The sequence below is a fragment of the Anabaena sp. 54 genome, from assembly GCF_017355725.1.
Taxonomy (GTDB): domain Bacteria; phylum Cyanobacteriota; class Cyanobacteriia; order Cyanobacteriales; family Nostocaceae; genus Dolichospermum; species Dolichospermum heterosporum.
In genome coordinates, this window is record NZ_JAAVWA010000029.1 from 1 (window position 1) to 57,671 (window position 57,671).

Here is a 57,671-nt window from a genome sequence, read left to right on the forward strand (position 1 = left end):
TAGGGGGAGTAGGGGGAGTAGGGGGAGTAGGGGGAGTAGGGGAGTAGGGGGAGTAGGGGGAGTAGGGGGAGTAGGGGGAGTAGGGGGAGTAGGGAAGTAGGGGAGAAATTTCTTTCTTCCTCGTGAACTCGTGAACTCGTGAACTCGTGAACTCCTGAACTTCTGAACTTCTGAACTTCTGAACTTCTGAACTCGTGAACTCGTGAACTCCTGAACTTCTGAACTCCTGAACTCGTGAACTCCTGATAGCGCAGCGTGGCGTTAGCCATACTCCTGAACTCGTGAACTCCTGATAGCGCAGCGTGGGGTTAGCCATACTCCTGAATGGGCGCAGGCCCTGCGCCCCTACCTGCTGAACTCCTCGATTTAAAATCTAAAATCAAAAATTATGATTACAGATCAAGCAATTCGTGAACAAGGCTATGCCTATTTTTTGGGCGAAGCACCGGAATTATTGCAAACTATTGAACAGGATTTATATACTTTAGTTGAAAATTCTAGCACAGCTAAAATACATAATCTAATGCGGGCAACCCATACAATTAAGGGTGGGGCAGCAAATGTTGGACTCGATACCATCATGACAATTGCCCATTCTTTAGAAGATATATTTAAGGCTTTATATAATCCTAATGTTGTTATTGATAGTGAATTACAAACTTTACTTGTTGAAGGTTATGAATGTCTACAATTAGCAGTGACGGCAGAAGTTACTAGCAGTAACATCAATGCTGATGAACTTTTGAACCGAGCTACTACAGTATTTATTCAAATCCAAGAAAAGTTAGGTGATGCTTTCGGAGCAGAAACTCATGTGCCGACATCGGAAGAGTTAGGATTTGATATTGTTAAATCTATTTTTGAAGTAGGAGTAAAACAACGTCTAGATATTCTGAATCAGGCTCTTACTAATCCACCAGATAATACTGAATTTTGTGAATTACTCCACTCTCAAAGTGAAGTATTTATTGGCTTGGCAGAATCTTTGAATCTACCAGGATTGGAAAAATTGGCACGCACAATTATGGCGGTTTTAGATGCAAATCCCCAAAAGGTGCGAGAAATTGCTAAAATCGCTTTCACTGATTTAAAAGCAGCACAAATAGCTGTTTTAGGGGGCGATCGCACTTCTGGAGGTTCAGCATCTTTAGAATTGCAAGCGCTGGTAAATACGACAAATGATGATTTATTTCCTGTAATCACAACCAGTTCTTTGGCAACAATCCCAAAATCTGAGTCATATCTGGGATCTATTCACCAATCTTTTGCTGATACATTTTTTAATAATACAACAGAATTTTATCACTTTTTAACTACTCTTAGCAATGGGAATAATCAACCTTTAAAACCAGTTCACGCCAAGGTTTATTTAAAAACTATTCGCTATATTTTTGGCTGGTTTAATCAGTACAGAGAAATACCAGAATCAGAGTTAAATCTATCTTTATTAATTCCTTCATCTAGTCAGAAATATCCCGTCAATTATTTAGAACATTGGCTAGAACAATTTCTTTACTTTATAGAAAAAGTAGGGGATAGCAAATCTTTATGTCTCCATCGTCGTGGTGTAATTTTAATTATTATTTTAGCCATTGCTAAATTCCAATATACTGTTGAGCAAAATAATAGTGCCATTCCCATTATCAAAAAATTAAGGCAGCAAATTCGTGAATTAGGCAAAGAATATAAAAATTATCCACCAGTCACAGAAGCCGAAAAAAACTGGCTAGATCATCCTAAATTACAAGATTTGCTAGTAATCAAAGAAATAGTTCCTTCTTCATTACTCGAAGAAAATAATAGCCTTCTGGAATCAATATGGGGAGGAGAATCTATTTTAGAGCCAGATAATATACTCGCAATGCCAATCATAGAAACAACAGAAGGCGTTCAAGATGATATTTATTTAGAAAGTGTGACATCATCAGCAGTTAGTGAAGAGGTAGTCACAAACTATGATACAAAAATTAATCAGCAATTAGAAGAAAAAACTACTGATGCAGTTACTAGAAACTCTCGACAATCTTCCTTTGTCCGTGTTGATGTGGAAGGACTACAACGCCTGAATTACATAACAGGTGAATTACTAATTTCTCAAAAAAGACGGACTTTATATGATGACCAAGTTATAGAATTAATTGATAGATTAAGTCAGCAACTTCACCAACACCAATTAACTTTATATCAATTACGAGATTTGCCATTACAAGGAAATAATGTCTCATCTCATCATACCCAGTCCCTGAGTTCAGTAAATTTTGATTCCTTAGAAATGGATGTATATTCAGAGTTTCAGTTAACACTGCATTCAGCAATGGAAGAAACCTTGCAAATACAAGAAACTTCCGAATCCCTAGAATTACTGATGAAACAAGCTGCTCAAATTGGGGAGAAACAACAAACCTTAACCTTAAATATTATAGATAACTTGGTAGAAGCGAGAATGTTACCTTTAGGAACTATCCTCAGTCGCTTTCCGCAAATGGTGCAGAATCTAGCCAATGTTTATGGAAAACAGGTAGAATTAAAACTAACTGGTACAGATGTTCTAGTTGATAAAGCGATCGCCGAAAAACTCTATGATCCCCTTTTGCAACTGGCACGCAACTCTTTTGATCATGGGATTGAATCTCCAGAAATTCGCCGAGAAAGAGGCAAATCAGCACAGGGTATCATTGAGATTTTTGCCTATAATCAAGGTAGTCAAACTGTTATTGAAATCCATGATGATGGACAAGGATTAAACTTAGAAAAAGTTCGTAGCAGAGCCATAGAACTTAATCTAATTCCCCATGATAATAGTGGAGATTATGTTCATCGCCTCACCGAATCTGAATTAATAGAGATGATGTTTGCTCCGGGATTTTCTACAGCCGGGAAAGTTAGTGAAATCTCTGGACGCGGGATGGGTTTAGATATTGTTCGTACCCAAATACAATTACTTAACGGCTCAATTTCTGTGCAATCATCACCTCAGCAGGGAACAACATTTATTCTTAAAATTCCTTTCTCTATGACTACAGATAAACTCATGTTAGTTCAAGCAGGTGGTGTTATTTACGCTTTACTACAAGATAGTATTGAAAAAATAGTTATTCCCTCTGCTCAACAAATCAAAGAATTTGAAGGCAAACAGTTTTTACATTGGCGGACAGATGAAGATGAATTGATGGTCAATATCCAAAAACTGGCGGGGTTAATGTACTATAATGGCGCAGTTTTGAGTACAAATAATCTGCAAAATTTCCCAGATAATTCAGAAGCAGGAATGGTGAAAAATCCCATCATTTTATTGCGTCGCCATCATGGTATGGTAGGCATAGAAGTTGATCAAATTATTGGAGAACAAGAATTAGTAATTAGGCCGTTAGGAAGTTCCATTACCCCACCAAAATATGTTTATGGTTGCAGTAGTTTGGCTAATGGTAACTTGATCTTAATTATTGATGGGACGCTGCTTATTGATACTAAAGAAATGCAAGCTACATTGGATGTCATGTCGCTCCCGATGGCACCCGCAGCAAATCAACAAGCTTTACCAGAGACAGTTGCCACTCACACCCACAAACAGTTAACCGCTAATGTGTCAGGAAATAGCCAATCACCAAAAGTAATTTTAGTGGTAGATGATGCTATTAGTCTGCGGCAAACTCTCTGTCTCACTTTACAAAAATCAGGATATCAAGTATTACAAGCTCAAAATGGTATGGAGGCTTTAGAACAACTACATCTACATCCAGAAATTGAAGTAATTATCTCTGATTTAGAAATGCCAAGAATGAACGGATTTGAATTGTTAAGCCATATCCGTCAAAACCCAGATTTTGCTAAAAAACCAGTTATTGTTCTCACCTCTCGTAGCGCAGATAAACATCGTCAGTTAGCTTATGAATTGGGGGCAAATTCTTATTTAACTAAGCCTTACTTGGAGCATGAATTTCTCGCTACCGTTGAGATTTTAGCTAATGGGAATAACGAGGATTCAAGCCAGGGATTAATAGCAGCAGGTAAATAAGTAATGGGACAGAATTAATTACACAATTGATTTTTCTGTTCCCTGTTCCCTGCGATGCACTGAGCTTGTCGAAGTGTTCCCTGTTCCCTCTCTCAACGAGTGAATTTAATTTTGTCCGACTACTTATGGAGAATTTTCTGCAATTTTGTATTTTGAATAAGGATAACAGCTAGTGAAGCTATGGTATATTTAGGGGTGGTGCAGCCCTGAATATGGCTAAAATTAGGTCTACTACTATAAAATCTGATAGGGTATGGCATAAGCCGGAGAATTTGTTTAGACACACTCACTAACTCGATGACAGGCAAAAACGCAAGACAGAATGCATTTCTGCGGTTGGTGTCCAGTAAGGTCGAAGTTTCCGAGTCAGCATCTCGCTACTTGTTGCTTCCTGGTAAAGAAATGGTAATTGGACGTGACCCCATCTGCCAAATTGTCTTGGATGCCGTAATATACCGAATGGTATCTCGTCGTCATGCGGTAGTTCGTCCCGTTTCTTTAACGACCTATAGCGGCTATAGCTGGGTAATTTGTGATTTAAATAGTGCCAATGGCACTTTTTTAAATGGAGAACCCTTGAAAGGATGTCAAGAATTACATTTGGGCGATCGCATTTCCCTGGGTGCTGATGGACCACAATTTATTTTTGAGTACGAAGTTGTTGCTCAAAAAACAATGATCAATGTCAGTAAAGCGACAGTATTATCATCTGTTAATTATCAACATCTGTCATCAAAGCAAGATTCTGTAAGCTTCACACAATTATTTCCTATTATCTCTACTGGTAAGGATCTCACTCGCAAAGCCTACCTGATTCCAGGAATCTTAACAGTAGTTTTCGTGGTATTAATGTTTGCTACGGTAGGTCATCCCCAAGCCAATCAAGTAATTGTGGGGTCTTACATCGCTTTTGCTGCTTACTATTTTGTTTATCAATTGTGTGGTAAATCTAAGCCTTGGTGGGTACTCATGGCTACGGCACTGAGTACAATCTTAATTTTATTGAGTCCTCTCTTAGATTTATTTATCAAAGTCTTCCGAAATATCTTACCTGGGACGTTGGATGCGACATCTCCAGATGGGATTACCTTCACCGAATTATTAGTACGGATGTTTTTTGGTGCAGGGTTAATGGAGGAACTCCTGAAAATACTACCAGTATTAGGAGCATATTGGATTGGCAAGTCCCTCCGATCGCCCTGGCGAGAACGGATTGGGGTTTGGGAACCGCTGGATGGTATTCTCTTGGGTACAGCTTCCGCTGTGGGGTTTACTTTACTAGAAACTCTTGGTCAATATGTACCCTTAATTTCCCAAAATTCTGGTCAATCAGTCGGTTTACAGCTACTTATTCCCCGCATTTTAGGTTCTGTGGCCGGACACATGGCTTACAGTGGCTATTTAGGCTATTTTGTGGGTTTAGCGGTGTTAAAACCCCTCAAAGGCAAGCAAATTCTCACGGTGGGTTATTTGAGCGCTTCTGCACTCCACGCTTTATGGAATGCGACGGGTTCTATTAATGCTTTGTTTTTGGTAGTAGTTGGCGTTTTATCTTATGCCTTTCTGATGGCGGCAATTCTGAAAGCACGGGTATTGTCACCTACAAGATCAGAGAACTTTGCTACTCGGTTTCTTGATCCAAAGTAAGTAAGAGGCAGGGAGTAGGGGAGTAGGGGAGTAGGGGAGTAGGGGGAGTAGGGGGAGTGGGGGAGTAGGGGGAGTGGGGGAGTGGGGGAGTAGGGGAGTAGGGGGCGAGAGGTGATAAATTAGCTAATCTCTGGACTTGAGGCAGAGTAAAAATTAGGGTTGAGAATCGGGTTTTGAGCGATGTTGGAGGGCATAATCAGCGATCGCTAAGGTAATTTTTGCTTGTTCTATTTCTGATAAATTTGCCCAATCCCGCTCTTCAAAATCTCTAATTAGTGATGTCAATGTATGTGGTTCACTACTTCGCATTGCGTAAGCAAAAGGACGAGCTAAAACCAGCAGATCATCTACTTCCCAACTAGGTAGTAAAGCTTGGACACATTCCACTAATTTCTCACTAGCTGATTGTTCAAGAATAGAAACTTCAGTAGCTTTTTGAGCGATTGCAGTGAGTAAACCTCTAGGAATAACTGAAAAAGCGTTCTGCAAAACTTCCTGAAGATAATTAACGGTATTTTTGCTACTGTTATTTTCAAGAACAGCAACTTGATCCCAAATTGTATCTAGATTTTGATAAAAATTATCGGTACTTGTACTCAGTTCTAAATCTGAAAAATCTTGCAACCCAAACTGTAGTTCTAGGTTATGAAAATAAGCTTCTGAAGATTCATCAGCTAAATTCCAGGGATAAGCAGCATCTTCAGTTTCTAACAGTGCTTCTATAAATTCTAAATCTACATTTGATGGGGCAATATTTAAGATATTTAAATCATTAATGTGGTTTTTCATTTTCTTCTCACTATTAATTTATAGGTTCTATTGACAGCTACAATCTCAAAAATTGAATTTCCGCAAAATACAGCAGTCATGATCAACTGGTTTTTACTCCTGACTTTTGGGCGCAGGCCCTGCGCCCCTACTGATGGAATCCTCCCGAATAAATTCCCAAATTTCACCTTTAGAACTCCCAAACATTAACTGCATTCCTGATGTTAAAGGTACTTCTTCCCGGAGGATTTGTTGCCAACCATTAGGGCTTAAATACCAGGTTGTCCCATAGGTAGACAAATCCTGTAGGTAATAAGTGGTCATGGATGTATTTTCTTTGAGAGTCTTCCGACATAAAATTTCTGCGTGGTGTCTGGAAATATAAATTTCGGGGATGATAATATCATTCTCTTTTGTGCGACCGATGCGGGTAACTCCAGAACGTAATAACCAAATTTTGCCTCCTGGTGTGAGCGATCGCAAATAAGCTGTATTAATGGGGGTAACTAGGTCAGAAATCGCCGTATTGGGTAGTTCTGTGACTCCTTCGTCTACATTTTTAATCAGTTCTCCATCAAAATCAGGATGGAGGTAGAGAACTGGTAATGTCCAAGCTGGTTGATTAAATTTATACAGTGTCAATAGTTCTTGTCTAGCAGTTGCCACTGCTTCATCAATTAATTTACGCGATCGCAAACTGGAAGCAAAAGTTTGAATAAAACTATGACTTTCTACATCAGCAATTTCATCACGCATCCCCAATACTGCTGGCACACCATGACGAATCAACACCTCAGCCAAACTACTAGCCGGAATAGCCTGGTGATTAACTGCTGCTGGTTGCGCTCCCCAACAGGCGTTAAAAACTGCCAACTTTATGCCTGTTCGCGTTAAAATCTGAGCTAATTCTATGCCATTAATTTTGAGTTCATTTCCTAAAAATAATGAGCCTCCATCTGGATCTGGTAATCCGTGACCAGCATAAAAAAACACATTATGAACTTTAGTTTCTAACTCCTGAATTAATTCTGCCTTTGTCGGTTGAATCAGGGTTTTTACTGTACAAGGTGCGTATCCAGCGGCAGTTTTGCCCCCAGGATGACCTTCTAACAATGTCTTTTTTAGTAAAGACGCTTCCTGATCTAGTTGTAATTTATGATTATGTCCTAACACCAGCAGAATATTTACCGCCCGGTCAGTCCGCAATTCTGGTAATGGTTCAACTGCGCTGATGGTACGACTAAATAAAACATCTTGGGAAAGAGATATGGCGGATTGTCCAACTTCCCGCTGCATAATTTCCCAGGGGAGGGCAATTAGATCAGGATCACGAATTTCTAACCGAAAGCGTAATTGAGTCTTTTGACCCATAGCCATACCCCGACTCCGTTCCCAACTATTCAGAATCGCCCCATCAAATATCCATCCCCAGAGATTGATACCCAAGGATTGCATCAGACGACTACTATAGGGACTTGTCCTTTGACCTTCAGCGGGTGAAATTACAGTTAATGGCAAGGTATTAACTGATGAAGAAATTGAATAGGAAGGAATATCTAGGGGACTATGACTAGCAAACATTTGTTGCCATTCTTGCCAAACTTGATTAAGTTCAGGGGAGAAAACACAATCACGGAGAACATAGCCACTGGGATATGGTGCTTTGACTACCCAAATAGCGAAGTGATCTGTGCTAGTATTTACTAGGCGGGCGATCGCTATACTCGCCGAAAGCATTGCCAAATTCGGGCTGGACATGGATTGGTAGAAACTAAACGTTCAAAACACAGATACAGATATTTTAGGCAGAAGTAGCGAATTTAGTCAGTTGTCAGTTGTTATTTTTCCCCCGACTCCCTCCACTCCCTCCACTCCCTCCACTCCCCCCACTCCCTCCACTCCCCCCACTCCCCCCACTCCCCCCACTCCCCCTACTCCCCCTACTTCCCGCTCCCTGTTCCCTATTCACAAATACTAGATTGATCTGATTGTAAAATAGAGATGTCTTTAGCTAAAGCTTGCAGTTCGGAAAAGTTAAGTTGGACTCTTTTAAGCGTTTCTGGTGCAGGATTAGATTTTTGACAAACACGCAAACTTACATCTGGATTATTTCCATCATTAGGATTAGGTTTTTTATCTATAACTTGGAAAAAACTTTTAGCAGGGAAAGTTTGCTTATTTAAGGTTATGGGACTATTAGCTTGAATCACCCAATTAGGAGAGAGATTTTGTAAAGTTCTTTGTGCCGTCAAAGTTGGTTGTTGACTAGAAAATGGAGACGGAGAAGAAATTATTATTGTTGGTGACTTAATTTGGAGTTTAAACCAATATCCCAGCAAACCAGATGATAACGTTAACCCTAAGAGAATAAACAACTGTAATGGTAATTGGGAAAGTTTAGCAGTCTTGCGTTCAGAAATAACTTGAGTTTTTGGATTATTAATAAAACTCTGCCCATTGGCTGTATCATCACCGGCTGAGTATAATTCTGTGTCAGGTAAAAGATGAGAAATATCCGCTGTAATTATCGTCTCTGGTTCAGAGTATTCAACATGATAATGTACTAAGGCAATAGTGGCATTATCATGTCCATTTTTAGTATTAGCAATTTCTATTAATCTTTGGGCAACATCTTCTATACTTGTTTTTCCAGAGAGAAGAGGTAATATTTCAGTTTCCCAAGATTCTTCCACTCTATCAAAATCACTCAGACCATCGGAAGTGAGTAAGAAAACAGCATCTTCATCAACAATAAAGCGTTGAGATGTGGGGTGTAGCGAGGTACTTTTACTCATTCCCAATGCCTGAACCAATGAACCAGAACCCCTGTGTTCTAAAGCTTCCCTGTAAAGAGCATAGCCTAAACGGACCTCGCGGGACGCGACATCATCATCTAAGGTAACTTGATGACAACCATGATGAGTAATCCAATAGGCACGACTATCACCGACATGGGCAATATATATTTCATGGGCAATAGGTAAAGCCATGACAATAGTTGTTCCCATGCGTTGTCGCCCTTGACGATGTTCGTTATCGTTACGCTGGCTGATTTTGTCATTAGCTTTGGCTACTGTCCGTTCTAGGTCCAAAAGTAGTAAGGATGGATCTATGTTGTCGGTGGGAACTGAAGTCAGTTCTTTGACTTGTTTATAAATAGTTTCAATTGCGAGGTTGGAAGCCACGTTACCGCCTTCATGTCCACCAATACCATCACAAACAATAGCTAGGGTGTTCTCCTGCGGTGATTTAGTGATTAAAGTGTCCCCAGCGGGGTAACAAGCATCTTCGTTACGGGGGCGGCTCGGTCCTGGGTCTGTTTTAGTGTAGATTTTAATTGTAGCTGTTTGAGATTTTGCTAATTGGCTCAATCCCTGATCTAAAATTTTAATTAATTGACTCGATGAGTTAATTTCTCCTTTAATTAACCAATCACATACTTGCTGCACAAATGGAGCAATATTTGGTTTAGTAGTTGGGATCAGTTGCTGCCAAAATTCTCCTAATTGGCATAATGTCGGCGAGTTTTTGTCATCGAACCGTAATTCTAATAAGCGAATTAGTACCCCTTCTACTCTTAATACAGAATTATCTAAGAGGCTAGATGCTACGCCTTCAATGACTAGGGGCTGCCACAGATTAGCTAATTGCCACAGCCAATGAATTTGACGCATTGATGAGGCTTGACTCCAAGAATCGTCTAAGCTTTGACATAGACTGACTTGAGTAATGCTTGCATTAACTATTAATGGTGGTTTTTCTAATAGTAGTATTTCTGTTTTGGTCTGCCCATTACTTAAATTGAGGACTCCATAAACTTGTGGGATGTGGAGACGATGGGTAATTAGTTTGAGGTAGGGTCTAATTTTTTCTAAATTATCTAATTCAGGTATTTCGGGCAATAAACCAGGTTTGATATCTAAAAGTATGGATTTATTAATGACTAAATAGCGAGCGCCCGCATCGCTTAAAATAGAGCCAGGATGACAGTGGCTAAAATCACTGCCCACAGCCCAGAGATAACGCTTCGGCAAGGGAGTGGAACACTGCTGGCAAAATTTGTGGGTGAGGGGATTAGCCGATTGACAATATTCATTTGGGCAGCAGAGCGTTACCGCATCATTTTCCATAGTTTTCCCACCGATTCTGCAATTAGCATTTTCTTCAACAGTATTTGGTAGCTATAGTTACTACCGCGCATATTTTTAGCAACCCACAGATTCATCATAACTTTTATTGTTATGAGAATATGTAGCGATAGCAGAACTAATTCTCAATCTGTCACTGAAACTTGACATAGCCGGCGAATTATCTTCGCCAGGACTAAGTAAGTATGTACTATATTTATTGATTGCTACTGGTTACTACTTGGGGTAGTCCCATACTGTAGTTAGTAACCCGACTGGAGAGATTATAGCTAATTTCACCTTTTTGGAGGAGCGATCGCAGATAATGCTCCAAATCTGAACCAATCCGGCGTAAGTTATAATCTGTCAGATCCTCGCCACTAGATGCTTCTACCAGTTGATCAAACTGGCGATAAACTTTTTGCAAAGCATCTTCGTTCCAGTTGAACTCGTTGTCTGGATCAATATCTAGTGTCAACACTTGATTACTCGGAATCAGTTCATCTTTGTCCATTTCTGCCGCAAAAATGCGAACATGACGGGTTGTGGACTTGAGCAGTATCAGGTTATCCATAAATTTGGGTGTAAGAATTTAGCTAAATTACACTGCAATTATTTTAACTGCTATGTTCGAGCTTACAGCAGAAATGAATGAGAAATTGACATACTCACCGACCTGAAGGTGCGGTGATTCTTGACGCTTCACTGACTGACGCTAACCGTTGCTAGTCTTACTCTGTCTCTGCGCCCGTTTAGAGTCGTGGCAATGCCCTATCCCGACACTTCGGCTTGGCTCAGTGCAAGCTTTATTTATATTTTTTGCGGCGTTCTCGTCTCGGTCGTGTTCAGTCCCACAATTCAGGCACTTAACCGACCGAATTTTTAGATCAAGTTTCCCCCATTTGTAGCCACATTCAGAGCAAATTTGGCTGGTCGGTTCCCATCTATTAATGACGTGAAATGTCCTGCCAAACTTCTGTGATTTAGCTTCACATAACGTCCGAAACTCTCTCCATCCCTGAAGACTAATCGCCCTAGCAAGTTTGCGATTTTTAACCATGCCCGATACATTCAAATCTTCTAAAACGATAACTTCATTTTCGCCAACTATTTTGGAGGATAATTTGTGCAAAAAGTCTTTTCTGGTATCAGCTATTTCGTTATGTAGTTTTGCAATTTGAATTCGGGTCTTATTTCTTCGTTGTGAGTCTTTTGGTTGCCGTGCTAATTTCTTCTGAAGTTTGCGAATCTTCCTGTCTAATTTTGAGTAATCGGGGCTTTGGGCTTTTTCTCCATTGCTCATGACAGCAAAAGTTTTTATCCCCAAATCAATACCGATACTTTGGTTTTTAGCATCAATATTAACGGGTTCAACTTCTACTACAAAACTGAGAAAATAACGGTTAGCACAATCCTTTATTACTGTTACAGAGCTAGGAGCGGAGGGTAAATCTCTTGACCAAATCGGGCTAACGTTACCAATTTTGGCTAGATAAACCTCATCCCCTTTGATTGAAAACCCACCGATTCTAAATCGTGCTGACTGCTGATTAGTCTTCTTTTTGAACTTAGGACGACCTAATTTTTTACCTTTGCGTTTCCCTTTTAGCGAATCAAAAAAGTTTTTATAGGCAACTCCCAAATCTGCAACCGATTGTTGCAAAGGAATATTAGAAACATCAGACAACCATTGCCGCTCAATAGTTTTTTTTGCTTGAGTAATAACCAACTTTTGCAAGTCGTTGTTACTTGGTAGTTTTTCTGCTTGTTTACAAATAGCCAGTGCATCATTCCAAACCACGCGAACACAACCAAACAATTGAGCTAAAAGCTTTTGCTGTTGGTCTGTAGGGTAGAAACGGAATTGATATCTGGCTTTCATGGTTAATGCTATCATTGGGCTGTAAATTAATTATATATTGGTCTGCACTGGACAAGCCGGATATAAAAAACCCCACAAAGAATCTCTATGGAGTCCCAGCTATTTTGCCACTTCAGTCGGTGGTGCGCCACTAGAAATATTAAAAGAGTATATTAAGAATCAAGAAAAGCCGTCCTAGAAGGACGGGGCTTGTGTCCCGTCATTTCGGTCACTCTCATCAGGATGTAGGGGCGCAGGGACTGCGGGACTGCGCCCAGGAGTCACTGAGTCAGGAAAAAAGGAATGGAAGGAGAAAGAGGCAAGAGGCAAGAGGCAAGAGTAAAGAGGTTTTCAGCGATTTTACGTTTCTTTACACAGTTTGGTTTTATTGTGTTCACCTAGTAGTTCGTCAAATTTATTTTGACGGGTAATGATCGGAAAAAACTTCTGTTCTTCCCTCCCCTACCCCCCCTACCTCCCCTACCCCCCCTACCTCCCCCACCTCCCCTACCTCCCCCACCTCCCCTACCTCCCCTACCCCCCTACCCCTCTTCTCCCCCTACCTCCCCTGCTTGCCTTCACCCGCCATTTTCGGGTTGAAAACCAGTTACTTGCCCTCTGTTGCAATTGAGAAGTTAACTTGGCCTCATGGATGTGATTATTCACAAAAAATTTTCTAATTTTTTTACTGATTCTGGTTTTTTCTCATGTAAATATACTCAACTTCTAGCGACTTTAGTGAATTTTCCTACAATTATGAATTGCATTTATCAAAGGAGTATCTTCAGTAAAAATGCTTAAGTATTATCAGGTAATAAAAGTAAAAAAAATAATATTTCTTGACGTTTTTAACAAGTTGATGTAAAAACCTTTATCAAGGGCTAATCAACTATTTACAAAAACTTCATGGTATGACATCTTGAAAATCGAATAATAGTTTATGGCTAAGATATGCCATAACTAGTAAAGAAACATCGAAAAATAGTAAAATCTAACTGAAAAAAGACAGGGGGAGTAAAATAGAATGCCAGTTTTGGAGATTTCAGAGTTTAAAGCCTCTCCACAAATGCGCCGTCAACTGATGCGGTTACGCAATTTCGCTGATACCGTACAATAGTATTCAGCTTAGTTATTTGTGATAGCCTGTCTAATTTAGGGGTTTCAGGATTAAGTGTTAAAAGTCTGCCTCTACCTATTTTCCCAAATAGTAAGCTTGCTTGTAAACGTAAAAATACGTCTACAATATTTGTGTCTTCGTACTAGCAAGCTATGAAAATTAGTAGTAAAATATGCAACATTATGTTACTATTTCGGCAGCAAATTTATCTAGGTGCATTTTACCATTTTCTTACCAAGTAACTCTCATCACTAAAGGATTAGTTCACTTAGCTAGACCATGTTCTAGCGCAAAACGAACTAACTCCGTGCGGCTATTAGTACCAGTTTTACTAAATAAACGGCTGACATATTTTTCGACATTGCGGACGCTTGTTTCTAGGCGACGGGCAATTTCTTTATTCATTAATCCTTCCGCTACCAAATTTAAAACACTTTGCTCTCTAGGAGTCAAATCTATTTTAAACGGGGCTGGCGTTTGGGATATGGCACTCCGATGAGTTAATAGTATTCTAATTTGAGCGATTTGATTAGCCAAATCGGCAAGATTTGGGGTGTCGCCGTCTTCTCCGGTAGTGGGAGATTGGGCGCTGCGACGCGCTAGTAAGTTTTCAACTATGGCAACTAATTCATCAGGATCGAATGGTTTAGGTAAATACGCATCAACACCTGCATGATAGCCTTGAATGCGATCGCCTGTCATCCCCTTAGCCGTTAAAAATACCACTGGTAAGGCTTGGAAACGGGGGTCATCTCGCATTTGCTTGAGGAACTGATAGCCATCCACCTGGGGCATCATAATATCAGAAATGACCAAATCAGCGGTGTTCTCTTGCATCCAGTTCCAACCTTCACAGGCATTACTGGCAGTTTGAACCCTAAAACCGCTTTCTTGTAAATATTCTTTGACGGCTTCCCGTAATCCCGGTTCGTCATCTACCAGTAACAATTGTGCTGACATTGAAAATTCCTATAAGTGTACCTGGATCTAATCTAGCGAAATTTGGTGAGTCTTGACTACTAGGGCAGAGGAAATCCATTAATTCATCCGTCTTTATCTGCGTTTATCTGCGTTTATCTGCGGTCAATAATTCTTAAAATCTGATTCTATTCTCATCCTAAATTGGTATTATATATCGCATCAAAACCCAATGGTAAATTATTAAAAGTCAACAATAAATATGATTAAAGAAATAGGTAAAGTTTACCTTGTTGGTGCAGGTCCTGGAGATGTAGAATACTTAACCGTTAAAGCCTATCGGCTGTTAGCATCTGCTCAGGTGTTGGTGTACGATGCTTTAGTTGATAGTCAATTATTAGATTGTGTCCCTGTTGATTGCTTAAAAATAGATGTTGGTAAACGTGGAGGTAAACCCAGCACTTCCCAAAATGAAATCAACGATTTATTAGTAAAACATTGTTTAGAAAAGAAACAAGTTATTAGACTAAAATCGGGAGATCCTTTGATATTTGGACGCTGTATTTTAGAAATTGCAGCTTTAAAAAATGCAGGTTGTGAATTTGAAATCATTCCGGGAATTTCTTCCGCATTAGCAGCACCATTATTAGCCGGAATTCCGCTTACAGATAACGTTCTTAGTCGTTGTTTTGCAGTTTGTACAGCCCATGAACCAGAAACTTTAAACTGGGAAGTATTAGCAAGCTTAGAAACCTTAGTAATTTTGATGGGGGGAAAAAATTTACCAGAAATAATCCATCAACTGATAAAATATAGAAAATCTCATTCTACACCGATTGCTATTATCCGTTGGGCTGGAACACCTCGTCAAGAAGTATGGACAGGAGAACTGGGAAATATCCTCGAACAAACCGCCGACTTATCTCTCTCTCCCGCAGTTATAGTTATTGGTGAAGTTGTCCGATTACGCGATTACCTGTAAGGGATTTCCATTTGTAAAATTATAGGTTGGATAGAACAAAGTGAACCCCAACTGAGTCTAGGAAATGTTGGGTTTCATTCTTCAACCCAACCTACAGATACTTCTTGACGCGAAACCTAAAATTATTACTGCAACAAATTGAATGTCAACCGTGAATTACAATCTTTCTCCCCTTGCTGGGAAAACCATTTTAGTTACCCGTTCTGTGGGACAATCGCATCAATTTAGCGATCGCTTAACCTCCGCAGGTGCTAATGTGATAGAAATGCCAGCTTTAGAAATTGGACCCCCTAGCAGTTGGTCAGCTTTAGATCAGGCAATTTTGCATTTATCAACTTTTAATTGGCTAATTCTCACTTCTAGTAATGGTGTAGAATACTTTTTTGAGCGATTAGAAAAATCCGGTCAAGATAAAAATGCTTTATCAGGTGTGAAAATTGCCGTTGTTGGGGAAAAAACCGCCCAAAGTTTACAAAAACAAAATATCCAAGCTGACTTTATTCCTCCTAACTTTGTGGCTGATTCCTTAGTGGAAAACTTTCCCGAATCACTAATAGGTAAAAAGATATTATTTCCCAGAGTTGAAAGTGGTGGAAGAGAAGTATTAGTGAAAGAATTAACAGCCAAAGGTGCAGAAGTAATTGAAGTTCCCGCTTATGAATCTTGCTGTCCTCAAAGTATCCCTCCTGCGGCTGAATATGCCTTAGTTAATAATACTGTAGATATTATTACCTTTGCCAGTTCTAAAACAGTCCTATTTTTCTCGCAATTAACAGCGCATATATTTACCTACAATCCCGAAAATTTAGCCAGAGTTTGCATAGCTTCCATTGGTCCCCAAACTTCAAAAACCTGTCAAACTGTATTTGGGAGAGTAGATATTGAAGCAGAAGAATATACCTTAGAAGGTTTAACAAATGCCATAATTAAATGGACAAATCATAGCTGAATTTTCTAATGACTAATACCAACCTTATGTGAGGTGGCACAGAATCATGAAATCCATTAATTCATCCCTCTTTGTCTGCGTTTATTTGCGTTTATCTGCGTTCAATAAATCTTAAAATCTGATTCTATGAAGATTCATCTTAATTTAGTATTATAACCAATGACTAAAAACTTAATTGGTTTAACTGGTGGAATTGCGACAGGTAAAAGTACAGTTGCTAATTACTTAGCTAAAACTTACAATTTACCGATTTTAGATGCAGATATTTATGCGAGAGATGCAGTATCTGTCGGTTCTCCTATTTTGTCACAAATTGCTGAAAAATATGGTAGAGAAATCATATTAAGTGATGGTAATTTAAATAGAGCCAAATTAGGAGAAATTATTTTTCATCAACCGGAAGAACGTTATTGGGTAGAAAGGGTAATTCATCCTTATGTGAGAAATTGTTTTGATAAAGCTATTAATGAATCATCTGCAAATACTTTAATTTTAGTGATTCCCCTATTATTTGAAGCTAATTTAGAAAATCTAGTTAATCAAATTTGGGTGGTATCTTGTTCTCCACAACAGCAACAACAGCGGTTAATAGAACGGAATAATTTAACAGCGGAACAAGCAGCAGCGAGAATTAATAGTCAATTACCTATTGCGGAAAAAATCGCTCGTGCTGATGTGGTTTTAGATAATTCTGGTAATTTAGAATCACTTTTAAAACAAATAGATAAAGTTTTGTTGCAAAATTCAACATTTTTATAAATAAAATAATTGATATATTCTTGCTTATTGATTGATATTCCATCAATCTCTTTTTTCGCTTGTGTGATATCATTGCACTATTCAATTGTCCTTCAAAATCACCTCTATATTTTCACTGATTATCTTCTCTATAGATACAAAGTCATTTTTAATAAAATCCTCCCAAAAATCCTGAATTTTTTTGAATATATTTTCAATATCACCATCCTCATAATCAATCTTATTTAAAATTTGTCTATTATAAATAGTCATATACTTTCGATTTAGTTTTGTTTTTTTTAAAATTTTTGAATGGTCTTGCTCTTGTAATAAATCAAATATTTTCTGACGAATTTCTTTATCTTCAATGGATCTAAGTTGCACTATCATTATAAGAGAACCAGGAAGATTTTCAATTACAAAACAAATCATTTCTCGACTTCCTGATTTATTTTCCCAGTCTTTAGCTCCAAAACTTATCCATCCCTTGTTCCAAAAATCTGCAAATATTTCGTTAGATTCAATAAGTGGATTTAGTAGTTTCTTAATTTCCACAGCTATTTCTGATTGTAAGTCGGGACGATGCTCAATAATTAAATCAAGAGCTTGTCTATGTTTAAAATAAATTTTGCGGCAAAGTTCTGCAATTTCTGAATCACTCACAATATGTCTCCTAATTAATGTAGAATAATGTGTCATTAATGTGTAAATATCTGCACCAATAGTAGATTTATAACTTTTACAAATACTATCAATTATTTCTACTACTTGAGAATAGCTGTATATTCTCCAATTATTTTCAGATGATAAACTTCCTTCTGGGGTTAAATAAATTAAAATCTTTCTATAATTTTTGTATTCAATATCAATAATGTTCTGATATCTTTCTAACTGGTTTGAATGTTCTCCCGAATCAATTTTATTTTCTATAGCACATATTAATTTATTACGCGGTGAACGGATAAGAATATCAATATTTTGCCACTCACGTCTAATCTCTGAGTCTGTTAAATCAGCTATATCTATATCAACAGGACTAATTTTTGCATTATTTGTATCTGTAGGGTTATCAGTTTCTAAAAGCACTCGCTTCAGAAATCGCTTAAGAAAAATATCATCAAGTCTATGATTTTGAGATGGGTCTAAAAGAAATGCTAAAAAATTTGAATGTCTAATTTCTTGTCTAACTACACCAATAGCTTCAAAAATATTGAATTCAGCTAGTTTTGCTTCTAGTTCTTCTAAATCTTCATTATCAACTATAAAATTTTCTAGTAGTTCTCGTCGTTTGTCTAAAATCAAATTTCACCCCACCCAAATGCTAAAATTTTACCTAAACAGAGATTTATATTATTTTATATCATCCGGTTGCTATTCTCCTGCAACTAATAAAACTTCTGCATACAACTGTTCACGAATCCAGAAGCCATTAGCAATCAAATCATCTAATATCGGTTTTACCAGTGGAATAATCCCTTGTTGTTTAGCTGCTAATACAATACCTAAGATTCCAGTAACCTGTAAACCGGACTTTATTGCTTCATTTCTACCTTTTCGCTCATCAATAATCAGTCTATCAGCATTTAACTCAACAGCAAGAGCGATCGCTTCTGCTTCACCTGGATCTAAAATTGTTTGTAGAGTCTGAACTAGGATAACATTTGTAACTGGCATAACTTCAATCCAATCGAGAGTTTCAAGTGCTAGTGTACCCGGATCTGTACTACCAGAAGCAAGAATTTCCTGATAGACTGCTGGCGGAATAATGACCTTACCATAAAGTTGCTGCAACAAAGTTAATTGTCCAATCGCAGCGAGGTTACTGATAGGTGATGTATTGCTAATAATAATCATCGCCAATTATTAGCTTCTAAACTCTTTACATCTTCCCTAAATTCAGCAATATCATAGTGAATGGGAATTTTTCGACTAGCAAGTAATCGTTGAAATTCAAGTTGATTCATTCCTACAAAATTACTCGCTTGTCCTAAAGTAAACCGTTCTTGTTCAAAGAGCAAAATTGCTATTTCTTGAACTAATTCTTTGTCAGACATTTGAATTGTCTGCAAGACTTCATCTGTAATCACAATACTCATATCTCTATTCTCCTGCTGGGATTTGGCGTTGCTGAATTGATATTCTTTTACATAGTCATACTAACATCGCATTGATGTGAGTGAAAATTCTATCTAACTCTCCAATAGCTTCCAATTCTATAACTTCGTCTGAAGTCAGCAAATCAGCTTTTTTTCTCTCCAAAAGTTCTTCCATTCGCTTCTGGAGTTCATCAGTAAATTTAAATAAATTGAATTTATCTACTTTTTCAACTTTAATTCGACCAAGTAATGTTGAAGGTCTACTAATAGCTGGTATCATAGTTTAACTCCAGTATTGATTTTAATTTCCCTTCTTTCTAAAAAGTAGAGTTTATCGTAAACAACGAATTGCTTCTAATAAACCTCTAGCCTTATTCAGAGTTTCTTCATATTCCTTTTCTGGGTCAGAATCAGCCACCAAACCTGCACCAGCTTGGACTGTAACCGTCTGATTATGTAATACCATAGTTCTGATGGCGATCGCACTATTCAATTGTCCTTCAAAATCATAATATCCATAGACACCAGAATACACACCTCGGCGACTGGGTTCTAACTCATTAATAATTTCCATCGCCCTGATTTTAGGCGCGCCACTAACCGTCCCAGCAGGAAAGCACGCTTTGAGTAAATCCCATGCAGTTTTACCCGGTGCTAACTTACCCACCACATTACTCACAATGTGCATAACATGAGAGTAGCGTTCAACAATCATTAATTCATCAACCTTCACACTACCGCTGCTGCACACCCGCCCTAAATCATTGCGTCCTAAATCAACTAACATGACGTGTTCGGCGATTTCTTTGGGGTCTTGAAGTAAATCAGCGGCTAAAGCTGCATCTTCCTTTGTTGTCTTCCCTCTTGGTCGAGTTCCCGCAATGGGACGGACTGTGGCGATAATTTCCCCTTCATCATTGCATTCGGCTTTCACCATGACTTCGGGACTAGAACCGATAATTTGCCAGTCTTGGAAGTTAAAATAAGCCATGTAAGGCGAAGGATTGATTTGCCGCAGAGAACGGTACAAAGCGAAGGGATTGCCTGTATATTCTGTGGATAAGCGTTGTGAGATGACGACTTGGAAAATATCACCAGCTTTAATATGTGCTTTGGCTTTTTCCACACTGGCGCAAAATTCTGTCCGGGTAAAGTTGCTGGTATAGTCCTCTATGCCCGCTTTAGGCTTGTTTCCAGGGGCTGTCCAAGCTAATTTGGTGTTTTCTGGTGATAGGGGCAAAGATAGCTTCCTGACCATTTCCTGAATGCGATCGCTCGCCTTTTTATATGCTACCTCTAACCCGGCTGGATCACGTAAATCTGCGTAGGCGATCGCCCAAATCTTCCGTTTTACCTGGTCAAAAATCAATAACTGGTCTACCTGCATCCATAATCCATCGGGTATATTGCGTTCATCTTGAGCATGAATTGGTACACGCGGCTCAATCCAATTAATTAATTCATAGCCCCAAAACCCAAATAAACCGCCAATACCTGAAGGTAATTCCGGTAATTTTACTGGGTGATATGGTGCTAAACATTCAGATAAAACTGTAAACGGATCACCTGTAAAAACCTGTTGATCACCATTTCGATGGGTTTGGGTTGTTTTATCACCTCTTGCTTCCAAAATCCATAAAGGATCACAACCTAAGAAACTATAACGGCCTACGGTTTCGCCACCTTCCACCGATTCCAGCAAAAAGCTATAAGGTTGATCTGCACAAACTTTATACCAAGCAGATACAGGTGTATCCAGGTCGGCTATCCATTCCTGATACACTGGCACGAAATTACCTTGGACAGCAAGCTTTTGAAACTGGTCGAAATCGGGGAAAATCATAAATAATTAGAAATTAACAATTAAAAATTTAAAAAGAGTTTTTTGTCATGGGTAAGGGGGCAAAATTTTTTTCTTCCCCATTACCCATTACCTATCACCCATTACCTAGGGATTAAGCATCGTGAGTAGCTTTACCGCTGAATTTGATTTGTGCAGGGTTGGGGTTTTGACCGATTCTGCGGGGTACGTGACGCACCATAGAACGTCCAGCATTTACTTTTTCAGGGAAAACGCCATCAGCAGGGTGAATCATGGTAGTTTCGCCGCCGGGGAGAATGCGGTAAACTTTGTAGTCGGTGATTTTGAATTTGCGAAGTTGCGCGCCTAAAGCAATACCGTACTCTTTGCGAGCAATGTAAAGTAGGTTTTCGCCTTTTACCATTTTAGCAGCGCCACCAGTGGGCATTTCAAACACTTGCTCTTTGGGACTAGTCCAGGTGATAGCGTACTTTTCTTCTACATCAGCTTTTGTGAGTAGCCCGCCAGTGCTGCCACCAAAGATTGGGGTTTTTCCAGTCAAAGTTGCCATAAACTGTCTCTTGTAGGTTTTTACGGCATACTAACATTGGAACTCGACTTATGTTGCGATCGCGTTATAGACTGTAACAGTTTTTAGTGATTGGTTGGTTGTCAGTTGTCAATTATTTTCCTGACTACCATACACAATGGGAATAGTAAAATGGAACTGACTGCCTTGGTCTTTACCTGTGGAATCTGCCCAAATTTTTCCATGCCAGCCATTGACAATTTGCCGACAAATGGCTAAACCTAAGCCAGTTCCCCCGGTAGTTCGGCGCAATGCCCCTTCCTCTTGATAAAAGCGGTCAAAAACGATTTCTAGGCGGTTGGGTTCAATTCCTCGCCCTGTGTCAGCTACGGTGACTTCTAGCATCTCCTGACTATTGCTAATGGCTTTAATAATAATTTGCCCAGAAGAGGGAGTAAATTTACAAGCATTATCTACAAGTTTGGCGATTACCTCCACTAACCAATCACCGTCAGCCCTGACTAAAGGTAGGTTGTCGGAAATTTGAGTTGTGATTTTGGGTATTTTTTCTTGGCTAGAGCGTGTCCGTAAGCGACTGAGGGCTAAATCTATACATTCTTGAATGGTTAATGATTCAGGATGCCATTCTACCCGACCGCTTTCTAAGTTAGAAAGGGTTAAAAAGTCTTGTACCAGTTTCCGCATTCTTTCGGAGTCGGCAAGGGCTGTACTCAACATTATTTGTTGCAATTCCCAAGGCATATCCGGTTCAGTAGCCAAGCTTTCTAAACAAACTTGAATGGTGGATAATGGAGTGCGGAGTTCGTGTCCAGTAATGGCAATTAAATTACTCCGGGTGCGGTCTAAAGCTTCTAGTTGTTGGTTGAGTTCTTCTAAATTGGCAAAAGATTCGGCTTGAATCAGGGCTGTACCAATTTGGGTGGCGATCGCTTTCACTAAGTCTAACTCCCCTGGTTGCCATTCATGGGGAGGAAAATGGCAATCATGTAACTCCACAATTCCCAATAGTCGCCCTTGATATAATACGGGTTCGATCAACCAAGAACGCACGCCAAACTGCCTGACAATTGAGGATAAGGCTGGTGATTTCTTGACTTGAAAGTCCCCCAGGGTATCAGCCACACATACCCCCTCAAGCTGTTGTAGCACCTGCTGAAATAGGGGATTATGTTCTAACTCCCAACTTTGACCCAGTACCGATGTGATATTAGAGTTCAAAAATTCATGTTCAATTATAGCTTTGGCATCTGTAGCTTGGGCGCGATAAATTAGACAACGACAGGCTCCTAAATGTTGTCCTAATTCTTGCGCTGCCACTTGGAGAATTTCCCGTGGATCAAGCGATCGCCTAATTGCTGTACTAATCGAATTTACCAGCCGTTCTTTCTGAGCTTGAGCCGCAATCGAACGGTAAGCTTTATGCAGCTTATACTGACTAGCTTGCAGATATGTCACCAACCTCTGCACAAACGGGTCAGTATCAAGATCACAAGCATACTCATGATCAGAATTGATCACTGACCTACCTGTTAATTTCCCAATTCCCAACCGACTGGACACTTCATCCACTTTTTCCGCTAAATCTGGACGATACGCCTGAATTCTATCTAATAACAATTGGGCAGCTTTTAAACACACTCCTTTTTCCGATGTCCAAATCCCCTCAAATCTTTGCGCTGTATCCATATCCAAGTTAGGGAGCATCTCTGAGGTATGTTGATTTTTAGCCAGAGAACCCAAGCTTTCTCTACAGATTAAACAAGTAGCATAATTATCAGCAACTACTAGCAAATGCCATTCTTGAGCTAAAGCATCATCATGCTCAAAAGCGATCTTTTCATAATATTCTGAGCTATTAGCAAACTCCGTTTCCGGTGCAGATAATACATATATTTGATTACTTTTTTCTGCCAGTTTTTGATAACGATGGGCTTCTTGACGGTAAAATCGCTCTTTCTGAAAACTAGCAATAATCAGAGGACGATCCAAATTAGCGGCTAAAACCTGATCCTCCATAGCATGGGAGAGCGCAGTTAGTGAAGCCTTAAAATATAACTGAGGTCGTAGATGGGGGAGTGAGTCTAGTAAATCACTCAGTACAGAAGTAGAAATACTCATTAGTCATTAGTCGTTAGTCAGTGGTCACTGGTCATTAAACACATACAGCAATAGGCAATAGGCAATAGGCAAGAGTAAAGAAGTTTTCAGAGATTTGAGTGAGATAGAATTAATTACACAATGTCATTGCGTAAGCCAGTCCCTTTGGGGCTGGGTTACTGACGATTCCAATATAGCTTTGTTGGCAACTAACGCCAAAACACTATAACAGGGGCTAATGTATGATTCTAACAAACTCGCCCAAAAAATTGGTATTCTTAGAAATTAATATACTTAGTTTAGACTAGCCTAAAAAGATTGTTTATATTTGTTTTTGTCAATATAGTAATTCAGCTATTGGTAATTTTACTGAAAACATTAAATACAGGAATCCGGCTGGTAGTGATTTTACTGGAAAATATTAAATTTTAATTAAAAACAAAAAAATGGTATCAAAATAAGATAATTAAATACATAGCATATAATTCTTGCACAAAAATTCCTGTACAATTCCTGTAAATATTTATCATTGAGATAAAAATTTTATTAATCCCAGGATTAGTCACTGGTTTGATTTAAAAAAATTAATCAATCCAGATATTACCAGAAATTAATTCACCAGGTCAATAAAATGATAGATGCTCTTATTCCCCAACTCAATGATTGTAGTTCAACAATCCTACTTAACTATTTTGAAAATTCCTGGGAAATGGAAGAAACCTTAATGAAAAGTGTAATTAAGGAAGAAACCTTCTATCTAAATCCCGATCCTTTAAGAAATAAATTAATTTTCTACCTTGGACATTCGGCTGTTTTTTATATCAATAAATTAATGCAGGTGGGATTAATCAAACATCGGATTAACTCCCAATATGAAACCCTATTTGAAATTGGCGTTGATCCAGAAACACCGACAGAATTAGAAGTAGCCATTCAAGGAGTTAATTGGCCTGATCTTCAAAAAGTTTGGGAATATCGAGACAAAGCTAGAGCAGAAATTACCGCAATTATTCATCAAACTCCTTTAAATTTACCCATTCATCAACAGCATCCTATCTGGGCTTTATTAATGGGAATAGAACATAGTCGCATTCACCTAGAAACCTCATCTATGCTGCTGCGTCAATTACCTATTGAGAACTTAACCCGTCCCCAAGGATGGAATTATGCACCTACTAATCGAGAAATTCCCCATAATCAAATGCGAGAAATTCCTGGTGGTATAGTGAAATTAGGAAAACGCCAAGATGATTTAACTTTTGCTTGGGATAGTGAATATGGTGATTTAGAAGGAGAAGTCCCACCATTTTTAGCAAGTCAATATCTGATTACCAATGGAGAATTTTTAGAATTTGTCCAAGCCGGTGGGTACAATAATATCAATTATTGGCATACTGAATCTTGGGCATGGAAACAACTCTACAATATCCAACATCCCAAATTCTGGATATACCAAGAAAATAACTATCGCTATCGTGCCACATTTGATGAACTAGATTTACCTTTAGATTGGCCAGTGGAAGTTAACCATTATGAAGCAATAGCTTATTGTCGCTGGAAAGGTAAAAACACTCGGTTAATGACAGAAGCAGAATGGAATCAAGCATTAACAATATCTGAAGATTCTAGTTTAGTAAATAATTATAATCTCAACTTACAATTCATTTCCCCAACTCCTGTGGGAATGTTTTCAGGAAATCATCAATCTGGACTTTCTGACTTACGGGGTAATGTCTGGGAATGGTTAGGCGAAACATTTAAACCCTTACCAGGATTTCAAACTCATCATCTTTATGCAGATCAATCTGCACCCTTTTTTGATAATAAACATTTTATGATGTTGGGCGGTTCTTGGGCAACGAATGGTACAATGGCTTTACCTTGTTATCGTAACTGGTTTCGTCCTTATTTTTATCAGCACGTCGGTTTTAGAGTGGCTGAAAGTTTGGATTAAATATAAAATCGAGATCCCCGACTTCTGAATATTAATTGGTAATTTATTTACAAAAATACAAAAGAAGTCGGGGATCTTATAGCCACCTTAGAGGATTTAGAAAATGATTACACAACCTTTAACCGTTTTAGATCATCATTATCAAGAGTTAAGTATTGATGGTAAAGATGTCATTAAGGGGTTAACTGAAAAACCGAAAAGTTTACCACCTAAATATTTTTACGATGATCCTGGTTCTCAATTATTTGAACAAATTTGTGAGTTACCAGAATATTATCCGACTCGCACAGAAGCCTGGATTTTACAGCAGTACGCTGATGAAATTGCCGAAATTACAAATTGTTGTGAGTTAATAGAATTAGGTAGTGGCAGTTCTACTAAAACTCAAGCTTTATTAACTGCTTATCAGAAAATTTCTGGTAATTGTAGATATCTGCCTATTGATGTCAGCGGAGGGATTCTCAAAACTAGTGTTTTACAGTTACAAGAAAAGTATCCTGATATTGCTATTCATGGATTATTGGGAACTTATGAACAAGCTTTAGTTCATCTAGAATCGAATTATTTACAATCGCGGATGTTGTTTTTTCTGGGAAGTTCTTTAGGAAATTTTAACGCAGAAGAATGTGATGGTTTCTTAAATCAAGTTTCTCAAACTTTACAACCAGGAGATTACTTTCTACTGGGTATTGATTTACAAAAACCTACAGATATTCTAGAAGCAGCTTATAACGACAGTCAAGAAGTAACTGCTGCTTTTAATTTGAATATGCTTTCTCATTTGAATTGGCGTTTTCAAGGTAACTTTGATATCAGTTTATTTAGACATCAAGCAGTTTATAATCAAGTTGATCATCAAATTGAGATGTATTTACATTGCCAAAAAAGTCATTGGGTTAACTTGGAAATTTTGGATTTAAAGGTGCATTTTCTAGAGGGAGAAAGTATATTAACAGAAATTTCTCGCAAGTTTGATTTAAGAACAATGGAAAAACAATTACAAAGTAAAGGATTAAATACTGTGAAAACTTGGACAGATGAAAAAGTATGGTTTGGTTTGATTCTTTGTCAAGTTGAATAAGTTTTGTGTCAGCATTCAGGATTTAGAAATCAGAGGGTGTTTGAAAAGTCATGATTGCTGTATCAAATGTTTTACCCCTCCCTAACCCTCCCCTTATAAAGGGGAGGGAACTGGATTTTTATTGTTTCCCCCCTTTACAAGGCTACGGTGTACACACAAGTTATCGAATCACCATTATTCCTCAAATTACCCCACCCTAACCCTCCCCGATGCTTTGGGGAGGGAACTAATTTTTCCGGTTTCCCCTCAAAGCATCGAGGGGATTAAGGGAAAAATGCACCTATTTTGAGACACCATCAGCCAAAACCTTGCACTTTTTTTGAGATAAAAATCTGTAAAACCTTTATTAATAAACGGTTTTAGCTTTATATGGCTAACGCCACGCTACGCTATCAGCAAGCCCTAACTATAATGATCCAAAATCATCCATTAAATAACCATGAAACCAAATCCTATACCTCCAAAACTCGGACAAGAATCTGTTTGGGACTATCCCCGTCCTGCTATTTTAGAAGATACCGACAAACATCTCAAAGTTATTTGTAATGGGATTGTTTTAGCAGAAACCACTAAGGGAAAAAGAGTTTTAGAAACTAGTCATCCTCCAGGTTATTATATTCCTGCTGAAGATATTAAGTTAGAACATTTAATAGAGACACCTAGAAAAACTTGGTGTGAATGGAAAGGGTGGTGTCAATATTATGATGTTTCCGTAGGAGATAAATACATAAATAATGCTGCTTGGCGATATATTCAGCCCAGTCCTAATTTTATCTCAATTCAAGAATATTACAGTTTTTATGTCAGTTTAATGGATGCTTGCTATGTGAATGATGAATTAGTTAAAGCGCAAACAGGTGATTTTTACGGAGGGTGGATTACTTCTGATATTGTTGGACCATTTAAAGGTGAACCAGGAACTATGTGGTGGTAAATAAGGAAAATTTCAGTTGTCAAAATTGATAGTTTGACAACTCATGAACATCATGGAGAAATTAAGTAGGTTGGCGTTGAAAATTGTCGTTATGGCAAGGCAAAAGGCAAGAGGCAAGAGTGAAGAGGGTTTAGGCGATTTTACATTTCTTTACACAGTTTGGTTTTATTGTGTTCACCTACTTATCTACGGTTAATTCTTTCTTCGGTATAAGTAATTGGACAAAAATATTTACAGTCATTGCGAGGGAAGGGAAGCAATCACAACCCTTGGAATTGCTTCATTTCACTTCGTTCCATATGGCTAACGCCACGCTTACGCAATGAACAAATCACAGCTTAACTTGATATTACAAGAAGTTAAACAAGCTTTGCAAAAACTTTATCAAAACCAACTGGAAGCAATTATTTTATATGGTTCTCAAGCGAGGGAAGACGCTCAAGAATTTTCTGATATTGATATTCTGGTTGTTCTGAAATCAGAGATTAACCCCTATCATGAAATTGATAGAACAAGTCAAATAATCTCAAATATTTGTCTAAATAACGATGTTGTTATTTCTCGTCACTTCATCTCTTCAGCAAAGTTTGAAAATGAAAATACTCCCTTTAATTATAATGTCAAAAAAGAAGGTATTTTTCTATGACATCGGAGGAGCAGAAATTTATAAGAAAAGCTAAAGAAAATTTTATATTTTTGAGAATCAAATATCTGAAAATCATAATTTTTGAGATTTTAACCACTCACTGACAACTTTTTCCACGGGTTGAGATTGATTATCTACTTGATAATTCATTTTTTGGATTGCAGTTGTAGAAATTTTACCTCCTAATTGATTAATGGTATTTGTTAACTCTGGATATTTTTGGAGAATTTCTTGATTAAAAATAGGTATAGCTTGATATGGTGGAAAGTATTTTTTATCATCTTCCAAAATCACTAAGTTTAACACTGGAATTAAACCATCTGTAGAATTTGCAGCAATAAAATCTACTTGTTTTTCTTTTAATGCTTGATACATTAATCCTAATTCCATTTGTTTGATATTGGCAAATTTTAAGTTGTAGGTTTTAGATAATCCTGGATAACCATCTGCACGTTCTAAAAATTCATATCCAAATCCTGCTTTCATTTGTGGACTATATTTACCAGTTTCCGAAAGGCTTTTAATTTGCCATTTCTTAGCATCTTCTCCGCGGATAATCATGGCAAAGGTATTCTCAAATCCTAAAGGCTTCATCACTGCTAATTTCAATTTTTGATCATAGTATTCCTTGACTTTTTTATAAACAGTCTCAGGATTACTAATTGGTTTTTCTTTTAAAATAGTCGTAAATGAAGTTCCTGTATATTCCACGTACCCGGCAATTTTTCCGGCTTTTACTGCTTCATGAGCAATAAATGTTCCTCCTAAATTAAAACGACGATCTACTTTTAATCTCGCATGATTTTCTATGTGTTGTGCTAATATTTCTCCTAAAATTACTTGTTCTGTGAAATTCTTTGAGCCGATGATAATTGTTGCGGGTTTTTGTTGATAGTTAAAGGCAATTAATCCAGCTATGATTAAAGAAACAATTCCTAAAACAATGGCAATTTTACGATTAAATTTACCCTTTTTTTCTATTTGGTTGGTGAGTCTTTTTTCTAATAATCCTAAACCGAAATCTGCACTCAAAGCAATCAAAGCTGCGGGGACTGCTCCGGCTAAAATTAATTCATTATTAACTGTGGAAATACCGCGAAAAATAAATACTCCTAAACCACCACCACCAATAGCAGCAGCAATTGTGGCAATTCCTACGGATATAACTGTGGCTACTCTTACCCCTGCTAAAATGACTGGTAAAGCCAGGGGAATTTCTACTTGCAATAGTAATTGTTGATCTGTCATTCCCATGCCTATACCTGCTTCTTTAATGGCGGAATTGATGCTATTAATGCCAATATAGGTATTGCGAATTATGGGAAGTAAGGCATAAAGAGTTAAGGCAACTATGGCGGGGATTTTGCCAATTCCTCCCAGAAAAGGTACGGAAATTAAAAAGCCGAAGATGGCTAAACTAGGGATGGTTTGAATGGCATTTGCTAAACCAAGAATGGGGGAAGCTAATTTTGATTGACGAGTGATCAGAATGCCTACAGGAAGACCAATGGAAATTGCTATTACTAGGGAGATAATGACTAATATTAAATGTTCTCCACTGTGGATAATTATTTCTGTGCCGTATTGAAATAAAAACATAATTTTTGGATTTCTTTATCTACTTTTAATGGATCTACTGTTTCCTTTATTTAAAACAAAATTTATTGTAGGTTGGGTTAAGGAAGGTTCACGTAGTGTGCCGGAAGCATAACCCAATACTCCTTGCTATCTTGCCGATAATGTTGGGTTTCACTTCGTTCAACCCAACCTACAAAAATTAAATTAATATTCATTCTAATTAAGTTGTTCCCAATTATTACTAGTATTTAAACAAGCTAAAAATGCTTTTGCTTCTGGATGTTGAGATTGGAGAAATTCTCTTCTAGTTCCTAATACAACTAAATTCCCTTCATCCATTAAACCAATTCTTGTAGCTAAAAAGAAGGCCTCTTGAATATCATGGGTGACGAATATCACGGTTTTTCCTAATTGTTGTTGTAAATATTGAAATTGTTGTTGTAATTCTAAACGGGTAATTGGGTCAAGTGCGCCAAAAGGTTCATCCATTAATAGGATAGGTGGATCTGCGGCTAAAGCTCTAGCAACTCCCACTCGCTGACGTTGACCTCCTGATAATTGATGGGGATAACGTTGAGCAAATTTTTCTGGTTCTAATCCCACTAAGTTTAACATTTCATAGACTCTATTTTGAATTTTCTGTGGTGACCATTTTTCTAAAGATGGTACAAGTCCGACATTTTCAGCGATGGTAAAATGGGGAAATAAACCTGTTTCTTGGATGACGTAACCTATCCGTCTTCTCAGTTTAATGGCATCCCAGTTAGTTGTGGGACGATTTTGGACTAAAACTTGTCCTTGGGTGGGGACAAGTAAATGATTAATTAATTTTAAAGTTGTAGTTTTCCCGCTACCACTACGTCCTAATAAAATTAAGGCTTCCCCTTGATGAATGCTCAAATTTAAGTTAGATAACAAAGGACGGTGATTAATGGCAAAACTGGTATTTTGAAACTCAACGGCAATTTCTGATGTTGTTGACATAATGGTTTCGTTAAACAAAATTAAGGTGGTCAGATCCCCGACTTCTTAGAGAAGTCGGGGATCTTATTGGTTCTGTATGAAAAGAAACAAAGGTGGTGAGTATTTCTTATTCACCTCTTTCTACTTTTATGAGATTTTATGCCTGAGTAAGTATTCTCTACCCCTAGCACCTCTCAATGTTGAGGAAGGAATAAACTATTGGAAAACAGCCAGTTTTCAGGCTTGACTTCTAATTAATAAGGTATACATTTATAGAAATTCATTGTCTTTGATTTAATTACTTTTCTCTTTTAACAGTATTGATTTGAGCAAATTTACACCTGTATAGGTAACTCTGGCTAATGACACCGGATACATTGATGACTCCAGAAACAATTGTCCTCGACAACAGAACTTTTACTCCCGCAGACCAAAAAGAGATTTCCGAATGGCCTTGTGTTGTCAGTCAAAGACCACAGCCAACCATTACAGTTAAAGATGATGATTTATTCCTGGTGACAGATACGATGGGGAATATTTCCGATTGTTACCTTTATGGTAGCACTCCTAGTATGGGGATGTTTTGCCGTGATACAAGGTTTTTGAGTCGTTTGGAGTTACAGATTGAGGGGCGATCGCCTATACTACTGAGTAGTAACGCTGACAAGGGATTTGCCCTCTCGGTTTTATGCACCAATCCTGATTTAGACAATCTTTTTAAGGCTGATACTGTGGGTATTCGTCGAGAACTGGTTCTGAATGGGGCATTATTTGAAGAAATAGAAGTTGCTAATTACAACACTACCAGCATTGTTTTTGAATTGAGTCTGAGTTTTGAAGCTGATTTTGTGGATTTATTTGAAGTTAGAGGTCATCACCGCCAAAAACGGGGAAGACTTTTACACTTAAACAACCCAACATCTGATCATGTTGCACCTGTGTCTTCTCAATCATACAAAGAAGAATCCCTTACCCTAGCATATCAGGGCTTAGATGGTTCGATCATGGAGTCTCTAATTCAATTTCAGCATTTGCAACCAAATCGGTTTCACGGTTATACGGCGGTTTGGCGGATAGAATTGGCGGCTCATGAAACTAAGAAGTTAGGTTATCGGCTGAAGATGTTCACTGATAACAAACCTAGTTCTACTATCAGTTCTGCCTCTACTTTGTCACAGGCAAAAGCTGCTGAATTAATGGAGGAGCAAAATTGGTTGCAGCAAATTACCCGGATTAGCTCCGATAAAAGTCTTTTCAATCGCGTCATATCGCGGGCTGAACAAGATATATATTTGTTGCTTCAGTCCTTTGGCAAACATAAAACTGTTTCTGCTGGTGTCCCTTGGTTTTCTACTCTATTTGGTCGAGATTCCATCATTACTGCGTCCCAAACCTTGATGTTGAATCCCAAAATTGCCAAAGAAACCTTGCTACTATTGGCAGAATATCAAGGTCAAACGGATAATATTTGGCGGGAAGAAGAACCGGGTAAGATATTACACGAACTGCGGTTGGGAGAAATGGCGAGATGTCAAGAAATTCCCCATACACCCTACTACGGGACTGTGGATGCTACGCCGCTGTGGTTAATGTTGTATGCTGAATATTACAGTTGGACTCATGATCAAGAAACCCTAGAAGCACTGTGGCCAAATGCTTTAGCGGCTATGGGTTGGATTGATCGTCAAATCCAGGAAACTGGTTATCTCAGCTATGCTCGCAAATCTAAAGGTGGTTTAATTAACCAAGGTTGGAAAGATTCGGGTGATTGTATTGTCAACCGCAAAGGGGAATTAGCCATTGGTCCAATTTCTCTGTGTGAGGTGCAAGCTTATGTCTATTCAGCGAAAAACCGCCTTGCAGAAATTGCCAAAATCCAACAACGTCCAGATTTAGAAGAACTTTGGCAAAAAGAAGCTAGACAACTCAGGGCTAAATTTAACCAGGATTTTTGGTTAGAAGATGAAGATTTTTGTGCTTTGGCTTTAGATGGAGAAGGTAAACCAGTAGATAGTATTAGTTCTAATCCTGGTCATTGTTTAAATTTGGGGATATTTACGTCTGCAAAAGCCTATAGTGTGGCGGAAAGACTGCGGGCGGCGGATATGTTTAATGGTTGGGGAATTAGAACTTTAAGTAGTTTGTCCCCTGCTTATAATCCAATGGGTTATCATACTGGTTCAGTTTGGCCTCATGATAATTCTATGATTGCAATGGGATTGCGATCGCTCGGTTTAATTGATCAATCGCTGGAACTATTTCAAGGGTTATTCAACATGACCTCCCAGCAACCCTATCAACGCCCCCCAGAACTATTTTGCGGCTATGAAATGAACGGTGATAATTCTCCCGTCCAGTATCCCGTTGCTTGTACTCCCCAAGCCTGGGCTACAGGTAGCATTTTTCAACTATTGCAAATGATGGTGAATTTAGTCCCAGACGCACAGAATAATTGTTTGCGAATTATTGACCCAGCCTTACCAGAATCAATTAACAACTTATCTTTTCATAACTTGCGTATTGGTGGCACAATTTTAGATTTAGAATTTGAACGAGTTGGTAGCACTACCGCTTGTCGAGTTGCTAAAAAACGCGGTAACTTGCGCGTCGTCATTGAAGCTTAAATTAGAGGATGTTCATCTGATTCCCAGTCTCTGACTGGGAATGAATTCCAGAAGGCTCTGCCTTCAATGATATTAGAGGCAGAGCCTCATCAACCGCATTCCTAGTCTCTGACTAGGAACGAGGTGTGGTAGGGATTTGAGCTTACAATAAGATCCCCGACTTCTCTGAGAAGTCGGGGATCTGACTCTGACACCAATCAAATAGGATGGCTATATTCTGTAGGGGTTTATCAAAAATGCCCACAGATAGCAAAAGTTAATTAAACTTTCATCTGTACTTGATGTTAGCTTTATTTTTCCTATGTTAGACTTGCCTAAGTTCTAGAAACTCACCACCCAGTATTTTTTAGGGTGATCACATAGAGCAGGTTGTCAGGGATTTTGATGAATTTTATCCATCTAGGATAACTCAATCTTCAAGCAGATCATCAGTAATCATTTGTCTGTCGCCATCAAGCACAACAATTACAAAAATAATCCGGGATGTCAATTTACTTGGCTCAATAAATTTGAATTGGGCTAACTTTATATAGCTTTATTGTAGTTTTGCTGATGAATATTTGTAGCATCCTAAGAGGTTGTTTGAAAAGTATTAGATGAAACCGACAATCTCCGAAACCTAACCCCCCTTCCCCCATTCCCTTGTAGGGAAGGGGGGTTTCAAAGCCTCTCCCCGCGTCGGGGAGAGGTTTGGAGAGGGGTTTATTGATACATTAAAAACTTTTCAAACATCCTCTAACTGAGTACGTCTTTTATCCAACATATCAAAAACATCTTTTCCCAACTATTGAGGTTGATTAATTCATGGTTAATAGTATTAGACAAACCGTTCGGGGGATAGTTTTTACAAATCGCCACTTAGCAAGACTTTACTATTTTTTAAGTTTTTCTCGCCCAGTTTTACCACAATGGGTTGGCGCTGATTACTACCGCGAAAAATCATCTTGGGGATTACAACCAGAACGTTGTCCATGTGATCTTGAATTAGTTGAATATTTACAAAATCATAATATCCAAGATCAAACTATCTTTCATTTTGGAACAGGTTCTCATCATATTCTAGGATTGGCAAATCAGAAATTTTCTCAACCCAATGAAATTATTGGGATTACCGCTTCTGCACCCGAACATCAAGAATATATCCGATTATCTCTTAAAGATCGTCTATTGTTCAAGTATTACAAAGTTCTCTGTACAGATATATACACTTTGACAGACCGTTCTTTACCGATGCTCGATGTAATTTCTCTGTTTCATCTCGGCGAATTTTATATGCCTGAAGAAGCACCTTTTTTGCATCATAATGAAGAATCTCTTCTAGGGATGTTTCTGAGTAAACTCAATCCCAATGGCAAAATTCTCTTCTATACAAAATCAATTGGTTGGGGTCATGCTCAACCAATAATTGAATCATTTGTAAAACAGGGAAAAATGCACAAAATTGAAGAATACAAGAACTTATTGGTGTATGCCAAATGTAGTCTAAACTGATCCAGATAGCAATAAGCAGTGAACACTGTTCACTGTTTACTGTTCCCTGTTCCCTGTTCCCTGTTCCCTGTTCCCTGTTCCCTGTTCCCTGTTCCCTGTTCCCTGTTCCCTGTTCCCTGTTCACTGTTCACTGTTTTACATGAAAGGTGCTGGAAAAGCCTTGAGTTTAAACATCTTCAACAAACTCCGTTAAGAACCTAAACGCCTTCAAAATATAATTGGCACAATCTTGGGGAGAGCTATTATAAAATGATGGCCATGCACTGGCTTTATCTTCATCATAGCGATCGCTCCTATGGGGATGATTTTCCAACCACGCTAACCGGACTGCGTGACCGATTAACACATCTAAAACTATATATTCCTCAATTTGCAACTTAGGGTTATTAGCCACGATTGCAGCCAATTCCATCAAGGCTTCTACATTAACTTGGCGATATTCTGGAGCTTCAATTTTATTCAGCAAATGTTCAACTAATAAAGCAAAATTTCTTTCTCCTGCTGTCATTTCCGAAAGCATAATTTCACTTTCTAACCGATTCCGTCGTTCCAATTTATCGCCAATAACTAAACCTTTGCAATGCTGCATTAATAGCCAAACTTGTTTAAAAAAGTCTTTAGGTACGCGATTTAATGCCCCTTCTGCTTGACGAAATCTCCGCCAACCATCAGGAGGAACTTCTGCTTCTTCACTAATTACAGGTAGGACAACCCAAGCAATGTCACTTTCTTTTTGTTTAACGTGCAATGATTCCTGTTGACGTAATAAACTACTCACCCCACTATATCCAGTTAACACTTGACGCAACCGCATTTTTACTTCAAAAGGTGATAGCTGCATTAATCTTTCATAAGCTTCATCTTGGGTGAGGATGAATTCTCTGGCTATGTCGCTAGTAATTAAAAGAATCAAATAACCAACCCTTAATGTGAGAAATCCACGAAATAATTCTGGTTCTGACTTGATTAACACACCAAGATAAATGAGAATTTCTTGTGTTAAAACTCTATCTCGTATATCCTCACGACAGAAGTTATTAATTTTCTCAGTAATCTCACTTCCAGATATAGGAACAACTATCAAAGAAGCCTGACTATAAGCCCTCCCAACTGCAATTTGCTTACCTTGAACCAAAATACTCGTTATCGCGTCTGATAAGCCAATATCGAGCATTTGGCGTAAACCCGCAGCCCGTCGTACCACCGCCCACAAACCTAAATCCCCGGCTTTAATATAAACTTCATCAAGTAAATCGGCTACAGTGACAGCATGGGTAGGACCCGCATAGCCCGTATCAAATTCTAAACCCTGTAACCGAGTTAAAGTTTGCAGTAATTCAATTTGCTCATAAATATTTTCTGATGAGCGCAAATATTTTAATAATAAATCTAAGTTAGTTTCACATTCCATTTGGAATTCTTGGGTATGTCCCAAAGACCAACTTTTTTCTAAATGAGAAGTCAGGTAATAACAACGGATTCCCCGATTTGCAACTGATGATTGAGAGAATTGTGCATCTGACAAAAAATCAATTCTTTGAATTGCTGCTGTCAGCATTAATTGATTGAGTTTTCCTAATTTTACATGGACTCCGTTACAAATACCATCTTTGAGTTCTTGCATTAATTCTAATAATGCTTCAGAACCAGTTTCTAGCATAGTTCGAGTAATCATTAAAGTCAAAGTCGGACGACCTAAATCACTCCAGTATTTTTGAATATAAGCCAATTCACCTCTAATTTGATCTACTAAAAAATGATAATCAAGAGTTAAATAAAACTGTTGAGAATCTAGGAATGATGGTAAAAAGACAACTGTTTGCTCTCGAATCCGAAAGAACCTTGATATCGTTAAACTTCTCAGTCTTCGCAAAGGACGACCCGTTAAACCCAATTGATCATTTCTGCCAATTTGCGTATAAATTTGGGAAAGTTCTTCGGATTTTCTAATTTGAATTGGTGCAACTTGGGTAGGAGTTTGAGTTTCAATTCCATATACTTCTAATTGCGTTTGTAGAGCTTCATCTTCTGCTATTAAAGCAATTTGAACTAAAGCACTGCGCTGTTTTCCGACATTTAAATGTCTTCCCAAAGGATCAATATCTCCCAATGAGATTAAGCCTTCGCTTAACATTTCACCCAAATAATATAAGCTTTGCGCCCAAACTAAAGGAATATTTTCATTTGGTAATCTTAACTGAGACTGAGGATTTAATTTCTCAGCTTCTATACTTTCTTCAGGAACATAATAAATTTCTGGTAATAGCTGTAACCCATTTTGTTCTACCAACAATAATTGTAGAAGTTGCTGATATTTCTCAACTTGTGCTTGTTCACCCCGAAATAAACCATCAAGAACTAAATAAGTAAAAAACAATGGCCATTCACATTCAATATGTTCAAATTGTTTAAGTTCACCAGGTTCATAGTGGAGGCGTTCGGTGTCTTCTAAAACGGTTTGATGTCCATCTCGCAAAAACCTTTTACAACCATATTTTCCCTCAAGTTTACTAATAATTTCATTCAAGGTGCGTTCTCGTAACTGCTCATCTTTCACCGCAAAAGCAGGATAACTAATAATACTTAATAACGCCGCATCAATTTCTTTAGAACCTGATTCTCTAGGTAATAATGATTCTAAAGTAATTCTGGCTCTAGCAATTTCATCTGGTAAAACATGAATTACTGATGCTTGACTACCATGAACACCAAATAAGTTTAATCCATTTATAGATTCTAAAGCTGCTTTAGCCATTCCCAAGGAACTAGCGTTTAATTCTGCACTACCATGATTAATTTTATTCCCCCGTTCCCAAATACCAAAATCCGGTGTTCTGTAAGCTCGACCAATATAATAAACTAGGTTTTGGACAAAGTTCACTTCATCTAATGTAAAAATAATTGATAATCCACTGGCGGTCATTTGTGCCAACATTAATAAAAATATAGATGTCGCGTCAAGTTGCAAATGTCCCCATTCATCATCACCGACGACTATATCACCTGTAGCTGTATTGTATTTGGCATGAAGTCCATCTAATAAAGATTGTGTATGTTTAAATGTTTCGACTTTATGGGATTGTCGCATCATAGAAAACAACAACCCTCGCATTAATTTAACCACACTATGCTCTAGCTCATAGGTTCGCCCATCATCATGATCTAATTTACGATAGGCTAAAGCTAAACCCCAAACGGCTAAAATACTATACACATTATCTCGCACCCACGCATCCGTATAATCGCCATGAGCAGTAATAGCGGTACTTGCTGGTAATAAACCAGTAATCGGGTTTTGACGCGCTAAAATAATTGTCTTGATTTGCTGGTAGTAAAAATCTAAGCGTGTTAATGGTGTGGTTGATGTGTTCATTATGGTGATGAGAAAATTTAACTTTGTTGCTGTGAGGTTGATAAATAAAAAAGTTGTATAATTCCCTCTTTTGGTGTATGTAACAATTATCGAGAGGAGAATTTATTTTGGGTAGGATTAATCTAGAATCATAATATGCGACGTGACTCTATTTTCTATTATTTATTTCAAACATATCCAACCATACTGTTTGAGTTATTGCCAAATCCCCCCGCAAATGCGGCTAATTATCGCTTTGATTCGGTAGCGGTGAAAGAACCAAAGTTTGAAATTGACGGGGTGTTTTTACCACCGGAAACCGAAACTCCTGGGATTGTTTATTTCTGTGAAGTGCAATTTCAAAAAGATGAACGACTGTATGAGCGGTTATTTGGGGAGTTATTTCTCTATTTTTACAGAAATAGGGAGCGTTTTCAAGATTGGCAAGCGGTATTAATTTATCCAACTCGGAGTATGGAACAAGGGGACATTCACCCCTATCGCGCACTTTTGAGTTCGGAACAAGTCCATCGAGTATATTTGGATGAGTTGGGAGAATTTGAGCAATTACCCCTTGATGTCAGTTTGTTGGTATTGACAACTCTAAAACAAAACAAAGCCCCAGCAGCAGCACGATATTTAATCAATCGTTGTCAGCAGGAGTTACAAGAACCAACAGCTAGACGTGGCATAATGGAAATAATTACCACGATTATTTCTTATCGGTTTACTCGTTTAAGTCGTGTGGAGATAGAAGCAATGTTAGGCATAAGTTTTCAGCAAACTCGCTTGTATGAAGAACTCAGAGAAGAAGCGACCGAATTAGGTATGCAACAAGGTATGCAACAAGGTATGCAGCAAGGTATGCAGCAAGGTATGCAGCAAGGTATGCAGCAAGGTATGCAACAAGGTATGCAGCAAGGTATGCAGCAAGGTATGCAGCAAGGTATGCAGCAAGGTAAACAGGAGGGAGAAGTAAAACTGATTTTGCGGTTGTTATCGAAAAGATTTGGGGAAGTTCCTAGTCAGCTAAAAATGCAGATTGAGAAGTTATCTCTGGAACAATTGGAAGCTTTAACTGAAGTGTTTTTAGATTTTGCAAGTTTTGATAATTTAGTTGTTTGGTTGCAAAATTTAGAAGTTTCCCAGAAGTAAGTAGGTTAGCATTGAAAATCGTCGTTATGGCAAGGCAAGGGGCACTCATGCAAGAGGCAAGAGTGAAGAGGGTTTGGGCGATTTTACTTTTCTTTACACAGATTGGTTTTATTGTGTTCACCTACTTAAAAGCCAGAGATTAAGTAGGTTGGCGTTGAAAATTGTCGTTATAGCAAGGCAAGAGGCAAGAGGCACTCATGCAAGAGTGAAGAGGGTTTGGGCGATTTTACTTTTCTTTACACAGATTGGTTTTATTGTGTTCACCTACTTACCCGCGAAATCTGTAGCAGTTGAATAATTTGTAATTTGTAGGGGTTTAGCACAATGCTAAACCCTATTCTTTTGGCAGCGGGGAAAACTAATCAAGAAATTGCCCTTGCACTTTATATTACACCAGGAACGGTTAGGGTACACGTCCATGCTATCTTACAAAATTTAGAAGTGAGCGATCGCTCTCAAGCTGTTGTTGCGGCTTTGCAAAAACGGTTGATTAAAAATGATTTAATTTAATTCCTCTTGTAACCAATCTTCCAATTGCAATTCTTTTATTCTTAATAAATCAGAATCATGGGAAACTACAATTAAATTGTGAATAATAGCCGTAGCTGCTATAAATATATCTGCATCTTGAATTGGTAAACCTCTTTGTTTTAAATCAGCATAGATTTCTGACGCTTTCTGAAAAATTGCCATATCGTCCAAGAGTAAAACTTGGTATTTCTTCAAAAATTTTTCAAAGTCTGATAATTTCTTTACCGCTTTAACTGCTAAGAGTCCTCGCTCAATTTCATAGTAAGTAATCCCACTAATGAAAACTTCCTCGTTTTGACGATTTAAACTTTCTAGCTGATTGGTTACTTTTGGATTTTCCTTGAGAATTTAGTATCTAGTAGATATCCCATTGAATTATTTCCGTTTCACTGATTCATCAAATATTGCCATTTCTTCTGGTGTAAAATCATTTAACAAACCACTGATTGCTTCTACAGCTAACATTTTACTAATTCTTTCTGTTAAGTCATCTTCAGCAATTGTATCTATATCATCACCAGAATTTGGTTTAGTAAAAAGTTCGTACATTTTCTGAATCATTTTATCTTGTTCCAATCTTTCTTGATACACACTGTCATTAGCGATCAAATATTTTACGATTGCTGAAATGCGGTTAAAGGCAGTTTTTTCTTTTAGAGATGTGTTGTTCATATTTTTGTGAGATATTTTTGACAGTATACGTTATTATAGCATAGCCTCTTAACTCAACCGAGAAAATAAATAATCGCACTTAAAGAGATGTTTTTAATTTTAAACAGATGAATGGTGCGTTACATTTCATTAACTTCCCCTAAAATATCAGCGAAATGTAATAATTTCGTCATCAAATGAACCAATACAACAAGTTATTAGAGATAATGAGTAGTTTTATTTAATTTTTTCTCATAATCTTGGGTTCTGTTATCTAAGGGACTTCCAAGAAATCAAATCCCCAAAAATTTCTTGTGGTGCGGGACGAAAAGCCCGCTAATCATCAAGGACGGGCAGGATGCCTATCCCACAAAATTGGGTAATTTATTTTTTGGTGTTCCCTAAGATTAACCGATAATATCGCACTATTTAAGTTTTTTAATTGATGTAAATGATATAATAGTACGATAGTAACTTATGCGAAAGCATCGGGAGCGATCGCAATTTTAGGAAATTTCAGAAATGCCAAAGTTATTTATCAAGTAGGGTATGTTAGCGATAGTGTAACGCACCGAATATGGTGATAGTGGGTTAAGATTCCCATTTTTAAACAAATACCCCATCAATAGGGTGCGTTACATTTCATTAACGCACCCTACAAGATCAGCTAATAACGTCAAAAAGATGATTGATATATAGTTATTAAATATCCTCCCAGGTAATTGTCATCATCATTTCCTTATTAACATCGGTTATTTTAACTAATCTATTAGCTTGTCTTTCAATCGTTTTTTCAAAAATATTCCTGACAAGTCTACCATTTCCAAAACTTTTGTTTTTTTCAAAATATAACTTTGTGAAGTGTTTCAGAAGTTTTTCTTTACCTCTTGGGGTTATTCTATAATGTTGTTGCTTACATATTCCCTCAAAAATATTTAATAGTTCTTCTGGTTTATAATCTTCAAAATAAAAATATCTATTAAATCTCGACTGTAACCCTGGATTAGCATTAATAAATATTGACATCTCATCACTATAACCAGCGACAATCACAACCACCCTATCTCGATAGTCTTCCATTCTTTTGAGTAAAGTATCTATCGCTTCTTGTCCAAAATCTTTTCCTGAATCTGCTGGTGCTAGTGTATAAGCTTCATCAATAAATAATACTCCATCTAATGCTGAATTTACAACTTCATCTACTTTTAAAGCTGTTTGTCCAACATAACCTGCAACCAAACCTGATCTATCAGTTTCTACAACATGGCCTTTAGCAAGTATACCTAGTTCTCTATATATTTCACCCATTAAACGTGCAACTGTGGTTTTACCAGTTCCCGGAGGTCCACAAAATACTGAATGTAGGGAAATAGAAATATTTGGTAAACCTTGTTCCTGACGCATTTTCTGAACTTTGAGAAAATTGATAAAAGTGTTAATATCATTTTTGACATTTTCCATTCCCACAAGGTGATTTAACTTAGTGATAACATCATCTAAACATTGAGATTGAGAATTACTTTGACTGTTATTCTTTCCAGATATATTTAACTCACTCTTTAGGCGTAATAGTTCAATTTCAATTTCAGGATCTCGATAAGTCATAATTGATATTGATTGGGTGTTAATACAGGTGATTAACTTTAAATTATACTGTAAAACCTTGTATAACTGTCAACTATCTTGCCCAAAAACTTCCCGCACCTCCACCCCATGACAATCATTTAACTTTGATAAATCAAAGATTATAGCTATTGAGTACAACATTAATATTGATATATCCAGAAGATTTACTATTTGCTATAATCAAAATATTGGCTAAAAGTCAGAATAATTCATGAGTAATAATTGATAATTAATAAAACTGTAGAAAATATCACAAATTAACTTCCTGACTTTAGCTGTTTTCAATGCTTATCTTTTTGGTTTCTCTGCATAGATTAGTAAGGTGCGTCAGACGTTAAATCATACTTAAATTCGACTATTTATCAATCTGACGCACCCTACGGAAAAATTGAAACAAACAGAAAAGAGACACACAGAAGGAAAATCATGCCCAAATCTTATGCCACAATTGATGGTAACGAAGCTGTTGCCCGTGTAGCTTACAAATTGAATGAAGTAATTGCTATTTATCCGATTACCCCATCTTCAAATATGGGTGAATGGGCTGATGCTTGGATGTCAGAAAATAAACCAAATCTTTGGGGAACTGTTCCCAGTGTTACCCAAATGCAAAGCGAAGGAGGGGCTGCTGCTGCTGTCCATGGGGCATTACAAACGGGGGCATTAAGTACAACTTTCACCGCTTCTCAGGGATTATTATTAATGATTCCTAACTTGTACAAAATTGCGGGAGAATTAACCAGTTTTGTCATTCATGTTTCTGCCCGTTCTTTAGCTACTCATGCTTTATCTATTTTCGGTGATCATAGTGATGTTATGGCTGCAAGGGCGACTGGCTTCGCTTTTTTGTGTTCAGCTTCTGTGCAGGAAAGTCATGATTTTGCTTTAATTTCTCATGCGGCAACTTTAGCAGCAAGAGTGTCATTTATGCACTTTTTTGATGGGTTTAGAACTTCCCATGAAGTGCAGAAAGTTGAGTTGTTATCTGATGAGGATTTACAAGCTTTCATTCCCCAATATTTAGTATTTGCACATCGTCAACGGTGCTTAACTCCAGATAAACCAGTATTACGAGGAACAGCACAAAATCCTGATGTTTATTTTCAATCTCGTGAAGGTGCAAACCCTTATTATGATGGTTGTGCTGATATTGTTCAAACAATAATGGATAAATTTGGAGAACGCACAGGCAGATATTACAAACTCTATGAATATCATGGCGCACCCAAGGCAGAAAGAGTAATTGTAATTATGGGTTCTGGTTGTGAAACTGTCCATGAAACTGTGGATTATCTCAACAATCAAGGGGAAAAAGTTGGAGTTATCAAAGTGCGGCTTTTCCGTCCTTTTGATGTAGCCAGATTTATAGAAGCATTACCAAATAGTGTTAAATCTATTGCTGTCCTTGATAGAACTAAAGAAGCTGGAAGTGCAGGAGAACCTTTATATTTAGATGTGGTGACAGCTATTTATGAAGGGTGGAAAAAAACTACATTCCCGAAAATTGTTGGGGGCAGATATGGACTGTCTTCTAAGGAATTTACTCCGGCAATGGTGAAGAGTATTTTCGATAATCTGACTCAACTTAAACCCAAAAATCATTTCACAATTGGGATTAATGATGATGTCACTTTCACTTCTTTGAATTTTGATGCCAATTTCTCTACAGAACCAGATCATGTGGTTCGGGCAATGTTCTATGGTTTAGGTTCAGATGGTACAGTAGGGGCAAATAAAAACTCCATCAAAATCATCGGGGAAGGTACAGAAAATAACGCCCAAGGTTACTTTGTTTATGATTCTAAAAAGTCCGGTTCTATGACAGTTTCTCATTTACGGTTTGGAACTGGAACAATTCGCTCAACTTACCTGATAGACAAGGCTAATTTTATCGGTTGTCATCATTGGGGATTTGTGGAAACTATTGATATTTTAAAAGCTGCTGCACCGGGAGCGACTTTGTTGTTAAATAGTCCTTATGATGCTGATCAGGTTTGGGAAAATCTACCTTCAAAAGTTCAACAGCAAATTATTGACAAGAACCTGAAAGTTTATACTATTAATGCTAGTCAAGTGGCAAAAGATAGTGGTATGGGACACAGAATTAACACTATCATGCAGGTGTGTTTCTTTGCTTTAGCGGGGGTATTGCCAGAAAGAGAAGCGATCGCTAAAATCAAACAAGCCATAGAAAAAACCTATGGTAAAAAAGGCGCAGAAGTTGTCAAGATGAATTTGAAAGCCGTAGACAACACTCTAGAAAATCTCCATGAAGTCGGTAATAGGTCATTGGTAAGAGGTAATAGGGAAGAAACGCAATTAGCAATTACCAAACCCAAATTTATCGAGAATGTTCTCAGCAAAATCATGGTCTGGGAAGGTGATGATTTACCTGTAAGTGCGTTACCTGCTGACGGAACTTTCCCCAGTGGAACTGCAAAATGGGAAAAACGCAACGTTGCGGAGGAAATCCCCGTTTGGGAGGCTGATGTCTGCGTTCAATGTGGTAAATGTGTGATGGTTTGTCCTCATGCTGCTATTCGCGCCAAAGCTTATCAATCCAGTGAGTTAGTCAACGCACCCATATCTTTTAAGTCCACTAATGCCAAAGATAAGAGCTTTGCTAACCAGAAATTCACCATTCAGGTAGCGCCAGAAGACTGTACAGGCTGTGAAATTTGTGTTAGCGTCTGTCCTGCCAAAAACAAGGCAGAACCCACCCGCAAGGCGATTAATATGAGTCCGCAATTACCGTTGCGGGAACAAGAACGGGAAAATTGGAACTTCTTTTTGAATTTACCAAATCCTGACCGGAAAACTTTGAAAGTAAACCAAATTCGTCAGCAGCAATTACAAGAACCGTTGTTTGAATTTTCCGGTGCTTGTGCTGGTTGTGGAGAAACGCCCTACCTTAAATTATTAACACAATTGTTTGGCGATCGCTCACTCGTTGCCAACGCCACCGGCTGTTCTTCCATTTACGGTGGAAATCTCCCCACAACTCCTTGGAGTCAAAACGCTGACGGTAGAGGTCCTGCATGGTCTAATAGTTTATTTGAAGATAACGCCGAATTTGGTTTTGGTTATCGTTTATCTATAGACAAACAAGCGGAATTTGCAGGAGAATTATTGTCACAATTAAGTAGTGAAATTGGCGATAATTTAGTTAATGCCATTCTCAAAGCTGAACAAAAAACCGAAGCTGATATTTGGGACCAACGGGAAAGAATTGTCATTCTCAACCACAAATTAGCTGAGATTGCGGAAACTATAAAAGACGCAAATCTCAAATCCAAAATCCAAAATCTCAAATCCCTCGCTGATTATTTAGTCAAGAAAAGTGTGTGGATAGTTGGGGGTGATGGTTGGGCGTATGATATAGACTTTGGTGGAATTGATCATGTGATTTCCACAGGACGCAATGTGAACATTTTGGTAATGGATACAGAAGTTTATTCTAACACTGGAGGACAATCTTCTAAAGCCACACCAAAAGCCGCAGTTGCTAAATATGCAACTGGCGGAAAACCAGCACCAAAGAAAGATTTGGGTTTAATGGCGATGACTTATGGTAATGTTTATGTGGCGAGTGTAGCGTTAGGTGCGCGTGATGAACATACACTCAAAGCATTTTTAGAAGCGGAAGCTTTTGACGGTCCATCAATCATTATTGCTTACAGTCATTGTATTGCTCACGGGATTGATATGACCAAAGGTTTACATCAGCAAAAGGCTCTAGTAGACTCAGGAAGATGGTTGTTATATCGCTATAATCCAGCATTACAAGAACAGGGTAAAAATCCCTTACAATTGGATATGAAAGCACCTTCTGAATCCGTGGAGAAGTCAATGTATCAAGAGAACCGATTTAAGATGTTGACGAAAAGTAAACCGGAGGTTGCCAAGTTGTTGCTAGAACAAGCGCAAATGGAAGTTAATGCTAGATGGGAAATGTATCAATATTTAGCGAATAGGTAAAGGTCTTCCTAAGTAGGGTGTTTGAAAAGTATTAGATGAAACCGATAATCTTCAGAAACCTAACCCCCCTTCCCTACCTCTCCCTAACCCTCTCCTCTTAGGAGAGGGAAAAGGAATAACAGGCGTTGCTGAATCGAGGTATGAAATTTCCAAATTGAACCTTTAAAAATCTTACCTCAGTGCGTCTACTCTTCGAGATCACGAAGCGTGATTGCGCCTTTGCGTGAGACTAAAATTCATACCCTTAATCAGCAACGCCGAATAACATTTAATACTGGAGAGGTTTACCAGAGGGGTTTATTTTGCCAAAGATTATCAATTTACTTCTGTGGAAGTGAAAGAAAAAACATTTCGGTCCGAGAGAAATGAAGTTAATCCTCTTCTGTCAGATTGGGAAAATTCAATACCTGGGAGGTTTATGGAGCTTTGGTTTTGACATTTTATGCAGCAATTTTATTTTTTAATACATAAAAAAAGTGCCAACCCTTGATGAAATAAGAGTTACAAAAAATGGATTCAATTATTGTTTTCCGAGAGTGACATAACAGGGTTAACTAGTTAAACTAGAATTTACAACCTGAATACAGGAAAACCCATCATGATTATTGCTACCCAAGCATACCAAATCACTTGGGAAAAACTACCCGATGATTACATTCTCCCAGATGATCCAGTGGACAACATCTACCAACCAGCCCAAGCCGCTGCCCTGACTGAAAGCCTCCAACTAGCCGGTAAACTTCCCCCAAATTGCCTCACACCGACTAACTACGGTATCTGTGCCACCGTCAATAGCAAAATTGTCATTAAAGCTCCTGATTGGGCTTATATACCCGAAATTCGCGTCACGAAGCAAGAAGTCTTTCGTAGTTATACACCCCAAGTACAGGGAGATATTCCCGTAATAGTGATGGAATTTATTTCTGATACAGACGGAACAGAATATTCCAGTAAACCTACTTATCCCCCTGGAAAATGGTTTTTCTATGAAAAAATCTTAAAAGTACCTAATTACGCCATTTTTGAACCAGATAGCGGTAGTTTAGAATTTTATCAGCTAAACTCTAATACAGGTTTGTACACCTTACAAAATCCTCATGAAAACCAACGTTACTGGATAGAGGAAATGAACCTTTACTTGGGAGTGTGGGAAGGGACAAGGGAAAACCTCACTAGTAAATGGTTAAGATGGTGGGACGAACAGGGAAATTTGCTGTTGTGGAGTTCAGAATTAGTAGAACAAAAACAACAAGAGATAGAACAACAAAAACAACGTGCTGACAAATTAGCTGCCCAATTAAAAGCATTAGGTATCGAACCAGAAAAATAAAAGTAGAGTGGGCATTGCCCACAGGATATACTGCAAACGGTTCATAGTTTAACCAAATATGAAACCCCTCTCCAAACCTCTCCCCGCAACGGGGAGAGGCTTTGAAGCTTGTTCTTTGTATGATAAAAAAGTCCAGTTTCTAGCCGTTTTGAGTATAATTAACCACCAATAACAGCAATACAATCAATTTCTACCAACACATTTTTAGGCAAACGGGAAACCTCCACACAAGCACGCGCTGGGGCGGTATCTTCGGAAAAATATTTTGCATAAACCGCATTGACAGCGGCAAAATCATTCATATCAGCTAAAAATACACCAGTTTTTACCACATCTGCAAATGTAGCTCCTGCTTCTGTCAGGATAGCTTCAATATTTTTCATTACCTGTTCAGTTTGCTTAACTACATCTTCGGTGTAGTCAACATCACCTAAACGGGGATCTATGGCAATTTGTCCAGCTACAAACAACATTTGCCCAGAAGCGAGAATTGCTTGATTGTATGGTCCAACTGGTGCAGGTGCTTTATCGGTACGGATTACTTTACGAGTCATAATATATATGTCTTTTGGCTCTTTTGTTAATGGTGTTTCTGGTTTACCGAATTCTAAATCTGTAGATGTTTGGTAAACTTCTCCATCTGGCATTATCGCACCTGTGAGGTCTGCATTTTTAAAGGTTGCACCGTAAATATTCGCGCCGGTTAAATCTGCTTTTTTCAGATTTGCACTATCTAGATTTGCTCTCATTAAATCTGCATTTTGTAAATCTGCTCTTTCTAAATTTGCCCCTTGTAAACAAGCTTTTTGGAGATTTGCACTATTGAGGTTTGCTTTTATCAAGTTGGCATTATCCAAGTGAGCATTACTGAAATTTGCACTTTCTAGCTTTGCTTTACTCAAATTAGCACCACTCAAGTTAGCCCAACTCAAATTCAAATTAGAAGCGCATACTAACTCACTCAAGTTAGCATTTTCTAAAGATGCCCTCGTGAGATTTGTACGGTCAAGATCCGCTTTACTCAGGTTAGCATCATTCAAATCTGCCCGCGACAAATCTGCACCTGTGAAGTCGATTTCACTCAAATCCGCACCTTCAAGGTCTACCGTTTTCAGATTTTCCGAACGAAAATTCCGTTCCCCAGCAGCGTATTTCTCTAAAAGTTCTTCAGCGTCCATAATGCACCATTGAATACCATGAAAACAGTATAAAACAAAGAAGCAACATGACTACAGAGTTAAACGCCTTGGGTTTAGCATTGCTAAACCCCTACATTTTTCTTCTTTCTTCTTCTCTTCCTTCGTGTCCTTCGCTTCTTCGTGGTTTATTTCTCTTACCCCAACCTCGGACGAATCCCATAATTTCTATATTGCCAATAATCCCGCAAAATCCGGTCATGATCAAAACACAAATTACCAGGAACACACCAAGGCGAGAAAATACCCAAACTCTTAGCATCATCACCCGCCAAAGGTTCACCCGTAGCAGTTGCTAAAAACACAATACTAATCGTATGCTGACGGCGATCGCGCTTAGGATCAGAATACACTAATAACTGTTCGACTAATTCTACTTTTAAACCTATTTCTTCCTCTGCTTCCCTAATTGCCGCCTTTTCCAGCGATTCACCATAATCAACAAAACCACCGGGTAACGCCCAACCTAATGGTTCATTATGTCTTTCAATCAGGATAATGGGGCGATGAGGTCTATCAATTAATTCAATAATGATATCAACGGTGGGTGCAGGATTTCTGTAAGTCATAAGATTTTAGATTTTGGATTTTGGATTATGTATTAATTATTTACTCTTGTTTCTATTTCTTCATGAATCAGAACAGTCAACGCTGGCTATGGCATGATAAATTCGATGCGTGATTTATAAAAAATTACGTTTTCCTATATTTCAGGTTAAATATGCCTTTTCCTAGATCAAGTGGTATTTTACTACATCCTACTTCTTTCCCCAGTCGGTTTGGTATTGGGGATTTGGGTTTGGAAGCTTATCGGTTTATTGATTTTCTCAAAAATAGTCAGCAGCAATATTGGCAAGTTTTACCGCTAGGACCGACTGGTTACGGTAATTCTCCCTATATGTGCTACTCCGCAATGGCTGGAAATTACTTTTTGATTAGTCCAGAGAAGTTGTTAGAGGAGGGTTTGTTAATTGCCGAAGATTTGGCTGATTTACCAGATTTTACCGTAGATAAGGTAGATTTTAATGAGGTGATCCCTGTCAAGGTCAATCTGCTCATTAAAGCTTGTGAGGATTTTAAAATTAAAGCAAATTCAACTCAAAAACAGGCTTTTGCTAAGTTTTGTGCTGATAAAGGCTATTGGTTAAATAATTATGCGCTATTTATGGCTCTTAAAGATATCCAAAATGGTGCAAGCTGGTACAATTGGGAACCGGAATTGGCAAAGCGTGAACCAGCAGCTTTAGCTCAGATGGAAAAAGAATTAGCAGAGGAGATTTTTTATTACAAGTTTGTTCAATATGAGTTTTTCCGGCAGTGGTCAGAACTGAAAAACTATGCTAATGACAATGGGATAGAGATTATTGGTGATATCCCTATTTATGTAGCCCATGATAGTGCTGATGTGTGGGCTAATCCTGAGATTTTTGCTTTAGATGCAGAAACGGGAGAAGTGGCTTTAATGGCGGGAGTTCCACCCGACTACTTTAGCGCTACTGGTCAATTATGGGGAAATCCGGTTTATAACTGGGAAGAATTGCAAAAACAAGATTTCAAATGGTGGATATTACGCTTTGAGGCGATGCTGGATTATGTGGATATAATTCGCATTGATCATTTCCGGGGTTTTGAGGCTTATTGGGCTGTTCCCCAGGGAGAAACGACTGCCATGAATGGCGAATGGATTGAAGCACCTGGAGTGGCTTTATTTGAGGCAATTAGAAAGCATTTGGGTAAGTTACCTGTTTTGGCGGAGGATTTGGGAATTATTACGCCAGAAGTGGAAGCACTGCGAGATCAGTTTGAGTTTCCAGGGATGAAAGTATTGCAGTTTGCCTTTGGTTCTGATCCCGGTAATCCTTTTTTACCCTTTAACTACACACGAAATGCTGTAGTTTATACTGGTACTCATGATAATGATACGACTGTAGGCTGGTTTAATGCTGCAAATGATTACGAAAAGCAAAATCTATTGTTGTATTTGGGTTGTATCAGTCCAGATGGTATAAACTGGGATTTAATTAGGTTAGCTTTGAGTTCTATTGCCAATCAAGCAATTATACCTTTGCAGGATGTATTAGGTTTGGGGACTCAAGCCCGGATGAATTTTCCCAGTACGGCGGTGGGAAATTGGGAGTGGCGTTACCAATCGGGGGTATTAACGCCAGATTTAAGCGATCGCCTAAAAACTCTCACTTTCCGTTGCGGACGCGCTTATAGGGAAGCAGGTGACAGGTGACAGGGAGTAGGGGGAGTTGGGGGAGTAGGGGGAGTTGGGGGAGTTGGGGGAGTTGGGGGAGTTGGGGGAGTTGGGGGAGTTGGGGGAGTTGGGGGAGTTGGGGGAGTAGGGGGAGTAGGGGAAGTAGGGGGGGGAGAAAGAATTTTCCCACTGACTACTGACTACTGACCACTGACCACTATAAGTTTGGTTTAGCAGCAATGTTGATTTCTTGAGCTTTGCCGATTTCTCCCATTTCCTTTGCTTCTTGCTGATTCACACTCATTAACACACCACCAGCATTATCAGTTTTTACTGTCAGTTGCTCGGTGGCGTTCCAGGTGCGGCTAGAACCTTGTGGTAAAACTCCCTCAAAGGCTGTTTTACCATCTGTAACCACGCTAATCCAAGATGAAGCTTTTAATGTGACACCAATTTGTACGGATTGATCCCCTTGCTTGTTGATAAATGTATTATTAGCAGCTTCTTCCCCTGCCAATTGGGTTACAGTTTTTGGTTGAATTTGGCGATTGTTTGCTTGCAAAGTGGAATTATTCAACAACTGGGATAAACCGTTAACAGAGCAGAAAATCAGCCCAATATAAAGCAGGTAAAGATGAATAGGACGTAATTGAGGAACAGCTTGTACTTTCCAATTGGATTGAACACTTACTGATTGAGAACCAATGGGGAAATGACTAGCAAATTCCCCACCCCGAATTCCTAAAGCGTCTGCAAACTGTCTAATTAAGCCTTGAACATAGATGGGTTCTGGTAAGTCGCTTAAATTACCTTCTTCAATGGCTTGTAAAAGTCTTCGAGGAATTCTGGTGAATACGACTAACTCATCTAGAGTTAAACCCTGTTCCTGCCGTAGCGAACCTAGTTGAGAGCCAAGTTGCCCTAACTTTTCGGCTTGATGTTCCTTGATAGAAGGTTTGATTGACTGTTTACCCTTCTTTCTGAACCATTTCATGTTTTTCTTTTACTCCTTAACTCGGCTTTGTCTTAATAGGTGTGCGAATTATCTGCTTATTTAAAAAACTAATTTCATCCTGACTAAGATGACGGTATTTACCAGATGGCAAGGATGCTGTTGTTGATGTTTTTAATTGAATTGAACCAATAGCCGTGCGATGTAGCTTAATGACTGGATATCCCAACTGTTCGGCTATACGACGAATTTGACGGTTTCTTCCTTCCTGTAAAACTATCTCTAAACAGCTTTGATCAATATAATTTTCAATCAAACGCACTTGAGCAGGTCTTGTGATTCTTCCTTCCAGAACTATACCCTGACTCCAATTTTCGAGAACTTTTGCTGGAGGGTGTCCTTGAACTACAACGCGGTAGGTCTTGGGAATACTATGACTAGGATGGGTAAGTCCATAGGTCAATTCTCCATCATTGGTTAAAATCAATGCTCCTGTCGAGTCTACATCCAAACGGCCAACCGGGTGAATACCCCATCCGGTTCTTAATGCTAACGGGAGGAGATCCAAAACCGTTGGTCTTCCTTGGGGATCATGACAAGTGGAGACAATTCCTGCTGGTTTATGCAGTAATAGATACATTTTGGATGGACGCTGTTCTCCCAGTACAGGTTGACCATCTATAGAGATTTTATCTTGGTGAGGATCGACTTTTTGTCCTAAATGTGCTAATACCCCATTCACACATACTCGTGATTGCCTAATCATTTCTTCAGCTTCACGTCGTGAGGCTATACCCCATTGAGCTAGAATTTTTTGTAGCCGTGCCTCCATGTTTAAACTGTGATTTTCTCGCTGAATATTTTTATACTGCTAATGTTTGCATTTTGTTGTTAACAAACTTCCATGTTAAATTTAAGGTTTGTTTAAGATACTCAAGTTTTGAGCATATTTACATTGATATAACCGTCGAAAAATGACAGAACCAAGTTCCCCAAATACAAATAACAGCAAAGTCAGGATCATTACAAAAGTTTTAACATCAGCGATTAAGCTTTGGTTAAGAAGCCAATTAAATCAAGTATCTCATTTAGAGGTACAGATTACAGCAAGCGATCGCCAATTGCTGTCTGGTTGCATTCCTGGAGTATCAATTTCTGCTAGTAATGCTGTGTATCAAGGTCTTCATGCTACACAAATTGAACTTCAGGCAGAACAGATCCAACTGAATGTGGCTTCAATTTTGAAAGGACAACCTTTGCAATTATCAGCAATAGTACCTGTAGTTGGTAAGCTGATAATCGCTGAACAGGATCTTAATAATTCTCTGTCATCTCCATTATTATTAACAGCTATAAATGATGTACTGATTCCACTACTAGCAGAATATAGCCTAAATTTCAAGGACATTACTTGGCGAAGAATCACCCTTGACAATCAGGTATTGATCCTGAATGGTATCCCAGTCTCTGAGATAGAAGGGGCATTTTTCAATATTTATTTAGGCTTAGAACTACTCAATGGTCAAGAACTACAATTAACACAAGTTAAAATCAAGACTGATCGGGAGGTGCTTTGGGAAAGGAATTCTCCTTATATTATAAATCTGGGAACAGATGTTGATATCGCCAAAGTTTCTCTGATACCGGAACAACTCAGTTGTTGTGGACGTATTAACATTAACCCATAATCATTGAAAAATCAAAACTCAATATCCCCTGAATTTACTTTAAATTATATGGCTATTGTGAGTGATGTGGGCAAGTAGAGATTAAATCTTATCTTAGTTCCTGTTACAGCGTTTTTTCTAATAAAGGTAAAAGTAAGGTGATGAAATAGTACACTAGAGGAGCAGTAAAAATATAGCTATCAGTGCGATCTAAAATCCCTCCATGACCAGGGATCAATTGTCCTGAATCCTTGACACCAGCATCACGCTTGAGCAAAGATTCTGTTAAGTCACCTAACAAACTAGCAATACCAATAATTAGACCCAATGTGAAACCAGTGATTAACCAGTCGGGAAAATTGAGAAAGTAAGCCCCTGTGATCGCAACAGCTACACTAGCACTAATACCAAAAACTGCACCTTCTACAGTTTTTTTTGGACTAATATCTGATAACCGAGTTTTCCCGAAGAATTTACCAAAAGTATAAGCGCCAATATCCGCAGCCCAAATACATAAGAACGTGAGGATAGTAGCAGTTAAACCTGTGGGAAAGGCAGTCAAATTGCCTTGTCCGATATCTTGCCAATTAGATGGCCAATAACCACCTAAAGGTAAATTACTGCTAATAGCATGATCAATTCCCCGTAACCTGACCCAGTAACTTGGTAAGTAACCTACATAAAACAAACCCATAATAGAAGCGGAAATATCCGCAATGGTGGCTAATTTGGGTTGAAAAAGTAGGTAAAAACAAATAAGTGTTCCGGCTATTGGCATAATTGCATCAGCTAAACTACCATTAAGGGTACAAATTGCCAGTAGAACTTGACTAACGATCATCGTAGTTTTAACTGAGGGTGTTATGCCTCTAGAGCGAACCAAATTAAAATATTCTTGTTGACCTAAAAATACGACAATAGCGATCGCTATCGTAAAATACCAACCCCCCAATAGGGTTGCAGATAGCGCCATGATAATTGCAACAATTCCACTAATAATTCGAGACCAGGGCATAGGATAATATTTGGGATTTTAGATTTTGGATTTTGGATGCAACCCAAAACCGAAAACCGAAGGAATTTAACAATTTGTGGAAGTCCCCAGCTTCAATGTACTCCTAATATGGGGATTGTGAGCAGGGGATGACGAATCGCCAGGATTTTTTGGTAAGATATTGTGTATCTTGACCACCAATGCCGTAAGCGAAAACCAAGCTGATAGTTCACGGGCAGAAGCAACAGGGAACAGAAAAAACTCATGTTTAAAAACATGAGATTGAAATAATGACACTGTTTTTTTTCGTGCTACGCATCTTTTAAAAACATCTTTTTCTTGACTGAATCTCTAAACTGGTGAAACTTTTGTTTCTTATCTGTTCCCTGTTCCCAGTTAAGATTTCCCTGTTCCCTTTTTTTGTAAGTGTCGCCAGAGAACCCTTCGGCATAGCTCAGGGTAAAAGATTTGGGTCTTGGGAATCAGGACTCCTGCCCTTGGAGGGAATGTCAGACCCATAGAACTATGGAGTTCTAGCGGCTATTCCCGATGAATTGGGAAGCTCCGTCCGTTTTACGGCGGAGTAGTTCACTCTAGTTTCTCACCACTGAGAATGAAAATGGGATCGGCTGCTACAAAGGTTTGAGAATAGCCCCGTGTTTCTAAGCGATTCACCGCTGACTGGACAACTTCAATATTCCTAACTCTTAACTGAGAAAAGCTTTGAGAAATGGTATACAGATTTTCTAGATTAGCAGCAGTGGCAACCACTCGACCAGATGTTGGTAAATACTGCCATGCAGCTTGGACAATATCCTGTATGGCTTTTCCTCCCTCAATGCAGATGCGATCAGGTACTGACTTGATTTGGTTTAAGCATTCTGGGGCGCTACCCTCAATAACTTCGACGTTTTTAACTTCAAAGCGATCGCAGTTGCGTCTAATTAGATTAGCAACATCCTCGTCCCTTTCGATAGCAATTACCCGTCCTTGGGGACACAATAAACCTACCTCTATAGGAATTGTACCTGTTCCTGCACCAATATCCCACAATACCGAATCAGCTTGTAGTCGTAATTGGGAAATCAACAACAATCTTAATTCTCGCTGACTCAGAGGAATACCTGGTAAATTCTCAAATAATTCGTCGGGAATACCTGGGGTGATGTAAGGCCAAAGTGGGGAAGGCATAAGCAATTAACAATTAACAATTAACAATTAAAATTTAACAATTGGAAATAGGGACGATAATTTTGGTATTAAGGAATGAGGATTAAATAAAGTGCAAATCTTGTTAGATGTAATCTAACTAATGTTAGACGGTCGTTATCAAGAATTGTAAGTTAATAAATCCACGTTCCTAAGTAGAGTTTGCTGAAAAAGTTATCTGTGAGGGCTAGAAGTATGACCAACGCCACGCTGCGCTATCAGAAGTATGGCTAACACCACGCTGCGCTATCAGGAGGTAGGGGCGCAGGGCCTGCGCCCATTCACGCTACGCTACCAGCAAACCCTAAGTAGGTGAACACAATAAAACCAAACTGTGTAAAGAAACGTAAAATCGCTGAAAACTTCCTTACTCTTGCCTCTTGCCTTGCTATAACGACAATTTTCAACGCCAACCTACCTAATACTGACAAGTGACATCAGGAAACGCTCTTTCTGCACCTTTTCCCGGTAATATACCCTTTGCGTTGTTCTCCCTACCTTTTTGGGGTGTAGGTTTTTCGATGATTTACGGTATAGTATACGGCTTATTTGGCGGTGTCAGCATACATATAGATCAGCAACAAATTTCTCTTAATCACCAGTTAGGGAAATGGGAAATCCCCCGTTGTCGTTCAGTTTCCAGAGAAAGTATTAATAAACTGGTTTATGCACCCCAATATTTTACTAAAGACTCAGACGGGAATAAAACTCAAGTACCTGCAAAATTGGTAATTTGGGCAGGGGTAGAAAAATTTGAGTTTAGTGTTAATAATTTTCCGATTAAATCGGTAGGAGAACTGGAATGGTTAGCCAGGGAATTAAGTCATTGGTTAAATATACTATTTATTAACTCCCGGTTCGCCCATTTTTTAGGGAGTTAGGAAAAATGTGCAGATAAAAGTATAATCAGAGACAGGTTATACAAAATAAGCTAAGTAAGTATATGTTCGACGTTATGGCAACTGAATCCATAATTACAAACGAACGAGTAGATGACATACCCGTACTACTCACACAGATAGAACGGATGGGTGTACAAAAGCTAATAGATAAAAACTTCCCCACCCATGGAAATTGGCGAGGACAAAGCTTGGGGAATGTAGCAGTGATCTGGTTAACACATATCTTATCGCAAGCAGACCACCGTTTAAATCAAGTTCAAGCCTGGGCTGGTAAACGGTTAGAAACATTGAAAAAATTGATTGGTGAAAGCTTAAACGAACTTGACCTAACCGATGACCGATTAGAAGCAGTATTGCGTTACCTTAACTGTGACGAGAACTGGTATGCGTTTGAGGAAGAACTGGGAAGTAATTTGTTGCAAGTGTATGATATCAAACCAGAACGGGTAAGACTGGATAGTACAACAGCTTCAAGTTATTGCGGGGTGAATACTGAAGGGCTATTTCAATGGGGTCATAGCAAAGACCATCGTCCAGATTTGGCACAAGTCAAAATCATGCTATCAACATTAGACCCATTAGGAATGCCAATAGCAACAGAAATATTATCGGGAGAAAAAGCAGATGACCCTTTATATATCCCCGCAATTGAGAGAGTCCGTTCGACGCTAAAACAGCCAGGATTACTGTATATTGGGGACTGTAAAATGGCATCAATGGGGACAAGAATCCATATTGTATCAGGGGGAGATTTTTATCTATGTCCTTTAAATGCCAAGCAAACACCGACAGAAAAATTAAGAGAATATCTGCAACCAGTTTGGGATGAAAAACAAGAATTGACAACTATCAATTATGATTATGCAGATGGAAAAACGAGAGAGATTGCTGAAGGATTTGAACTAAAATTGCTCCAAAAAGAAAAGATTAACGAGCAAGAAATATCTTGGGAAGAGCGACAATTAGTAGTCCGTTCTTATGCCATTGCCCA

General features: G+C 38.5%; 42 protein-coding genes and 5 pseudogenes (1 of these 47 running past the window's edge). 21 read left to right on the forward strand and 26 right to left on the reverse strand.

Translation table 11 applies throughout. From position 1 onward, the window contains the following. Positions 1–269, reverse strand: a 269-nt coding sequence (locus HEQ36_RS20470; RefSeq protein WP_290708361.1) for a hypothetical protein, incomplete at its 3' end; no start/stop codon positions are given. A 119-nt stretch (positions 270–388) separates the two neighbouring features. On the opposite strand from HEQ36_RS20470, the gene HEQ36_RS20475 reads away from it, so the two are divergent. Together HEQ36_RS20475 and HEQ36_RS20480 are read left to right on the forward strand one after the other, a co-directional pair. Beyond that, on the forward strand, positions 389–4,015 hold the full coding sequence (locus HEQ36_RS20475) for a hybrid sensor histidine kinase/response regulator (protein WP_053539051.1): 3,627 nt from the start codon (positions 389–391) through the stop codon (positions 4,013–4,015). 297 nt (positions 4,016–4,312) lie between these two features. Further along, a complete protein-coding gene (locus HEQ36_RS20480) occupies positions 4,313–5,662 on the forward strand; it encodes a PrsW family glutamic-type intramembrane protease (RefSeq protein WP_168636010.1) in 1,350 nt (449 codons plus the stop codon). Between the two features lie 153 nt (positions 5,663–5,815). Here HEQ36_RS20480 and HEQ36_RS20485 read toward each other — a convergent pair whose 3' ends face one another. The 5 genes from HEQ36_RS20485 to HEQ36_RS20505 all read right to left on the reverse strand — a co-directional run bounded on the left by HEQ36_RS20485 (position 5,816) and on the right by HEQ36_RS20505 (position 12,454). Further along, a complete protein-coding gene (locus tag HEQ36_RS20485; protein WP_168636011.1) occupies positions 5,816–6,451 on the reverse strand; it encodes a hypothetical protein in 636 nt (211 codons plus the stop codon). 93 nt (positions 6,452–6,544) lie between these two features. After that, positions 6,545–8,167: a CHAT domain-containing protein gene (locus HEQ36_RS20490; protein ID WP_168636012.1), complete on the reverse strand. Its 1,623-nt coding sequence runs from the start codon at positions 8,165–8,167 to the stop codon at positions 6,545–6,547. Positions 8,168–8,391: 224 nt separating this feature from the next. Continuing rightward, a complete protein-coding gene (locus tag HEQ36_RS20495) occupies positions 8,392–10,560 on the reverse strand; it encodes a PP2C family serine/threonine-protein phosphatase (RefSeq protein ID WP_168636013.1) in 2,169 nt (722 codons plus the stop codon). A 214-nt stretch (positions 10,561–10,774) separates the two neighbouring features. Continuing rightward, positions 10,775–11,131, reverse strand: a complete 357-nt coding sequence (locus HEQ36_RS20500; protein ID WP_027400788.1) for an NAD(P)H-quinone oxidoreductase subunit M — start codon at positions 11,129–11,131, stop codon at positions 10,775–10,777. A gap of 141 nt (positions 11,132–11,272) precedes the next feature. Continuing rightward, the gene (locus tag HEQ36_RS20505; protein ID WP_081424202.1) at positions 11,273–12,454 is read right to left on the reverse strand and encodes an RNA-guided endonuclease TnpB family protein; all 1,182 of its coding nucleotides are present in this window, start codon (positions 12,452–12,454) and stop codon (positions 11,273–11,275) included. A gap of 34 nt (positions 12,455–12,488) precedes the next feature. Between HEQ36_RS20505 and HEQ36_RS20510 the strand changes: the two are divergent. Together HEQ36_RS20510 and HEQ36_RS20515 are read left to right on the forward strand one after the other, a co-directional pair. Next, a pseudogene (locus HEQ36_RS20510) lies at positions 12,489–12,617 on the forward strand (transposase); the annotation flags it as partial. Positions 12,618–13,454: 837 nt separating this feature from the next. Continuing rightward, positions 13,455–13,535, forward strand: a pseudogene (locus HEQ36_RS20515) (Npun_R1517 family heterocyst differentiation transcriptional regulator); the annotation flags it as partial. Between the two features lie 264 nt (positions 13,536–13,799). Here HEQ36_RS20515 and HEQ36_RS20520 read toward each other — a convergent pair. Continuing rightward, positions 13,800–14,495, reverse strand: a complete 696-nt coding sequence (locus HEQ36_RS20520; protein ID WP_053539047.1) for a response regulator transcription factor — start codon at positions 14,493–14,495, stop codon at positions 13,800–13,802. A 220-nt stretch (positions 14,496–14,715) separates the two neighbouring features. On the opposite strand from HEQ36_RS20520, the pseudogene cobA reads away from it, so the two are divergent. The 3 genes and pseudogenes from cobA to coaE form a co-directional block, all read left to right on the forward strand. Next, positions 14,716–15,432: pseudogene (gene cobA / locus HEQ36_RS20525) on the forward strand (uroporphyrinogen-III C-methyltransferase); the annotation flags it as partial. A 145-nt stretch (positions 15,433–15,577) separates the two neighbouring features. Further along, on the forward strand, positions 15,578–16,384 hold the full coding sequence (locus HEQ36_RS20530; protein ID WP_205748514.1) for a uroporphyrinogen-III synthase: 807 nt from the start codon (positions 15,578–15,580) through the stop codon (positions 16,382–16,384). Between the two features lie 159 nt (positions 16,385–16,543). Next, positions 16,544–17,143 carry a dephospho-CoA kinase gene (gene coaE / locus HEQ36_RS20535; RefSeq protein ID WP_053539045.1) on the forward strand — a complete coding sequence of 200 codons (600 nt, stop codon included), beginning with the start codon at positions 16,544–16,546 and terminating at the stop codon, positions 17,141–17,143. A gap of 81 nt (positions 17,144–17,224) precedes the next feature. Here the strand turns inward: coaE and HEQ36_RS20540 are convergent, their stop codons facing one another. From HEQ36_RS20540 to HEQ36_RS20570, 7 genes are all read right to left on the reverse strand, one after another. Further along, positions 17,225–18,424: a PD-(D/E)XK nuclease family protein gene (locus tag HEQ36_RS20540; RefSeq protein ID WP_168636015.1), complete on the reverse strand. Its 1,200-nt coding sequence runs from the start codon at positions 18,422–18,424 to the stop codon at positions 17,225–17,227. 69 nt (positions 18,425–18,493) lie between these two features. Beyond that, the gene (locus HEQ36_RS20545) at positions 18,494–18,976 is read right to left on the reverse strand and encodes a DUF3368 domain-containing protein (RefSeq protein ID WP_168636016.1); all 483 of its coding nucleotides are present in this window, start codon (positions 18,974–18,976) and stop codon (positions 18,494–18,496) included. Then, complete coding sequence (locus HEQ36_RS20550) at positions 18,973–19,218, reverse strand: UPF0175 family protein (RefSeq protein ID WP_168636017.1); 246 nt, start codon at positions 19,216–19,218, stop codon at positions 18,973–18,975. The genes HEQ36_RS20545 and HEQ36_RS20550 overlap by 4 nt, the downstream gene beginning before the upstream one ends. A gap of 55 nt (positions 19,219–19,273) precedes the next feature. Continuing rightward, the gene (locus HEQ36_RS20555; RefSeq protein ID WP_168636018.1) at positions 19,274–19,498 is read right to left on the reverse strand and encodes a hypothetical protein; all 225 of its coding nucleotides are present in this window, start codon (positions 19,496–19,498) and stop codon (positions 19,274–19,276) included. 51 nt (positions 19,499–19,549) lie between these two features. After that, on the reverse strand, positions 19,550–21,061 hold the full coding sequence (trpE, locus tag HEQ36_RS20560) for an anthranilate synthase component I (protein WP_168636019.1): 1,512 nt from the start codon (positions 21,059–21,061) through the stop codon (positions 19,550–19,552). 112 nt (positions 21,062–21,173) lie between these two features. Next, positions 21,174–21,590: a photosystem I reaction center subunit II PsaD gene (locus tag HEQ36_RS20565; protein WP_015079642.1), complete on the reverse strand. Its 417-nt coding sequence runs from the start codon at positions 21,588–21,590 to the stop codon at positions 21,174–21,176. 108 nt (positions 21,591–21,698) lie between these two features. After that, positions 21,699–23,687, reverse strand: coding sequence for a DICT sensory domain-containing protein (locus HEQ36_RS20570; RefSeq protein WP_168636020.1), 1,989 nt, complete (start codon positions 23,685–23,687; stop codon positions 21,699–21,701). Positions 23,688–24,297: 610 nt separating this feature from the next. Here HEQ36_RS20570 and ovoA point away from each other — a divergent pair. From ovoA to HEQ36_RS20590, 4 genes are all read left to right on the forward strand, one after another. Next, positions 24,298–25,620 (forward strand): 5-histidylcysteine sulfoxide synthase, encoded by a 1,323-nt coding sequence (ovoA, locus tag HEQ36_RS20575; protein ID WP_168636021.1) that lies wholly within the window; start codon positions 24,298–24,300, stop codon positions 25,618–25,620. A 103-nt stretch (positions 25,621–25,723) separates the two neighbouring features. Next, positions 25,724–26,701: an L-histidine N(alpha)-methyltransferase gene (gene egtD, locus HEQ36_RS20580; RefSeq protein WP_168636022.1), complete on the forward strand. Its 978-nt coding sequence runs from the start codon at positions 25,724–25,726 to the stop codon at positions 26,699–26,701. A 439-nt stretch (positions 26,702–27,140) separates the two neighbouring features. Beyond that, on the forward strand, positions 27,141–27,635 hold the full coding sequence (locus HEQ36_RS20585) for a DUF427 domain-containing protein (RefSeq protein WP_168636023.1): 495 nt from the start codon (positions 27,141–27,143) through the stop codon (positions 27,633–27,635). A gap of 322 nt (positions 27,636–27,957) precedes the next feature. Next, on the forward strand, positions 27,958–28,281 hold the full coding sequence (locus HEQ36_RS20590) for a nucleotidyltransferase domain-containing protein (RefSeq protein ID WP_039204366.1): 324 nt from the start codon (positions 27,958–27,960) through the stop codon (positions 28,279–28,281). 72 nt (positions 28,282–28,353) lie between these two features. Here the strand turns inward: HEQ36_RS20590 and HEQ36_RS20595 are convergent, their stop codons facing one another. Together HEQ36_RS20595 and HEQ36_RS20600 are read right to left on the reverse strand one after the other, a co-directional pair. Beyond that, on the reverse strand, positions 28,354–29,880 hold the full coding sequence (locus tag HEQ36_RS20595; RefSeq protein ID WP_168636024.1) for a glycine betaine ABC transporter substrate-binding protein: 1,527 nt from the start codon (positions 29,878–29,880) through the stop codon (positions 28,354–28,356). Positions 29,881–30,075: 195 nt separating this feature from the next. Continuing rightward, on the reverse strand, positions 30,076–30,843 hold the full coding sequence (locus tag HEQ36_RS20600) for an ATP-binding cassette domain-containing protein (protein WP_053539031.1): 768 nt from the start codon (positions 30,841–30,843) through the stop codon (positions 30,076–30,078). A gap of 341 nt (positions 30,844–31,184) precedes the next feature. On the opposite strand from HEQ36_RS20600, the gene HEQ36_RS20605 reads away from it, so the two are divergent. Further along, positions 31,185–33,446 (forward strand): amylo-alpha-1,6-glucosidase, encoded by a 2,262-nt coding sequence (locus tag HEQ36_RS20605; RefSeq protein ID WP_168636025.1) that lies wholly within the window; start codon positions 31,185–31,187, stop codon positions 33,444–33,446. Between the two features lie 804 nt (positions 33,447–34,250). Continuing rightward, positions 34,251–34,937: a hypothetical protein gene (locus tag HEQ36_RS20610; RefSeq protein WP_027400825.1), complete on the forward strand. Its 687-nt coding sequence runs from the start codon at positions 34,251–34,253 to the stop codon at positions 34,935–34,937. A gap of 166 nt (positions 34,938–35,103) precedes the next feature. Here HEQ36_RS20610 and HEQ36_RS20615 read toward each other — a convergent pair whose 3' ends face one another. Next, the gene (locus tag HEQ36_RS20615; protein ID WP_053539029.1) at positions 35,104–38,310 is read right to left on the reverse strand and encodes a glycoside hydrolase family 15 protein; all 3,207 of its coding nucleotides are present in this window, start codon (positions 38,308–38,310) and stop codon (positions 35,104–35,106) included. A 135-nt stretch (positions 38,311–38,445) separates the two neighbouring features. Between HEQ36_RS20615 and HEQ36_RS20620 the strand changes: the two genes are divergently transcribed. Both HEQ36_RS20620 and HEQ36_RS20625 read left to right on the forward strand, forming a co-directional pair. Further along, positions 38,446–39,444, forward strand: coding sequence for an Rpn family recombination-promoting nuclease/putative transposase (locus HEQ36_RS20620; RefSeq protein WP_053539028.1), 999 nt, complete (start codon positions 38,446–38,448; stop codon positions 39,442–39,444). A gap of 339 nt (positions 39,445–39,783) precedes the next feature. Beyond that, positions 39,784–39,954 (forward strand): annotated as a pseudogene (locus tag HEQ36_RS20625) (LuxR C-terminal-related transcriptional regulator); the annotation flags it as partial. Here HEQ36_RS20625 and HEQ36_RS20630 read toward each other — a convergent pair. The 3 genes and pseudogenes from HEQ36_RS20630 to HEQ36_RS20640 all read right to left on the reverse strand — a co-directional run bounded on the left by HEQ36_RS20630 (position 39,946) and on the right by HEQ36_RS20640 (position 42,231). Beyond that, positions 39,946–40,346, reverse strand: a pseudogene (locus tag HEQ36_RS20630) (type II toxin-antitoxin system VapC family toxin). The pseudogenes HEQ36_RS20625 and HEQ36_RS20630 overlap by 9 nt on opposite strands. A gap of 4 nt (positions 40,347–40,350) precedes the next feature. Then, positions 40,351–40,647: a hypothetical protein gene (locus tag HEQ36_RS20635; RefSeq protein WP_053539026.1), complete on the reverse strand. Its 297-nt coding sequence runs from the start codon at positions 40,645–40,647 to the stop codon at positions 40,351–40,353. A gap of 681 nt (positions 40,648–41,328) precedes the next feature. Beyond that, on the reverse strand, positions 41,329–42,231 hold the full coding sequence (locus tag HEQ36_RS20640; protein ID WP_053539025.1) for an AAA family ATPase: 903 nt from the start codon (positions 42,229–42,231) through the stop codon (positions 41,329–41,331). Positions 42,232–42,678: 447 nt separating this feature from the next. On the opposite strand from HEQ36_RS20640, the gene nifJ reads away from it, so the two are divergent. After that, complete coding sequence (gene nifJ, locus HEQ36_RS20645; protein ID WP_168636026.1) at positions 42,679–46,230, forward strand: pyruvate:ferredoxin (flavodoxin) oxidoreductase; 3,552 nt, start codon at positions 42,679–42,681, stop codon at positions 46,228–46,230. 598 nt (positions 46,231–46,828) lie between these two features. Beyond that, positions 46,829–47,560: a Uma2 family endonuclease gene (locus HEQ36_RS20650; protein ID WP_168636027.1), complete on the forward strand. Its 732-nt coding sequence runs from the start codon at positions 46,829–46,831 to the stop codon at positions 47,558–47,560. A 158-nt stretch (positions 47,561–47,718) separates the two neighbouring features. Here the strand turns inward: HEQ36_RS20650 and HEQ36_RS20655 are convergent, their stop codons facing one another. Both HEQ36_RS20655 and HEQ36_RS20660 read right to left on the reverse strand, forming a co-directional pair. Beyond that, positions 47,719–48,738: a Rid family detoxifying hydrolase gene (locus HEQ36_RS20655; RefSeq protein WP_053539022.1), complete on the reverse strand. Its 1,020-nt coding sequence runs from the start codon at positions 48,736–48,738 to the stop codon at positions 47,719–47,721. A 155-nt stretch (positions 48,739–48,893) separates the two neighbouring features. Further along, positions 48,894–49,325, reverse strand: a complete 432-nt coding sequence (locus HEQ36_RS20660; protein ID WP_053539021.1) for an NUDIX hydrolase — start codon at positions 49,323–49,325, stop codon at positions 48,894–48,896. A 152-nt stretch (positions 49,326–49,477) separates the two neighbouring features. On the opposite strand from HEQ36_RS20660, the gene malQ reads away from it, so the two are divergent. Beyond that, complete coding sequence (gene malQ / locus HEQ36_RS20665) at positions 49,478–50,995, forward strand: 4-alpha-glucanotransferase (RefSeq protein ID WP_053539020.1); 1,518 nt, start codon at positions 49,478–49,480, stop codon at positions 50,993–50,995. A 178-nt stretch (positions 50,996–51,173) separates the two neighbouring features. On the opposite strand, the gene HEQ36_RS20670 is transcribed toward malQ, so the two are convergent. Beyond that, the gene (locus tag HEQ36_RS20670) at positions 51,174–51,950 is read right to left on the reverse strand and encodes a RodZ domain-containing protein (protein WP_053539019.1); all 777 of its coding nucleotides are present in this window, start codon (positions 51,948–51,950) and stop codon (positions 51,174–51,176) included. 16 nt (positions 51,951–51,966) lie between these two features. Further along, a complete protein-coding gene (locus tag HEQ36_RS20675) occupies positions 51,967–52,740 on the reverse strand; it encodes a pseudouridine synthase (RefSeq protein ID WP_168636029.1) in 774 nt (257 codons plus the stop codon). A 142-nt stretch (positions 52,741–52,882) separates the two neighbouring features. On the opposite strand from HEQ36_RS20675, the gene HEQ36_RS20680 reads away from it, so the two are divergent. Next, entirely contained in the window at positions 52,883–53,596 is a 714-nt protein-coding gene (locus HEQ36_RS20680; protein ID WP_168636030.1) for a DUF2993 domain-containing protein, read from the forward strand. A 103-nt stretch (positions 53,597–53,699) separates the two neighbouring features. Here HEQ36_RS20680 and HEQ36_RS20685 read toward each other — a convergent pair whose 3' ends face one another. After that, positions 53,700–54,590: a phosphatidate cytidylyltransferase gene (locus HEQ36_RS20685; RefSeq protein WP_168636031.1), complete on the reverse strand. Its 891-nt coding sequence runs from the start codon at positions 54,588–54,590 to the stop codon at positions 53,700–53,702. A 567-nt stretch (positions 54,591–55,157) separates the two neighbouring features. Next, a complete protein-coding gene (gene cbiT / locus HEQ36_RS20690) occupies positions 55,158–55,760 on the reverse strand; it encodes a precorrin-6Y C5,15-methyltransferase subunit CbiT (protein WP_053539015.1) in 603 nt (200 codons plus the stop codon). Positions 55,761–56,209: 449 nt separating this feature from the next. Between cbiT and HEQ36_RS20695 the strand changes: the two genes are divergently transcribed. Together HEQ36_RS20695 and HEQ36_RS20700 are read left to right on the forward strand one after the other, a co-directional pair. Beyond that, the gene (locus HEQ36_RS20695) at positions 56,210–56,659 is read left to right on the forward strand and encodes a hypothetical protein (protein ID WP_233455470.1); all 450 of its coding nucleotides are present in this window, start codon (positions 56,210–56,212) and stop codon (positions 56,657–56,659) included. A 74-nt stretch (positions 56,660–56,733) separates the two neighbouring features. Beyond that, positions 56,734–57,671: the 5' portion of an IS1634 family transposase gene (locus HEQ36_RS20700; protein WP_053538855.1), read on the forward strand. It continues 784 nt past the right edge of the window; only the first 938 of its 1,722 coding nucleotides appear in the window; it begins with the start codon at positions 56,734–56,736; its stop codon lies beyond the right edge, outside the window.

Excerpts from the sequence above, each read along its gene's own strand:
- HEQ36_RS20550 (WP_168636017.1), bottom strand. The coding sequence starts at position 19,218 with ATGAGTATTGTGATTACAGATGAAGTCTTGCAGACAATTCAAATGTCT.
- HEQ36_RS20495 (WP_168636013.1), bottom strand. The coding sequence starts at position 10,560 with ATGGAAAATGATGCGGTAACGCTCTGCTGCCCAAATGAATATTGTCAA.
- HEQ36_RS20555 (WP_168636018.1), bottom strand. The coding sequence starts at position 19,498 with ATGATACCAGCTATTAGTAGACCTTCAACATTACTTGGTCGAATTAAA.
- HEQ36_RS20585 (WP_168636023.1), top strand. The coding sequence starts at position 27,141 with ATGAAACCAAATCCTATACCTCCAAAACTCGGACAAGAATCTGTTTGG.
- trpE (WP_168636019.1), bottom strand. The coding sequence starts at position 21,061 with ATGATTTTCCCCGATTTCGACCAGTTTCAAAAGCTTGCTGTCCAAGGT.
- HEQ36_RS20615 (WP_053539029.1), bottom strand. The coding sequence starts at position 38,310 with ATGAACACATCAACCACACCATTAACACGCTTAGATTTTTACTACCAG.
- HEQ36_RS20545 (WP_168636016.1), bottom strand. The coding sequence starts at position 18,976 with ATGATTATTATTAGCAATACATCACCTATCAGTAACCTCGCTGCGATT.
- coaE (WP_053539045.1), top strand. The coding sequence starts at position 16,544 with ATGACTAAAAACTTAATTGGTTTAACTGGTGGAATTGCGACAGGTAAA.
- ovoA (WP_168636021.1), top strand. The coding sequence starts at position 24,298 with ATGATAGATGCTCTTATTCCCCAACTCAATGATTGTAGTTCAACAATC.
- HEQ36_RS20660 (WP_053539021.1), bottom strand. The coding sequence starts at position 49,325 with ATGACTTACAGAAATCCTGCACCCACCGTTGATATCATTATTGAATTA.
- HEQ36_RS20475 (WP_053539051.1), top strand. The coding sequence starts at position 389 with ATGATTACAGATCAAGCAATTCGTGAACAAGGCTATGCCTATTTTTTG.
- HEQ36_RS20500 (WP_027400788.1), bottom strand. The coding sequence starts at position 11,131 with ATGGATAACCTGATACTGCTCAAGTCCACAACCCGTCATGTTCGCATT.
- HEQ36_RS20600 (WP_053539031.1), bottom strand. The coding sequence starts at position 30,843 with ATGTCAACAACATCAGAAATTGCCGTTGAGTTTCAAAATACCAGTTTT.
- HEQ36_RS20655 (WP_053539022.1), bottom strand. The coding sequence starts at position 48,738 with ATGGACGCTGAAGAACTTTTAGAGAAATACGCTGCTGGGGAACGGAAT.
- HEQ36_RS20605 (WP_168636025.1), top strand. The coding sequence starts at position 31,185 with ATGACACCGGATACATTGATGACTCCAGAAACAATTGTCCTCGACAAC.
- HEQ36_RS20565 (WP_015079642.1), bottom strand. The coding sequence starts at position 21,590 with ATGGCAACTTTGACTGGAAAAACCCCAATCTTTGGTGGCAGCACTGGC.
- HEQ36_RS20590 (WP_039204366.1), top strand. The coding sequence starts at position 27,958 with ATGAACAAATCACAGCTTAACTTGATATTACAAGAAGTTAAACAAGCT.
- HEQ36_RS20520 (WP_053539047.1), bottom strand. The coding sequence starts at position 14,495 with ATGTCAGCACAATTGTTACTGGTAGATGACGAACCGGGATTACGGGAA.
- nifJ (WP_168636026.1), top strand. The coding sequence starts at position 42,679 with ATGCCCAAATCTTATGCCACAATTGATGGTAACGAAGCTGTTGCCCGT.
- HEQ36_RS20635 (WP_053539026.1), bottom strand. The coding sequence starts at position 40,647 with ATGAACAACACATCTCTAAAAGAAAAAACTGCCTTTAACCGCATTTCA.
- HEQ36_RS20595 (WP_168636024.1), bottom strand. The coding sequence starts at position 29,880 with ATGTTTTTATTTCAATACGGCACAGAAATAATTATCCACAGTGGAGAA.
- HEQ36_RS20650 (WP_168636027.1), top strand. The coding sequence starts at position 46,829 with ATGATTATTGCTACCCAAGCATACCAAATCACTTGGGAAAAACTACCC.
- HEQ36_RS20480 (WP_168636010.1), top strand. The coding sequence starts at position 4,313 with ATGACAGGCAAAAACGCAAGACAGAATGCATTTCTGCGGTTGGTGTCC.
- HEQ36_RS20685 (WP_168636031.1), bottom strand. The coding sequence starts at position 54,590 with ATGCCCTGGTCTCGAATTATTAGTGGAATTGTTGCAATTATCATGGCG.
- cbiT (WP_053539015.1), bottom strand. The coding sequence starts at position 55,760 with ATGCCTTCCCCACTTTGGCCTTACATCACCCCAGGTATTCCCGACGAA.
- HEQ36_RS20530 (WP_205748514.1), top strand. The coding sequence starts at position 15,578 with ATGTCAACCGTGAATTACAATCTTTCTCCCCTTGCTGGGAAAACCATT.
- HEQ36_RS20490 (WP_168636012.1), bottom strand. The coding sequence starts at position 8,167 with ATGCTTTCGGCGAGTATAGCGATCGCCCGCCTAGTAAATACTAGCACA.
- HEQ36_RS20610 (WP_027400825.1), top strand. The coding sequence starts at position 34,251 with ATGGTTAATAGTATTAGACAAACCGTTCGGGGGATAGTTTTTACAAAT.
- HEQ36_RS20680 (WP_168636030.1), top strand. The coding sequence starts at position 52,883 with ATGACAGAACCAAGTTCCCCAAATACAAATAACAGCAAAGTCAGGATC.
- HEQ36_RS20620 (WP_053539028.1), top strand. The coding sequence starts at position 38,446 with ATGCGACGTGACTCTATTTTCTATTATTTATTTCAAACATATCCAACC.
- HEQ36_RS20505 (WP_081424202.1), bottom strand. The coding sequence starts at position 12,454 with ATGATAGCATTAACCATGAAAGCCAGATATCAATTCCGTTTCTACCCT.
- HEQ36_RS20675 (WP_168636029.1), bottom strand. The coding sequence starts at position 52,740 with ATGGAGGCACGGCTACAAAAAATTCTAGCTCAATGGGGTATAGCCTCA.
- egtD (WP_168636022.1), top strand. The coding sequence starts at position 25,724 with ATGATTACACAACCTTTAACCGTTTTAGATCATCATTATCAAGAGTTA.
- HEQ36_RS20485 (WP_168636011.1), bottom strand. The coding sequence starts at position 6,451 with ATGAAAAACCACATTAATGATTTAAATATCTTAAATATTGCCCCATCA.
- HEQ36_RS20670 (WP_053539019.1), bottom strand. The coding sequence starts at position 51,950 with ATGAAATGGTTCAGAAAGAAGGGTAAACAGTCAATCAAACCTTCTATC.
- HEQ36_RS20640 (WP_053539025.1), bottom strand. The coding sequence starts at position 42,231 with ATGACTTATCGAGATCCTGAAATTGAAATTGAACTATTACGCCTAAAG.
- malQ (WP_053539020.1), top strand. The coding sequence starts at position 49,478 with ATGCCTTTTCCTAGATCAAGTGGTATTTTACTACATCCTACTTCTTTC.
- HEQ36_RS20570 (WP_168636020.1), bottom strand. The coding sequence starts at position 23,687 with ATGAGTATTTCTACTTCTGTACTGAGTGATTTACTAGACTCACTCCCC.